This is a genomic window from Hydrogenophaga sp. NH-16 (assembly GCF_004006415.1).
Classification (GTDB): domain Bacteria; phylum Pseudomonadota; class Gammaproteobacteria; order Burkholderiales; family Burkholderiaceae_C; genus Hydrogenophaga; species Hydrogenophaga pseudoflava.
This window is the reverse complement of sequence record NZ_CP029344.1, coordinates 3,085,518-3,142,058: the sequence shown is the minus strand read 5'-3', so window position 1 is coordinate 3,142,058 and position 56,541 is coordinate 3,085,518. Positions and strand designations below refer to the sequence as shown.

54 protein-coding genes (2 of these 54 running past the window's edge) are annotated in these 56,541 nt (G+C 68.6%); 26 read left to right on the top strand and 28 right to left on the bottom strand.

The annotated features are described in order from the left end of the window. The 8 genes from DD542_RS15100 to DD542_RS15065 form a co-directional block, all read right to left on the bottom strand. Window positions 1–1,249 carry the 5' portion of a copper-translocating P-type ATPase gene (locus tag DD542_RS15100; RefSeq protein ID WP_127806211.1) on the bottom strand. It extends 920 nt beyond the left edge of the window, so the window shows 1,249 of its 2,169 coding nt (coding positions 1–1,249); the start codon lies at window positions 1,247–1,249; its stop codon lies beyond the left edge, outside the window. A 10-nt stretch (window positions 1,250–1,259) separates the two neighbouring features. Beyond that, complete coding sequence (locus DD542_RS15095) at window positions 1,260–2,309, bottom strand: cytochrome D1 domain-containing protein (RefSeq protein WP_241559567.1); 1,050 nt, start codon at window positions 2,307–2,309, stop codon at window positions 1,260–1,262. A gap of 37 nt (window positions 2,310–2,346) precedes the next feature. Then, entirely contained in the window at window positions 2,347–2,748 is a 402-nt protein-coding gene (locus tag DD542_RS15090) for a hypothetical protein (RefSeq protein WP_127806210.1), read from the bottom strand. A gap of 98 nt (window positions 2,749–2,846) precedes the next feature. After that, the gene (locus tag DD542_RS15085; RefSeq protein WP_127806209.1) at window positions 2,847–3,353 is read right to left on the bottom strand and encodes a c-type cytochrome; all 507 of its coding nucleotides are present in this window, start codon (window positions 3,351–3,353) and stop codon (window positions 2,847–2,849) included. Further along, complete coding sequence (locus DD542_RS15080) at window positions 3,350–3,688, bottom strand: copper-binding protein (protein WP_127806208.1); 339 nt, start codon at window positions 3,686–3,688, stop codon at window positions 3,350–3,352. Before DD542_RS15080 ends, DD542_RS15085 begins: the two co-directional genes overlap by 4 nt. Before the next feature lie 41 nt (window positions 3,689–3,729). Further along, window positions 3,730–4,224, bottom strand: coding sequence for a cupredoxin family protein (locus DD542_RS15075; RefSeq protein ID WP_127806207.1), 495 nt, complete (start codon window positions 4,222–4,224; stop codon window positions 3,730–3,732). Window positions 4,225–4,280: 56 nt separating this feature from the next. Beyond that, window positions 4,281–5,669, bottom strand: coding sequence for a copper oxidase (locus tag DD542_RS15070; protein ID WP_127806206.1), 1,389 nt, complete (start codon window positions 5,667–5,669; stop codon window positions 4,281–4,283). 13 nt (window positions 5,670–5,682) lie between these two features. Further along, entirely contained in the window at window positions 5,683–6,789 is a 1,107-nt protein-coding gene (locus DD542_RS15065; protein ID WP_127806205.1) for a TolC family protein, read from the bottom strand. Between the two features lie 143 nt (window positions 6,790–6,932). Between DD542_RS15065 and DD542_RS15060 the strand changes: the two genes are divergently transcribed. The 6 genes from DD542_RS15060 to DD542_RS15035 all read left to right on the top strand — a co-directional run bounded on the left by DD542_RS15060 (window position 6,933) and on the right by DD542_RS15035 (window position 13,251). Next, window positions 6,933–7,619 carry a heavy metal response regulator transcription factor gene (locus tag DD542_RS15060; RefSeq protein ID WP_127806204.1) on the top strand — a complete coding sequence of 229 codons (687 nt, stop codon included), beginning with the start codon at window positions 6,933–6,935 and terminating at the stop codon, window positions 7,617–7,619. Then, a complete protein-coding gene (locus DD542_RS15055; protein ID WP_127806203.1) occupies window positions 7,619–8,998 on the top strand; it encodes a heavy metal sensor histidine kinase in 1,380 nt (459 codons plus the stop codon). Before DD542_RS15060 ends, DD542_RS15055 begins: the two co-directional genes overlap by 1 nt. 150 nt (window positions 8,999–9,148) lie before the next feature. Continuing rightward, on the top strand, window positions 9,149–9,562 hold the full coding sequence (locus DD542_RS15050; RefSeq protein WP_127806202.1) for a PepSY domain-containing protein: 414 nt from the start codon (window positions 9,149–9,151) through the stop codon (window positions 9,560–9,562). 27 nt (window positions 9,563–9,589) lie between these two features. Beyond that, the gene (locus DD542_RS15045; protein ID WP_066151703.1) at window positions 9,590–10,066 is read left to right on the top strand and encodes a DUF2271 domain-containing protein; all 477 of its coding nucleotides are present in this window, start codon (window positions 9,590–9,592) and stop codon (window positions 10,064–10,066) included. A gap of 10 nt (window positions 10,067–10,076) precedes the next feature. Then, window positions 10,077–12,284, top strand: a complete 2,208-nt coding sequence (locus tag DD542_RS15040) for a PepSY domain-containing protein (protein WP_127806201.1) — start codon at window positions 10,077–10,079, stop codon at window positions 12,282–12,284. Next, a complete protein-coding gene (locus DD542_RS15035; RefSeq protein ID WP_127806200.1) occupies window positions 12,265–13,251 on the top strand; it encodes an FAD:protein FMN transferase in 987 nt (328 codons plus the stop codon). Before DD542_RS15040 ends, DD542_RS15035 begins: the two co-directional genes overlap by 20 nt. Before the next feature lie 40 nt (window positions 13,252–13,291). Here the strand turns inward: DD542_RS15035 and dmpG are convergent, their stop codons facing one another. From dmpG to DD542_RS14990, 9 genes are all read right to left on the bottom strand, one after another. Further along, on the bottom strand, window positions 13,292–14,305 hold the full coding sequence (gene dmpG / locus DD542_RS15030; RefSeq protein ID WP_127806199.1) for a 4-hydroxy-2-oxovalerate aldolase: 1,014 nt from the start codon (window positions 14,303–14,305) through the stop codon (window positions 13,292–13,294). A 10-nt stretch (window positions 14,306–14,315) separates the two neighbouring features. Beyond that, window positions 14,316–15,254 carry an acetaldehyde dehydrogenase (acetylating) gene (locus DD542_RS15025; RefSeq protein ID WP_127806198.1) on the bottom strand — a complete coding sequence of 313 codons (939 nt, stop codon included), beginning with the start codon at window positions 15,252–15,254 and terminating at the stop codon, window positions 14,316–14,318. Between the two features lie 5 nt (window positions 15,255–15,259). Beyond that, window positions 15,260–16,045 carry a fumarylacetoacetate hydrolase family protein gene (locus tag DD542_RS15020; RefSeq protein WP_127806197.1) on the bottom strand — a complete coding sequence of 262 codons (786 nt, stop codon included), beginning with the start codon at window positions 16,043–16,045 and terminating at the stop codon, window positions 15,260–15,262. Between the two features lie 10 nt (window positions 16,046–16,055). Next, window positions 16,056–17,603 (bottom strand): bifunctional 3-(3-hydroxy-phenyl)propionate/3-hydroxycinnamic acid hydroxylase, encoded by a 1,548-nt coding sequence (locus DD542_RS15015; RefSeq protein ID WP_241559566.1) that lies wholly within the window; start codon window positions 17,601–17,603, stop codon window positions 16,056–16,058. Further along, the gene (locus tag DD542_RS15010) at window positions 17,600–18,538 is read right to left on the bottom strand and encodes a VOC family protein (protein ID WP_066151693.1); all 939 of its coding nucleotides are present in this window, start codon (window positions 18,536–18,538) and stop codon (window positions 17,600–17,602) included. The genes DD542_RS15015 and DD542_RS15010 overlap by 4 nt, the downstream gene beginning before the upstream one ends. Further along, window positions 18,535–19,383: an alpha/beta fold hydrolase gene (locus tag DD542_RS15005; protein ID WP_127806196.1), complete on the bottom strand. Its 849-nt coding sequence runs from the start codon at window positions 19,381–19,383 to the stop codon at window positions 18,535–18,537. Before DD542_RS15005 ends, DD542_RS15010 begins: the two co-directional genes overlap by 4 nt. A gap of 40 nt (window positions 19,384–19,423) precedes the next feature. Beyond that, window positions 19,424–20,395 carry a tripartite tricarboxylate transporter substrate binding protein gene (locus DD542_RS15000; protein WP_127806195.1) on the bottom strand — a complete coding sequence of 324 codons (972 nt, stop codon included), beginning with the start codon at window positions 20,393–20,395 and terminating at the stop codon, window positions 19,424–19,426. 67 nt (window positions 20,396–20,462) lie between these two features. Continuing rightward, window positions 20,463–21,443, bottom strand: coding sequence for a tripartite tricarboxylate transporter substrate-binding protein (locus tag DD542_RS14995; protein WP_127806194.1), 981 nt, complete (start codon window positions 21,441–21,443; stop codon window positions 20,463–20,465). Between the two features lie 34 nt (window positions 21,444–21,477). Continuing rightward, complete coding sequence (locus DD542_RS14990) at window positions 21,478–23,322, bottom strand: AMP-binding protein (RefSeq protein WP_241559565.1); 1,845 nt, start codon at window positions 23,320–23,322, stop codon at window positions 21,478–21,480. 201 nt (window positions 23,323–23,523) lie between these two features. Here DD542_RS14990 and DD542_RS14985 point away from each other — a divergent pair, with 201 nt between their 5' ends. Next, on the top strand, window positions 23,524–23,964 hold the full coding sequence (locus DD542_RS14985) for a MarR family transcriptional regulator (RefSeq protein WP_066151684.1): 441 nt from the start codon (window positions 23,524–23,526) through the stop codon (window positions 23,962–23,964). 45 nt (window positions 23,965–24,009) lie between these two features. Here the strand turns inward: DD542_RS14985 and DD542_RS14980 are convergent, their stop codons facing one another. From DD542_RS14980 to DD542_RS14960, 5 genes are read right to left on the bottom strand one after another with little or no spacing between them, the layout of a single operon-like run. Then, the gene (locus tag DD542_RS14980; protein WP_127806192.1) at window positions 24,010–24,978 is read right to left on the bottom strand and encodes a PDR/VanB family oxidoreductase; all 969 of its coding nucleotides are present in this window, start codon (window positions 24,976–24,978) and stop codon (window positions 24,010–24,012) included. 28 nt (window positions 24,979–25,006) lie between these two features. Beyond that, window positions 25,007–25,432, bottom strand: coding sequence for a MarR family transcriptional regulator (locus DD542_RS14975; protein WP_066151681.1), 426 nt, complete (start codon window positions 25,430–25,432; stop codon window positions 25,007–25,009). 19 nt (window positions 25,433–25,451) lie between these two features. Beyond that, a complete protein-coding gene (locus tag DD542_RS14970) occupies window positions 25,452–27,272 on the bottom strand; it encodes an acyl-CoA dehydrogenase family protein (RefSeq protein WP_127806191.1) in 1,821 nt (606 codons plus the stop codon). A 7-nt stretch (window positions 27,273–27,279) separates the two neighbouring features. Next, window positions 27,280–28,947: a 3-hydroxyacyl-CoA dehydrogenase NAD-binding domain-containing protein gene (locus tag DD542_RS14965; RefSeq protein ID WP_127806190.1), complete on the bottom strand. Its 1,668-nt coding sequence runs from the start codon at window positions 28,945–28,947 to the stop codon at window positions 27,280–27,282. A gap of 3 nt (window positions 28,948–28,950) precedes the next feature. After that, window positions 28,951–30,120: a thiolase domain-containing protein gene (locus DD542_RS14960; protein WP_127806189.1), complete on the bottom strand. Its 1,170-nt coding sequence runs from the start codon at window positions 30,118–30,120 to the stop codon at window positions 28,951–28,953. Between the two features lie 173 nt (window positions 30,121–30,293). Here DD542_RS14960 and DD542_RS14955 point away from each other — a divergent pair, with 173 nt between their 5' ends. The 18 genes from DD542_RS14955 (at window position 30,294) to DD542_RS14870 (ending at window position 50,148) form a co-directional block, all read left to right on the top strand. Further along, window positions 30,294–32,159, top strand: coding sequence for an AMP-binding protein (locus DD542_RS14955; RefSeq protein WP_127806188.1), 1,866 nt, complete (start codon window positions 30,294–30,296; stop codon window positions 32,157–32,159). Window positions 32,160–32,216: 57 nt separating this feature from the next. After that, window positions 32,217–33,008 (top strand): crotonase/enoyl-CoA hydratase family protein, encoded by a 792-nt coding sequence (locus DD542_RS14950; protein ID WP_066151673.1) that lies wholly within the window; start codon window positions 32,217–32,219, stop codon window positions 33,006–33,008. A gap of 65 nt (window positions 33,009–33,073) precedes the next feature. Then, complete coding sequence (locus DD542_RS14945; RefSeq protein ID WP_241559564.1) at window positions 33,074–34,291, top strand: Rieske 2Fe-2S domain-containing protein; 1,218 nt, start codon at window positions 33,074–33,076, stop codon at window positions 34,289–34,291. Window positions 34,292–34,332: 41 nt separating this feature from the next. Further along, entirely contained in the window at window positions 34,333–35,940 is a 1,608-nt protein-coding gene (locus tag DD542_RS14940) for an ABC transporter substrate-binding protein (RefSeq protein ID WP_127806187.1), read from the top strand. A gap of 17 nt (window positions 35,941–35,957) precedes the next feature. Further along, window positions 35,958–38,027 carry an ABC transporter ATP-binding protein gene (locus DD542_RS14935; RefSeq protein WP_127806186.1) on the top strand — a complete coding sequence of 690 codons (2,070 nt, stop codon included), beginning with the start codon at window positions 35,958–35,960 and terminating at the stop codon, window positions 38,025–38,027. 10 nt (window positions 38,028–38,037) lie between these two features. Continuing rightward, window positions 38,038–38,991, top strand: coding sequence for an ABC transporter permease (locus DD542_RS14930; protein WP_127806185.1), 954 nt, complete (start codon window positions 38,038–38,040; stop codon window positions 38,989–38,991). Further along, window positions 38,991–39,905 (top strand): ABC transporter permease, encoded by a 915-nt coding sequence (locus tag DD542_RS14925; RefSeq protein ID WP_206610675.1) that lies wholly within the window; start codon window positions 38,991–38,993, stop codon window positions 39,903–39,905. Before DD542_RS14930 ends, DD542_RS14925 begins: the two co-directional genes overlap by 1 nt. Before the next feature lie 31 nt (window positions 39,906–39,936). Further along, entirely contained in the window at window positions 39,937–40,614 is a 678-nt protein-coding gene (locus tag DD542_RS14920; protein ID WP_127806184.1) for an RraA family protein, read from the top strand. Window positions 40,615–40,624: 10 nt separating this feature from the next. Further along, window positions 40,625–41,281, top strand: a complete 657-nt coding sequence (locus tag DD542_RS14915) for an RraA family protein (protein WP_127806183.1) — start codon at window positions 40,625–40,627, stop codon at window positions 41,279–41,281. Beyond that, window positions 41,278–41,955, top strand: coding sequence for a 4-carboxy-4-hydroxy-2-oxoadipate aldolase/oxaloacetate decarboxylase (locus tag DD542_RS14910; RefSeq protein ID WP_127806182.1), 678 nt, complete (start codon window positions 41,278–41,280; stop codon window positions 41,953–41,955). Before DD542_RS14915 ends, DD542_RS14910 begins: the two co-directional genes overlap by 4 nt. Before the next feature lie 38 nt (window positions 41,956–41,993). Then, window positions 41,994–42,989, top strand: a complete 996-nt coding sequence (locus DD542_RS14905; protein ID WP_127806181.1) for a hypothetical protein — start codon at window positions 41,994–41,996, stop codon at window positions 42,987–42,989. A gap of 47 nt (window positions 42,990–43,036) precedes the next feature. Then, window positions 43,037–44,035: an amidohydrolase family protein gene (locus DD542_RS14900; protein WP_066151663.1), complete on the top strand. Its 999-nt coding sequence runs from the start codon at window positions 43,037–43,039 to the stop codon at window positions 44,033–44,035. A gap of 40 nt (window positions 44,036–44,075) precedes the next feature. Then, window positions 44,076–44,969 carry a fumarylacetoacetate hydrolase family protein gene (locus DD542_RS14895; RefSeq protein ID WP_066151661.1) on the top strand — a complete coding sequence of 298 codons (894 nt, stop codon included), beginning with the start codon at window positions 44,076–44,078 and terminating at the stop codon, window positions 44,967–44,969. A 6-nt stretch (window positions 44,970–44,975) separates the two neighbouring features. Then, a complete protein-coding gene (locus tag DD542_RS14890; protein WP_127806180.1) occupies window positions 44,976–45,908 on the top strand; it encodes a cupin domain-containing protein in 933 nt (310 codons plus the stop codon). Window positions 45,909–45,937: 29 nt separating this feature from the next. Continuing rightward, window positions 45,938–46,924, top strand: coding sequence for a tripartite tricarboxylate transporter substrate binding protein (locus tag DD542_RS14885; RefSeq protein WP_127806179.1), 987 nt, complete (start codon window positions 45,938–45,940; stop codon window positions 46,922–46,924). Window positions 46,925–46,961: 37 nt separating this feature from the next. Beyond that, on the top strand, window positions 46,962–48,152 hold the full coding sequence (locus DD542_RS14880; protein ID WP_127806178.1) for an FAD-dependent monooxygenase: 1,191 nt from the start codon (window positions 46,962–46,964) through the stop codon (window positions 48,150–48,152). 140 nt (window positions 48,153–48,292) lie between these two features. Next, window positions 48,293–49,177, top strand: a complete 885-nt coding sequence (locus DD542_RS14875) for a fumarylacetoacetate hydrolase family protein (RefSeq protein ID WP_127806177.1) — start codon at window positions 48,293–48,295, stop codon at window positions 49,175–49,177. 11 nt (window positions 49,178–49,188) lie between these two features. Next, window positions 49,189–50,148 carry a cupin domain-containing protein gene (locus tag DD542_RS14870; protein WP_127806176.1) on the top strand — a complete coding sequence of 320 codons (960 nt, stop codon included), beginning with the start codon at window positions 49,189–49,191 and terminating at the stop codon, window positions 50,146–50,148. Between the two features lie 218 nt (window positions 50,149–50,366). On the opposite strand, the gene DD542_RS14865 is transcribed toward DD542_RS14870, so the two are convergent. From DD542_RS14865 to DD542_RS14840, 6 genes are all read right to left on the bottom strand, one after another. Continuing rightward, window positions 50,367–51,113 carry an ABC transporter ATP-binding protein gene (locus DD542_RS14865; RefSeq protein ID WP_127806175.1) on the bottom strand — a complete coding sequence of 249 codons (747 nt, stop codon included), beginning with the start codon at window positions 51,111–51,113 and terminating at the stop codon, window positions 50,367–50,369. After that, window positions 51,110–52,333 carry an FtsX-like permease family protein gene (locus DD542_RS14860; RefSeq protein WP_127806174.1) on the bottom strand — a complete coding sequence of 408 codons (1,224 nt, stop codon included), beginning with the start codon at window positions 52,331–52,333 and terminating at the stop codon, window positions 51,110–51,112. The genes DD542_RS14865 and DD542_RS14860 overlap by 4 nt, the downstream gene beginning before the upstream one ends. Before the next feature lie 9 nt (window positions 52,334–52,342). Further along, complete coding sequence (locus DD542_RS14855; RefSeq protein ID WP_127806173.1) at window positions 52,343–53,617, bottom strand: efflux RND transporter periplasmic adaptor subunit; 1,275 nt, start codon at window positions 53,615–53,617, stop codon at window positions 52,343–52,345. A gap of 127 nt (window positions 53,618–53,744) precedes the next feature. Then, window positions 53,745–54,620, bottom strand: a complete 876-nt coding sequence (locus DD542_RS14850; protein ID WP_127806172.1) for a hypothetical protein — start codon at window positions 54,618–54,620, stop codon at window positions 53,745–53,747. Further along, window positions 54,617–55,609, bottom strand: coding sequence for a hypothetical protein (locus DD542_RS14845; protein ID WP_127806171.1), 993 nt, complete (start codon window positions 55,607–55,609; stop codon window positions 54,617–54,619). Before DD542_RS14845 ends, DD542_RS14850 begins: the two co-directional genes overlap by 4 nt. Before the next feature lie 73 nt (window positions 55,610–55,682). Next, on the bottom strand, window positions 55,683–56,084 hold the full coding sequence (locus DD542_RS14840) for a GreA/GreB family elongation factor (protein ID WP_079365883.1): 402 nt from the start codon (window positions 56,082–56,084) through the stop codon (window positions 55,683–55,685). Between the two features lie 427 nt (window positions 56,085–56,511). On the opposite strand from DD542_RS14840, the gene DD542_RS14835 reads away from it, so the two are divergent. Continuing rightward, window positions 56,512–56,541: the start of a DMT family transporter gene (locus DD542_RS14835; protein ID WP_079365611.1), read on the top strand. Its footprint extends 879 nt past the window's final position; the window shows 30 of its 909 coding nt (coding positions 1–30); it begins with the start codon at window positions 56,512–56,514; its stop codon lies off the right edge, out of view.

The following is a 56,541-nucleotide window of genomic DNA, read 5'->3' as shown; positions in this document are numbered from 1 at the left end:
TGCCGGTCTTGTCCACGATCAGGGTGTCGACCTTGCGCAGGTTCTCGATGGCCGCGGCGTCGCGGAACAGCACGCCGTGGCCGGCGCCGCGGCCGGTGGCCACCATGATCGACATCGGCGTGGCCAGCCCCAGCGCACAGGGGCAGGCGATGATGAGCACCGCCACCGCATTGATCAGCGCGTAGACCCAGCTCGGCTCCGGCCCCAGCCAGCCCCAGCCCAGGAAGGTGAGCACCGAGATGCCGACCACCGCCACCACGAAGGTGCCCGCCACCTGGTCGGCCATGCGCTGCATGGGCGCCCGGGAGCGCTGGGCCATGGCCACCATCTGCACGATCTGGGACAGCACGGTGGCCGACCCCACGCGCTCCGACCGCATCACCAGCGCCCCGCTGGTGTTGAGCGTGGCGCCGATCAGCGGGTCGCCCACCTGTTTGCCGACCGGCAGCGGTTCGCCGGTGAGCATGGATTCGTCGACGGCGCTGCGGCCCTCCACCACCACGCCGTCCACCGGCACCTTTTCGCCCGGGCGCACCCGCAGCAGGTCGCCGACGTGCACATGCGCCAGCGGCACGTCCTCTTCGCTCCCGTCAACGCCGATGCGGCGCGCGGTCTTGGGTGCCAGCCCCAGCAGGGAACGGATGGCGGCCGAGGTCTGGGAGCGGGCCTTGAGCTCCAGCACCTGCCCCAGCAGCGTGAGCGAGATGATCACCGCCGCCGCTTCGAAGTACACCGCCACCCGCCCCATGGACTGGAACGAGGCAGGGAAGGCCTGCGGTGCGACTGTGGCTGCGACGCTGTAGACGAACGCGGCCCCGGTGCCCAGGCCGATCAGGGTCCACATGTTGGGGCTTCGGTGCACCACCGACTGCCAGGCCCGCACGAAGAAGGGCCAGCCCGCCCACAGGACGATGGGCACCGACAACACCAGTTCGATCCAGCTCTGCACCGCCATGTCGAACCAGCCCAGGCGGTGCCCCGCCATCGCCAGCACCGCAACCACCACCGTGAGCGGCAAGGTGGCCCAGAACCGGCGCTGGAAGTCCGCGAGTTCCGGGTTGTCCTGTTCCTCGGCCTCCGGCATCACCGGCTCCAGCGTCATGCCGCACTTGGGACAGTTTCCCGGGTTCGGCTGGCGGATCTCGGGGTGCATCGGGCAGGTGTAGACCGTGCCCGCCGGCAGGGGCGCCGCAGGCGCCGCCGCCTGCAAATGGGCGGCTGGGTGATGGTGGTGGTGCGGCGCATGCATGGGCCTGCTCCTATGGGGTCACGCTGATGCCGTTGGGGCCGGCCCCCACCGGCACGGTGGCGACCGGCTTGTGCGCGGCCAGGTCGATCACGGTGACCGTGTTGTCGTACAGGTTGCTCACATAGGCCAGCCGACCGTCCGCATCGACCACGACCCCGTGCGCACCCCGTCCGGTGCGGATGCTGGCCGTGACCTTGAACGAGGTCAAGTCGATCACGCTCACCGTGCGTCCGGGGGTCTTGCGGTTGCCCTGGTTCGCCACCAGCAGGCGCTGGCTGTCCGGGGTCGCAAACAGCTGGATGGGGCCGTTGCCGACAGGAACCTTGCGCAGCACTTTGCGCGTCCGCGGGTCGATGACGGCCACCTGGTTCTCCTGCGACAGCGACACGAAGGCCAGGCGACCGTCGCCGGTGAACCCCACCTGGGCCGGCCCCTTGCCCACGGGAATGCTCTCGACCTCCTTGCGGCTGGCCGTGTCGATCACGGACACGGTGCCGCCCTTGAGGTTGGCCACATAGGCCAGCTGCCCGTCCGGGCTCAGCCGGATGCCGTGCGGGAACGCGCCGGTGGCGATGGTGGCCACCACCTTCATCGCCCCGGCGTCCACCACGCTGACGGTGTTGTCGCCGCCGTTGGTCACATAGACCCAGCGGCCGTCCGGGGACACCACCACGTGGGCGGGATGGTTGCCGACCGGCACCTTGCCCACCACCGTGTCGGTGGCGGTGTCGATGGCCCAGACCTCGCCGGAGGTGGCCATGGCGGCGTGCGCGGCGCCCGACATGCCCTGGTGGGCCGCATGGCCGGCGTCGGCGGGCGGCGTTCCGTTGTTGGTCACCCAGACCCGCTGCCCGTCGGCGGTGGCCTGGACGTTGTGCGCGCCTGCGCCGACGGTGACGGTGCGCACGGTCTGGCGGGTGTCGGTCGCGATCACGCTGACCGTGCCGTCGGTTTCATTCGCGACGTACACCTTGGGCGCGGCCAGGGCGGCGGAGATCCCGCCCAGGGCGAGGCAGGCGGACAACAGGGTGAATCGCATGGGATGGTGTCGGATGTTCATGTGGGTTCCTCAAGCCTTGACCTGGTCGCCAGACCGGTCACTGGGCGCCTGCGCCAGCGGGCGCCTGCGGCATGCGCTGCATCATCATTTCCATCATGTCCATGCCTTCCTGCATGGCCTTCATGTGTTCGGCCATCAGGGCCTCCCGTTCGGCCGGCGTGGTGGCGGCCGCCATCTTGGTGCGCATCGACTGCATGGCGGACATGTGCTGCTGCATGCGCTGCCGCATCTGCGACATCGACGACATGCCCATGGGCATGCCGGCCTGGGGGGCGGCTGTCTGTGGCGGGGTCGCGGCGGGGGGCGTCGCAGGGGCTGCCGGCGCTGCGGCGGGTGTGGCCGGGTGGTGCAGGGTGTGGTCGGCGGCCTGCTGCGCTGCGGCAGAGAACGCCACACCGGCGACGGCCACGGCCAGAAGGGTTCGGGTCAGGGGGGACATGTCGATTTCCTTTCACGACGGGACGCATGGCGGGATGCCATGTGGTCACTGTAGGAATCGGCCCGGGTCGGCAAGATGACCCGGAGATGACAAAAATGTCAGCTTCCGCCGGGTGCGTGCTGGCGGCTCTGCCGGTTGACTTCGTCGTGCAGCCTCCGGGTCTCCGGCGTCCAGCGCGACTTGATCCAGGACAGCACGGCCACGATGTCGGCGTCGCTGAGCGTCCCGCCGTAAGCGGGCATGTTGGTGGGGTAGTCGGGCAGGCCGGCCGCCTTGGCGACCCCATCCTTCGTGAGCTGGAACAGCACCTCGTCGGGGTGGTGCCAGGTGTGGCCGCTGTCGTCGTGCGGGGGAGCGGGCAGGCGACCGTCGGCGCCCCGCTCGCGCCAGTTCTCCTGGCCCTGCAGGTTTGCGCCGTGGCAACTGGCGCAATGCACCCGGTAGAGCTGCTCACCGCGCTGGAGCAGCGCGGTGTCGTCTGGGCGCAGCAGGCCCGTGGCCGCTCCGGACGGGTCGGACAGGCGCCACCACACCAGGGCCGCAGCCACCCCGGCCAGTGCCAGGCCGCCCAGCGCCCGGCGCGCCGTTCGGGAGGGCGGTGTCACTTCGCCGGCTGGATGTCGGTCACCGTCATCTGGCCGTTTTCGCTGGTGGCCATGAACTGGATCTTGGCGCCGACCGTGGTCTTGTCCAGCAAGGTCTTGTCCCTGACCACGAACACCATGGTCATGGGTGGCATGTCCATGTGCTTGATGTCGCCGTGCTTGATGGTGATCTTGCCGGCGTCCTTGTCGATCTTGCGCACCTCGCCGTCGGTCATGTCAGGCGCTGCCGCCATGCCCATCTTGGCGTGGTCCATGTTCATCTGTGCAAACACAGGATGGGTGGCCACGGCCGCAAAGGTCATGGCGCACGCACTCAACATTGTTCGCAGCTTCATCGTGAATTCCTTTCGTTGAGTGGATATCGCCAGAAGAACGCTCACTTGGCCGCCACCTTGACCTGGCCCTTCATGCCGGCGTCGAAGTGGCCCACGTGCAGGCACGCGAAGTCCACCGTGCCGGCCTTGGTGAACTGCCAGATCACCTCGCCCTGCTGGCCGGGCGCGAGCGAGATATTGTTGGGTTCGTCGTGCTCCATGTCGGGGAACTTCTTCATCACCTCGTAGTGCTCTGCGAGCTCCTGCGGCGTGCCCAGGCTGAACTCGTGTTTCACGCTGTCCGTGTTCTTCAGGACGAAGCGGATGGTTTCACCCCGCTTGACCTGGATGTCCGACGGCTTGAAGCGCATGCCGTTGCCCATGTCGACCTGGATCGTTCGTGTGACCTTGGCGGCGACACCCGGTTTGCCGATGGGCGACTCCTCGTGGTGACCACCGCTGTGGGTGCCACCAGCGAAAGCAGCCGATGAGGCCAAGGTGGCCGCAGCGAAAGCAAGGCCGGTACGGGAGACGAAGTTGAACTTGAGGGATTTCATGGTTGTCTTTGGTTTCTGGTTGGGGGAGAGCCGTGGTGAGGCCTGTCACGGCCCTTTCAGTGCGACATGCCTTTGGCGCTGGGTTTGACCGCCTTCGCGGTGGCCGGTGTGGTGTCGCTGCCCGCCGCAGGACGCGGTGTCGGCGGCGTGGTGCCGGTCCACTCGTAGGCCACCGTGCCTTCGGGGAACTTGTACGGGCCCGGGTCCTTGTAGTCGCCCGGCTTCTGGTCCTTGCGCACCTTGAACACGGTGAACATGCCGCCCATTTCCAGCGGGCCGAACTGGCCGGTGCCGGTCATCATCGGCGCCGTGTTGTCGGGAATCGGCATCTGCATCTCGCCCATGTCGGCCATGCCGCGTTCGCCCATGAGCATGTAGTCGGGCGCGACCTTCTGGATCTTGCCGACCAGGCCGCGGTGGTCGGTGCCGATCATGGTCGGCACATCGTGGCCCATGGCGTTCATGGTGTGGTGGCTCTTGTGGCAGTGCAGGGCCCAGTCGCCCTCTTCGTCGGCCACCAGTTCGATCTGGCGCATCTGTCCCACGGCCACGTCGGTTGTGACCTCGTACCAGCGGGTGCTCGGTGGCGTCGGTCCGCCATCGGTGCCCGTCACCAGGAACTCGTGCCCGTGCAGGTGGATGGGGTGGTTGGTCATGGTGAGGTTTCCCACGCGGATGCGCACGCGGTCGTTCAGGCGCACGTTCAGCGTGTCGATGGCCGGAAACACGCGGCTGTTCCAGCACCAGATGTTGAAGTCGGTCATGGTGTTGACCTTGGGCGTCTTGCTACCGGGCTCCACATCGAACGCATTGAGCAGGAAGCAGAAGTCGCGGTCCACCTCGCTGATGTGCGGGTGTTTGGCCTTGGGGTGGGTCACCCACATCCCCATCATGCCCATGGCCATCTGCACCATCTCGTCGGCGTGCGGGTGGTACATGAAGGTGCCAGGGCGCCGCGCCTCAAACTCGTAGACAAAGGTCTTGCCGACCGGAATGGCTGGTTGCGTGAGCCCGCCGACGCCGTCCATGCCGCAGGGCAGGCGCTGGCCGTGCCAGTGGATGGTGGTGTGCTCGGGCAGCTTGTTGGTCACGAAGATGCGCACGCGGTCGCCCTCGACCACCTCGATGGTCGGGCCCGGGCTCTGGCCGTTGTAGCCCCACATGTTGACCTTGAAGCCCGGCGAGACCTCGCGCACCACGGGCTCGGCCACCAGGTGGAACTCCTTGACGCCGCTGTTCATGCGCCAGGGCAGGGTCCAGCCGTTGAGCGTGACCACGGGGTTGTAGGGCCGGCCGTTCGGGGGAACCAGCGGCGGTGCGGTGTCGACCGAGGTCTGGATGACCGGCTCGGGCAGGCCGGCCAGGGCAGAGCGGGCCACGGCCAGACCGGCCACGGAAGCGGCGGCACCGGAAAAAAACTGTCGTCGGGAATGAGGGTGGTTCATGTGGGAGGCTCTTTCAATGGGCTGCCGCGGCCGGGGCGTCGCCGCCCGAACCGCCCAGGGAGACGAAGCTGTCGGGTGCACCGCCCTGCAGGACCCACTGCAGGTCGGCCTCGGCGATCCAGAAGTCGCGCTGCGCACCGATGGCGTCCACGGTGGCCTGGGACTGGTTGCGCACCTCGTCCAGCAGGTCCCACACGCTCTTGAGCATGCCGTTGTAGTGCAGCAGCGTCTCTTCGGTGATGAAGACCCGGGTCTTGAACACCTCGCCCTGGCTGTCCAGCGCGATCGCGTGGGCGGCCTGGTAGGCGGCCAGGGCCTCGCGGGACAGCGCCCGGTTGCGCAGGCCCTCGGCCGCGGGCAGCTGCCCGCGGATGGCCTCAGCCCGCTGCCGCGCATCGGTGGCGGACATGGCCTGCGGCGGAATGGCGGGCAACTGCGCCGGCAGAGCGAAGCGGTCCTGAAGACCGGCCAGCCCAAGGGTCCGCACCAGCTGGCTCTGCGCCCGTGCGGCCGCGTACTCGGCGCGGCGCAGGTTCATCCGGGCGCTGGTCGCCGCCAGCTGGACCGGGGCCAGTTGCAATGCGCTCCAGTTGCCCACGGTCACCATGCGCTGCCCCAGCTTGTGGGCCGCCTGGGCCGCATCCAGCATCTCGCGCTGGTGCTTCAATACCTGTTCGGCGGCCACCGCCTCGATCCAGGCCTTGCGGCCTTTCTGGGCCACCTCCAGCACCTCGCCGGCGTCTTCGACGCGGCGCTGCAGGCTGGGGTCGAGCTCGGTCCAGCGTCCCTCAGCGATCAGCTGCGCGTTCCGGGCGCCCAGGCGCGCCAGCGGGCGGTCCAGATCGCGGTGGGCCCGCCAGGCCATGCGCACCGCCGCCTCGGCGGTCGGGATCGGCGTGCCTGCGGGGGCGGACGTGTCGGTGGCCGGCGGCCTGTTGGCCTGCTCCCACCGGAGCACGTCGGCGTGGCCCCGCTGCAGGGCGCCCACGGCATCGTTGGCCTTGCGCCAGTCGGCCTCTTGCACCGGCTTTACGGTCTGCGCCGAAAGCGCGAGTGGAACCAGCAGCAGGGTCGGCGCCAGCAGGCGCCGCCTGACTCGTCTGAAAGATGAAGATGTCACAGCAGTCGCTCCGGTTTGATGTAGATCAAGCGGCCGGATTCTGGCGGCGCGACGGCGACACTTGCCTTTCCGTCCGATTACAAAACTGTCATGTTCGACCGGGCTGTCCGTGATGAAGGCACACTGGGGGCTGGAGAACACACGTGAAAATTCTGATCGTTGAAGACGAGCCCAAAGCCGGTGACTACCTCCGGCAAGGCCTGCGCGAGGCGGGCTATGCGGTGGACCTCGTCACCAACGGCGTGGACGGCCTGCACCACGGTCTGCAAGGCGACCACGACCTGTTGATCCTGGACGTCATGCTGCCCGGCATGGACGGGTGGAAGGTGCTGCGCAGCCTGCGCGCCCAGGGGCGCCAGATGCCGGTGCTCTTCCTCACGGCCCGGGACCAGGTCGAGGACCGCGTCAAGGGACTGGAACTGGGGGCCGACGACTACCTGGTCAAACCGTTTTCGTTCGCCGAGCTGCTGGCGCGGGTGCGCACCATCCTGCGGCGGGGCCGCTCCGGCATGGAGGCCACCACCCTGCAGGTGGCCGACCTGGAACTGGACCTGCTGCGCCGGCGCGTGAGCCGGTCCGGCAAGCGCATCGACCTGACGGCCAAGGAATTCGGCCTGCTGGAGCTGCTGATGCGCCGGCAGGGTGAGGTGCTGCCGCGCTCCCTGATTGCGTCCCAGGTGTGGGACATGAACTTCGACAGCGACACCAACGTGATCGAGGTCGCCATGCGCCGCCTGCGGGCCAAGGTGGACGACCCCTTCGAGCCACGGCTGATCCAGACCGTCCGGGGCATGGGGTACGTGCTGGAAGCGCCCGAGGGCGCGCGCTGATGCCGGGACGGCTCTCGCTCACCGCGCGGCTGACCGCGTTCTACACGCTGGTGTCGGCCGCGGTGCTGTTGGGCATGGGCGTGCTGGTGTCGCTGGCCACCGAGCGGCACTTCGTTGAACTGGACCACGACTACCTGAAGGACAAGATCGGTCTGGTCCAGAAGATCGTCCGGGAGTCCCCTTCCCAGGTGGTGTTGTCCACCCGGCTGGACGAACTGCTGGGCAGCCACCACGGCCTCTTCATCGAGCTTCGGCAAGGCGACCGGCTGGTGTACGGCCAGACGGCCCCCGGCTTTCCTGCCAGCCTGCCCACCGCAAGCTCCGGTGCCGATCCCGTCGACTGGTCCGAGGGCGCTCGAACGCTGAGAGGATTGTCGTCCGAGGTCGACGCCCCGCGCACGGCGCTGCAGCTGCGCATCGCCCTGGACACGGCCCACCACGCGCACTTTCTGCAGGGCTTGCGCCAGACACTGGCGGTGTACCTGCTGGGCGCCATCCTGGTCAGTGGCCTGCTGGGCTGGTGGGCGGCCCGCCGGGGCCTGGCGCCCCTGCGGGTCATGAAGGAACGCGCCATGACGGTCACGGCCCAGAAGCTGGACCAGCGCATGCCGGTGGACGCGGTGCCGGCGGAGTTCGCCGACCTGGCGCAGAGCCTGAACACCATGCTGGAGCGCCTGCAGGCCGACTTCGCGCGGCTGCAGGAGTTCTCCAGCGACCTGGCGCACGAACTGCGCACCCCCATCAACAACCTGCTGACCCAGACCCAGGTGTCGCTGGCCCAGAAAAGGGACGCGAGCGCCTACCAGGACATTCTCGCCTCCAACGCTGAAGAGTTCCAGCGGCTGGCCCGCATGGTCTCCGACATGCTGTTTCTGGCCAAGACGGAACACGGCATCGAGCTGCCCAACCGGGAGGCGATATCGCTGGACCAGGAAACGCAGGCGCTGTTCGAGTTCTACGACGCGGTGGCCGATGAAAAGCGCATCCGGCTGTCGCTCACCGGCCATGCGGTGGTGATGGGTGACCGGCTGATGGTGCGGCGAGCGATCGGCAACCTGCTGTCCAATGCGCTGCGGCATTCACCGGCCGATGCCGAGGTGGCGGTGGCGATCGAGCAGCAGGGTGCGAACACCACGCTGTGCCTCACCAACACGGGGGTCACCATCTCTCCCGAGGTGCTGCCGCGGCTGTTCGACCGCTTCTTCCGGGTGGACAAATCGCGCAGCCACCCGGAGTCCGACGGCGCCGGCCTGGGCCTGTCGATCACCCAGGCCATCATGGCGGCTCATGGCGGTGCCGTGACGGCCCGTTCCAGCCATGGCCGCACGACCTTCTGCCTCGTGTTCGCTGGTTCGCATCCGGACCGGGCTCCCGTCTGACGCCACCCGGGCCCGCCCCCTTGTGGTGGTCGCTGAACGCATCCTGAATGGGCCATTCAGCGCCGCTTCAGGGGGGTGGTACAACAATGCCATGCATCCACAGCAGATGCGGTGAACGCAGGCTGACCGATCCCTTTTCAGGAGCGTCCCATGAAGTACCACCTCGCTTTGCGCCATGGCGTGCTGGCCGTGTCCCTGGGGCTGGCCACCCTGACCAGCTGGGCCGGTGACGATTGCGACGCGCCGCTGAACCGCTGGCAAACGCGGGAGGCCGTGCGGCAGATGGCCGCCGCACAGGGTTGGCAGATCCAGAGGCTGAAGATCGACGACGGTTGTTACGAGATTCGTGGCACCGACGCCCAGGGGCGCAGCTTCAAGGCCAAGATCGACCCGGAAACCTTGAAGGTGCTGAAGATGAAGCAGGACACCCATCGGCGTGACCGGGACGGGGCGCGTGGCCGCGGTGACGAAGGACGCGTGGACCGTCCGCCGCCACCGGAGCGTGCCGCGGACCCATCGCTTTCGCCAGCCAACGGCACCGCGCCGAGCGGTCAGACCCAGTAAGCCAGCCATCTCTACAGGAGCCTCACCATGTCCAAACCTCTCATGTCCATTCTGGCCACCGCCTGCGCGCTGGCCCTTCCTTCCCTGGCGCACAGCCGTCAGCTCACGCTGGCGGCCCAGCTCAAGAACTACGGCGGCGACGGTGCCTACCTGGCGGCCTATCTCACCGATGCCAAGGGCACCTATGTGCGCACGCTGTGGGTGGCCGGTGGCAAGGCCAAGTACCACAAGCACCTGTCGGACTGGAGCCGTCTCTCGGCCGGGGACGCCAAGCGCCTGAATGGCGTGACCGGCGCCAGCGTGGGGGCCGGGCGTACGCTCAATGTGACCGCCGATCTGGCGGATGCACTGATCGACGCCGGCTATGAAATCCGCATCGACGCCGCGGTGGAGGACATGCGGGACAGCCCGTCGGAAGTCCGGATTCCGCTGTCCACCGCCAACGCGGGCAAGCCGCAGGCCGGCAAGCAGTACATCCAGTCCGTCACCTTCCAGCTCAAGTGATCGGGCCCGCATGAGCTGGAAAGCCATCCACCGCTGGCTGGGTCTGACCCTTGGCACCCTGGCCGTGGTGCTGGGCATCAGCGGCGCCATCCTGGCGATCGACCCGGTGCAGCAGGCCTGGCAGGCGCCCGCCGCCCCGGGTGCTCTGCCAGTGGCCACGCTGGTGGAGCGCGTGGCGGGCAGCGTGCCCAGCGCGGAAGAAATCCGCCGCCTGCCTTCGGGGGCCATCGTGGTGTTCAGCTTCGATGGCGATCAGCCGCAGGCGTCCTATGTGGACCCCGCCGATGGCCGGGTGCTGGGGGCGTGGCAACGGTCGGCGCTGCCGCGCTGGGTGAAGAACCTGCACCGCTCGCTGTTGCTGGGCGACGCCGGGCGCTGGGGCGCAGCGGCCACTGCGCTGGCCATGGGTGTGTTGTGTGTCTCTGCCCTGGTGCTGTTGCTGCGGCGCATGGGCGGCTGGCGGCGCCTGGGCGCGCGGGTGCGTGGCACGCTGGCGCAGCGCATCCACGTGATTGCGGGCCGTGTGGTGCTCGCCATCCTGTGCCTGACATCGCTCACCGCGCTGACCATGAGCGCATCGACCCTGGGTCTCGTGGAACTGGACACCCGGGCCGAGCCCGAGGTGCTTTCGGTGGCCACCGGCAAGCCCGACCTGCCCGGCGCACAGCTGGCCGCGCTGCAAAGCCTGGCGGTGAACGACCTGCGCACGCTGACCTTTCCCGGCGCCACCGACCCTGAGGACACCTGGAAGGTCGCCACCGCCCAGGGTCAGGGCTGGATCGACCGGTACTCGGGCCAGATGCTGGCCTGGCAGGACGCCACCCTTGCGCAGCGCGTGTACGAACTGGCCGTGGTGCTGCACACGGGGGAGGCCGCCTGGCTCTGGGCCGTGGTGCTCGGGCTTGTCGGCGCCAGCGTGCTGGTGTTCTGGGTGTCGGGGGTGGTCATCTGGTGGCAGGCGCGTGAGCAGGCACCACGCATCACGGGCAACACCCCGGTGGCACAGGCAGACGTGCTCATCTTCGTGGCCAGCGAAGGTGGCAGCACCTGGGGGTTTGCCCAGACGCTCCAGGACGCTCTTGTCCAGGCCGGCCACCGGGTTCACACCAGCGCGCTGGAGAACTTTCGAACCACGCCGGCGACGCGGCAGGTGTTTGTGCTGGCCGCAACCTATGGCGAAGGCCAGGCGCCCGCCCACGCCAGCCAGGCCCTGGCGCAGATCGCCAGGCTCAAGGCCAGCGCCGTGCCGGTGACGGTGCTGGGCTTTGGCGACCGTCAGTTCCCCGCCTTCTGCGCCTTTGCCAAGGCGCTGGACCAGACCCTGCGCGCGCAGGGGTGGCCGGCGTTGCTGCCGCTGGAGTGCATCCACCAGCAATCGGGCCAGCAGTTTGCGCGCTGGGGCGTGGATCTGGCACAGGCGCTGGGCCAGCCGCTGGTGCTGGAGCACGTGCCCCGCCTGCCACCCACCACCGAACTCACGCTCCTGTCGCGGCAGGACTACCCCAACGCTTCCGAGGCTGGCACGGCGATCCTGCGTTTTTCGTGGCCCGAGCAGGGCCTGGGCGCGCGCCTGCGGGGACACGGGCTGGGCCGGTTTGCCGCAGGCGATCTCGTGGGCATCGTGCCGCCGGGTTCGAGCGTGCCGCGCTACTACTCGCTGGCGTCGGGCCAGGAAGACGGGTTTCTGGAGATCTGCGTGCGCCAGATGCCCGGCGGCCTGTGTTCCACGCACCTGCTGGCGCTGCAGCAGGGGGAGCGCATCCGCGCGTTCATCCGGCCCAACCCTGGCTTTGCGCTGCCGCGGGCGCGGCGGCCCGTGCTGCTGATCGGGGCGGGCACCGGCGTGGCGCCCCTGGCCGGATTCATCCGCCGCAACGACTCGCAGCGCCCGATGCACCTCTACTTCGGTGGGCGCGACCCGGCCCGCGACTTCTACTTTGGCTCCGAGCTTCAGCGCTGGCTCGCCGAAGGGCGCCTGTCCAGCATGCAAACGGTTTTCTCGCGCGTGCCCGACGGCGGCGGCTATGTCCAGGATGCCCTGCGCCGGGATGCCGGGCGCGTGCGCGGCCTGGTGGCGCAAGGCGCCATCGTGCGGGTGTGCGGCAGCCGCGCCATGGCGCAAGGCGTGGCCGAGGCGCTGGACGACGTGCTGGCGCCACTGCAGTTGAGCGTGTCGGCGCTGAGGGCCAAGGAGCGTTATGCCGAAGACATCTTCTGAGTCCGCCTCGTCCTTCACGCGCACCACCCTGCACGGCCCGACCATGGGCACCCGCTGGTCGGCCAGCATCGATGCCGACCGCTCGGTGGACGTGCCGGCCTTGCGCCAGGATCTCGCCGCTGCGGCAGAGCAGGTCGACGGGCAGATGTCGCCCTGGAAGCCGGACAGCGACCTCATGCGCCTGAACCGCGCGCCCGTGGGCAGCTGGGTGGACCTGTCCCCTGAAATACTGGAAGTGCTCGACTGCGCGCTCGAAGTCCGGCGCCTGAGCGCGGGGGCCTTCGATCCGTGCGTGGGCGCGCTGGTCGATGCCTGGGGATTTGGCGCCGCGCGCGATGCACCCGACGCGCAGGCGATTCGCGCCGCACGCCAGTCCATGCCGCAGGCCGCGAACGCCAGCCTGGAACTGGACAGGCCCGGTGGCCGCGCACGCAAACAGGTGCCCTTGCAGATCGACCTGTGCGGCATTGCGAAGGGCTATGCGGTGGACCGCATGGCCCATGTGCTGCAACAGCACGGCGTTCGGCATGCGCTGGCCGCGCTGGATGGCGAGTTGCGGGCCATCGGCGGCCAGGCGAGCGGCGCGCCCTGGGCCGTGGCGATCGAACGCCCCGAGGCCGGGCGCCGCGCGGTGCACGGGGTTCTCGAACTGGAGGACCTGGCCGTGGCCACCTCGGGCGACTACCGGCACTACGTGGACGTGGGAAATGCGCGCATTGCGCACACCATGGACGCGCGCCGCTGTGCGCCCGTGAACAACACCGTGGCCTCGGTCACCGTGCTGGCGCGCACCTGCATGCTCGCAGACGCCTGGGCCACGGCCTTGCTGGTGGCTGGACCCGATGAAGGCCCGGTCATGGCTCAGCGCATGGGGCTGGATGTGCTGTTCCTGTTGCGCCGCGGGGAAGGTCTGACAGAGGTGGGGCTTGGTCGATTCGGCACGGCGCGTCCGCGCCTCCCCGGTTGAGGCGGTGCGCCTGACCTGGCCTCGCAAGAGGCCGGCCGGCTCACCGGTCCAGAAGATCCAGCGCGACGTCGACGATCATGTCCTCCTGGCCGCCGACCATGCGCCGTTTGCCCAGCTCGACCAGGATGTCCACCGTCTTCAGTCCGTATTTCTTCGCCGCCGCTTCCGAGTGGCGCAGGAAGCTGGAGTACACGCCGGCGTAGCCCAGCGCCAGCGTCTCGCGGTCCACCCGCACCGGCCGGTCCTGCAGCGGCCGCACGATGTCGTCGGCGGCGTCCATCAGTTTGTACAGGTCGGTGCCGTGCTGCCAGCCCATGCGCTCGGCCGCCGCGATGAACACCTCCAGCGGCGCATTGCCCGCCCCGGCGCCCATGCCCGCCAGGCTCGCATCCACGCGGTCGCAGCCTTCTTCCACCGCCACGATGGAGTTGGCCACCCCCAGGCTGAGGTTGTGGTGCGCGTGCATGCCGGTCTGCGTCTCGGGTTTGAGCACGTCCTTGAAGGCACGGAAGCGCTCGCGCACGTCGTTCATGCTCAGCGCGCCGCCGGAGTCCACCACGTAGCAGCAGGTGGCGCCGTAGCTTTCCATCAGCCTGGCCTGCTGCGCCAGGTGCTGCGGCGTGGTCATGTGGCTCATCATCAGGAAGCCCACGGCCTCCATGCCCAGCCCGCGGGCGTATTCGATGTGCTGCTTCGAGATGTCCGCCTCGGTGCAGTGCGTGGCCACGCGCACGATGCGCGCGCCGGCCTGGTACGCGGCTTTGAGGTCGTGCACGGTGCCGATGCCCGGCAGCAGCAGGGTGGCGATCTTCGCGTGTGTCACCACGTCGGCCACTGCCTCGATCCACTCCAGGTCGGTGTGGGCGCCGAAGCCGTAGTTGAAGCTGCCGCCTTGCAGTCCGTCGCCGTGGGCGACCTCAATGGAGTCGACCTTCGCTTCGTCCAGCGCCTTGGCAATCTGGCGCGCCTGTTCGACGCTGTACTGGTGGCGGATGGCGTGGCTGCCGTCGCGCAGCGTCACGTCGGAGATGTAGATCTTCTTGTCGGGTTGCATTGGATGCTCCTCAGGCCGCGACCTGACTCATGCGCTCGGCCATGGCCTCGGCGGTGCGCAGCCCGGCGCTGGTCATGATGTCCAGGTTGCCGGCGTAGGCCGGCAGGTAGTGGGCCGCGCCCTCGACTTCCAGGAAGATCGATGTCTTGAGCCCGGACAGGCGGTCGCCCACGCCGGGGATGCGGATGTTCTCGACGCGATCGAACTGTACCGCCTGCTTCAGCCGGTAGCCCGGCACGTAGGCCTGAACGGCAGCGGCCATCTTTGCCACCGATTCGGCGATGGCGGCTTCGGAGGCCGGTTCGCTCAAGGTGTAGACGGTGTCGCGCATGATCAGCGGCGGCTCGGCCGGGTTCAGCACGATGATGGCCTTGCCCTTGGCTGCACCGCCGACCACCTCGATGGCCTTGGACGTGGTTTCGGTGAACTCGTCGATGTTGGCGCGGGTGCCGGGGCCGGCACTCTTGCTGGAGATGCTGGCCACGATCTCGGCGTAGTGCACCTTGGCCACGCGCGAGACGGCTGCCACCATGGGAATGGTGGCCTGGCCGCCGCAGGTGACCATGTTGACGTTGGGTGCGTCCAGGTGCACCGCGCCATTGACCACCGGGATGCAGTACGGCCCGATCGCTGCCGGCGTGAGGTCCACCAGGCGGATGCCGGGTTTCTTGCTGCGCAGGAAGGCGTCGTTCTTCACGTGGGCACCGGCGGAGGTGGCATCGAAGACGATGTCGATGTCGTCGAAGACGGGCAGGCGGGTCAGACCCTCGACGCCTTCGTGTGTGGTCGCCACGCCCAGGCGGGCGGCCCGGGCCAGGCCGTCGGAGGCCGGGTCGATGCCGACCATGGCGCCCATCTCGATGTGCTGGCCGTGGCGCAGGATCTTGATCATCAGGTCCGTGCCGATGTTGCCGCTGCCAATGATGGCGGCCTTGATTTTGCGGGTCATGGTGTTCATTCGAATTGGCAGGAAACGGTGCCCAGCGAGCCGATGGTGGCCACGATCTGGTCGCCGGCGGCGACGGGCACCATCGGGCCGAGCGCGCCGCTGAGGATGACTTCCCCGGCGCGCAGGGCCTGCCCGCGCTCGGCCATGGTGCAGGCCAGCCAGTAGGCGGCCCGCAGGGGATGACCCAGACAGGCGGCGCCCGAACCTTCGGACACTGTCTGGCCGTTCTTGGTGAGGGTCATGGTCTGGTCGGCCAGCGACAGGGTGTTGACGGCAAAGGGCTGGTTGCCCAGCACATAGAGACCCGAGGACGCGTTGTCGGCCACCGTGTCCACCAGGGTGATCTTCCAGTCGGCGATGGCGCTGTCCACGATCTCCAGCGCGGCCACGGCATGGTCGATGCAGCGCAGGAACTCGCCGTAGCTCGGCCGCAGCGCGTCGAGGTCGCGGCCGACGATGAAGGCGATCTCGGCCTCCAGCTTGGGCTGGATGAGGCGGTTGACCGGCACAGTGTCGCCATCGAGGTATTCCATGTCGTCGAACAGCACGCCGAAGTCGGGCTGGTCGACGCCCAGCTGCTGCTGGACGGCCTTCGAGGTCAGGCCCACCTTCAGCCCGCACTTTCGATGGCCGTCGGCGCGGTGCGCGCCCTGGTTGATCTCGGCCACCGCGTAGGCGCTGTGGAGGTCGGTGATGCCATAGGCCTCGGAGATGCGGGGAACCGGCTGGCGCTGCAGCCGGGCCGTGCGAAGCGCCGCTGCGGCGGCGGCGATGCGGTTGTCATGGGACATGGGGGTACTTTCAACAATCGGGCACGGCCAGGCCGTGCAGGTCGGTGGCGGCGACGAAGCGGTCGGGGCGCAGTGCCAGCACGCGCACACCGGCCTCGCGCATCCAGGCCAGCAGGCCGCCTTCGAGATCGATGACGTCCTCGCCGCCCCCGCCCTGGTCGGTGGGCGAGAGCACGGTCAGGTAGCGAGCACCCAGCCGGTCCCAGCCGGCCTTCTCGTCCGCGGACAGACTTTGGGCGGGGTGGACGCCATCGCCCAGCAGGGCAAAGCCCGACCCCAGCACCTCGTCGAGCAGGCACAGGCGGCCGCGTGCGTCGGCCACGTTCGGCTGAGGCAGCATCTTGCCGGTGAGGCCCGTGCCGCCGATCGGTCCACGCACCCAGCCGGCGTCCAGGGCAGGGTCTCGGCGGTTGGGCGGTTCGATGGGAGGCGCCCCGCTGTCCGGGGCGGGCGGTGTGATTTCGCGGCGGATGATGCGGCCCAGCTGGACGGCGGCCTGGGTCATGAGCTCGACATTGGGTGCCCGTTCCGTCTCGTAGCTGTCCAGCAGCGCTTCGGGCAGACGGCCCTGCAGCACCTCGACCAGCTTCCAGCCGATGTTGAACGCATCGCGGATGCCCGACTGCATGCCGGCGCCGGCCCAGGGCGGCATCAGGTGGGCGGCGTCGCCCAGCAGGAAGACACGACCCGATCGCCAGGCCTGCGCATGCCGCACATGGTGCTTGTAGAACGCGTGCTGGTGGATCTCGATGTCGTCGGGCGAGACGCCGAGCGAGCGCAGCAGCGGCCACAGCTTGTCGTGGGTGTCGAAGTCCGCCACGGACTCGTGGGCCCCCAGCGGGAACTCCCAGCGGTGGTTGCCCTGTGCGAGCGCGATGTCGACCACCGGGCGTTGCGGGTCGGACCAGAAGGTGAGGATGTGCCGCTGCGGCCACCAGCGTTTCACGCGGGCATCGATCACCACCCACTGGGTCTCACCGGTTTCGCCCAGCAAGCGGATGCCCAGGCGTTCGCGCGTGGCGCTGGAACCGCCGTCGCAGGCCAGGACGTAGCGCGCACGGATGCGCCGGGTCTGTCCGCTGGCGAGGTCCCGGACCTCGATTTCCACGCCTTCGAAGTCCTGCTTCAGGTCGACCACTTCGGTGCCGTAGTGCACCGACAGGGCGGGCGCCAGCCGTTCCCCGGCGGAGCGCAGCACCTCCTCCATGGCCGGCTGGTAGATCGCGTAGGAGCGGGGATGGCGGCCGAACTTCGAGGGCGGGAAATCGACACGCATCAGCTCCTGGCGGTCGTAGGTCATCCAGCGCAGGGCGGCGGTCGGGTCCATGGTCTTGGCCAGGGCTTCGTCGAGGCCGAGCGACTGAAAACAGCGCATGGTCCAGTCGTTGACCGTGACGGCGCGGGCGCGCGGGTAGATGCTGCGTTCCTTCTCGAACGCCATGACGCGGATGCCGTGGTGGGCCAGCTTGAGGCTGGCGGCCAGGCCGGAGGGGCCGTAGCCGATGACGGCCACGTCGGTGTCGAAGTCGGCGTGCATGTGCGAGGGGCGGTCTGTCATGGTGTGGTGGGTGCAGGCTGTGGGCGGGGCCGGTGTCCCCAGATGCTGGTGCCCTGGTGCACCTGGGGCGTCCAGGTGGCGTCGTCGATGAGCACGCCCTGGCAGCCGAACTCGACGTGGATGCCGGACGGGGTCTGCGCGTAGAACGAGACCATGCGGTCGTTCGTGTGCTGACCGATGTCCATGCTGATGGGCTGACCGAAGGCGATGCAGCGGTCGCGGGCCTGTCCGACCTGCGTGATGTCCGGCACCTCGACCATGAAGTGATGCACCCGTTTGGCCGGTCCTGGCCGGGGCGGCCGCGGTGCGAGCGCGAAGGAGTGGTGGCGCTCGTTGGCGTGGAAGAAGGAGATTTCGATGTTCACCCGGGGGGCGGGCTCGAACTCGATGGTGTCACTCAGCCGCAGTTCCAGCACCTCGCGGGCAAAGGCCAGTTGTGCCTGGTAGTCGTCCACCTCGTAGACGATGTGCCCCAGGCCGCCGGCCCCGGTCACGAAGCCCTGGGGCAGCGGGGCGGACCGGAACGGTTCAGGGTCTGGCTCCTGCCCGCAGTAGACCTCGTGGCGATTCCCGTTGGGGTCGGAAAAGTGCACCATCGCGCGCACGCCGCGCAGCGCCCGTTCGCTGACGGACGACGTGTGCCAGGGCAGGCCGAGCCGGTCCAGCTTGCCGCAGAACGCCGCGAGGGCCGCCTCGTCGGCCAGCCGCCAGCCGGCGAACGCGCAGTCGTCGGCCGGCCCCTGGGTCAGCAGCAGGCGCGCCGGTGCCTGGTCCATGCGCAGCCGCAGGCTGGCGCGTCCCTGGTCATCGGCCGCTGCGTCGGCGGCCATCATGCCCAGCACCTCGGTGGCAAACCGGCGCCAGCGCGCCAGGTCGCTGACTTCAAAGCCGAGGTAGCCGAGTTCCAGGACGGGTTGGGTGGCGGTCGCGTTCATGGGTTCCTCAGAAAGCTCAGCACCAGGTCGTTGAAGCGCTCGGGGTGCTCCCACTGGGCCCAGTGCCCGCAGTGGTTGAGCAGCACGTAGTCGGCGTTGGGCATGACCTTGAACGAGTCGATGCCCGCTGCGGGATTGACCTTGTCCTGTTGCCCCCAGATGAACAGGGCCCGGTGCGCCACGCTCGCCAGCCGGGGGTCGCGGCTGATGAAGGTCTCGATGCCTGGCGGGGTGGGGCGGGGCACGATCGGCGGGTTGGCGCAGATCGCCGGGTCGGCGCTGGCCTCGAAGCGCTGCCGGATCAGCTCGGGCGTGATGAGGCTGCTGTCGTACACCAGGTTGCCGATGAAGGCGGTCAGCTTCTCCAGCGTCGGCCCTTCGCCCAGGTAGTAGCCCTGCAGCTGCCGGATGCCTTCGGTGGGGCCGGTCGCGCCGGGCACCGTGCCGCCGCCCGGGCCCATGAGCACCAGGCGGTTCACCCGCTGGGGCTGTTCCATGGCCACGCACAGGGCCGCCGATCCGCCGAAGGAGTTGCCCACCAGGTGTGCCCGGCCGATGCCCAGCGCGTCCATGAAGGCAATGACCGCCCGCGCCCCGTTCTGGAAAGGCCCGGCGCCGCCGAAGGCGTTCAGGTTCTTGGAGCTCTGGCCCCATCCCGGGAAGTCGATGACCCAGACCCGGAAGGCCCGGGCCAGCGCGTCGATGTTCTTGCCGTAGTTGCTGCGGCCGGTGGCGCCGGGGCCACCACCGTGCAGGAGGATGAGGTCGTCGCCCGAACCGCACACCTCATAGTGGATCTTCCAGGCCACGCCGTCGGGCGTGGTTCCTTCAACGTGGTTGTTCATGACAGGCATTCGTGACAGGGCGAGCACGCAGGGCGCGTGTTCAGTTGATCTGGATGTTCAGCGCCTTGGCCAGCGGCGCCATGGTGCCGGCGTCGTTGCGGATCACTTCGGCCACGGCTTCGGCCGGGGCGTAGGTGGCCGTCATGCCCAGCTTGCGCAGCGCCTGACCCGCTTCCTCCTCGTTGACCGCGGCCGCCAGCGCCGTCGAGAGCCGGGTGAACACGGGCTGAGGAACCCCCTTGGGGAGAAATAGGGCGAAGCGGTTGGCAGAGAGCACACCGCTGATGCCGGATTCGGCCAAGGTGGGGGTGTTGGGCAGGTACTCGGAGCGGCTGGCGCCGGCCACGGCGAGGGGGGAAACCTTGTCCGAGCCGAGGAAGCCCAGGATGACACCCACGTCGGCGCAGAACAGGTCCACGTCCCCGTTGATCACCGCCTGCATGCCGGCCTGGGCCGACTGGAACGGAACGTAGGTGAACTGGATGTCGGCGGCCTTGCGCAGCATCTCGCTGGCCAGGTGGTTGGTGGTGCCGATGCCGATGGAGCCGATGTTGGCCTTGCCGGGGTTCTGCCGGGCCCAGTCGAGGAATTCCTTGAGGGTCTTGGCGCGCTTGGGGCCGCCGCTGAAGAACACCTGCTGCGAGGTGGCCACCAGGCCCAGGGGGGGCAGGTCCTTGATGGGGTCGTAGCGCAGCTTCATGATGGCCGGGAACACCGAGGCCGCGCCGGTCGCGGTCAGCAGGACGGTGTAGCCATCGGGGGCGGCGTGGACCACATGTTCGGTGCCGATGATGGTGGTGGCACCGGGCTTGTTGTCCACGATGACCGGCTGCCCGAGGTTTTCGGACAGCTTGGGGGCAATGGCCCGGGCGATCAGGTCGGGGGGCGAGCCGGCGGTGAACGGTACGACGATGCGGACCGTGCGCCGGGGCCAGTCCCCCGTCTGCGCATGGATCCAAGGGGTGGTGGCCAGGGCGCCGAGGCCGATCAGTGCTTGTCTGCGGTTGTGCATGCTTGTCTCCAGTGGATGGTGAAAAGGCCAGGGCGCGATGCGTTGCCGCGCTGGCCGTTGGTGTTGGTCAGTTCCCGGTGGCCCGGTAGCCCGAGCGCCGGATGACGTCGCGCCAGTGGGTGATGGACTCTCTCAGTTGCTTGTCCATCGCGCTGGCGCCGACGAAGGCCGGTGTGACCGTCAGCTTGGAAGCCACGGCTTGCTGCACTTCGACCTTGCCCAGCACCGTGCGCAGCGCCGCTTCCATGCGCGCCACTGCGGCGGGGGGCGTGCCCGCGGGCGCCCACATGCCCTGCCAGGCCTCGTCGACGCGGATGGGGAAGCCCTGCTCCTTGAAGGTGGGCACATCCGGCGCCAGCGCCCAGCGCTGCTCGGCAATGACACCCAGCATGCGCACCTTCTCGCGGGGGTGCTTGGCGGCGTCGCCGGCCACCAGCACGGCCGACGGCAGCTGGCCGCCCAGCAGGTCGACCAGCATGGGCGCGTTGCCCTTGTAGACGATGGGTTCGAGCGGTGTGCCCAGGGCCTGTCCCACCATCCATCCCACGTATTGGACCTGCCCGTTGGGCGCCGGCGTGCCGAAGTTGGCCTGGTTCGGATTCTTCTTCAGCCAGTCTGCGAACTCGGCCAGGTTGCGCGCCGGCACCTGGCCGTTGACGACGAGGGCCAGGGGATAGGACACCAGCTGGGCCACGGGCTGGAGGTCCTTGAGCAGGTCGTAGCGCAGCTCGGCCGGGGTGTACATGGCGCTGGGGAAGATGGCCCAGCCATCGGGCCCCACCAGGAAGGTGTTGCCATCCGGGCGTGCGTTCTTGACGTGTTCGGCCGCCAGCCGACCGCCCGCGCCCGCCTTGGTTTCCACGATGACCGTGGTGCCCAGTTCGCCGGCCAGGTGGTCCGCCAGGATGCGGCACAGCGCGTCGGTGATGCCACCCGGGGCAAAACCGCTCACCAGCCGGATCACGTCCTTGCCCTGGGCGTAGGCGCCGGGCAGGCATGCGGCGGCGGCGCTGCCCGCGGCCGCCTGCAACAGGGTTCTTCGTTTCATGGGTGTTGTCTCCTTTGTTGGAATGGCCGGGTGATCAGTCGATCACCAGCACGTTTTCATCGAGGTGGTCTGCGTAGAGGGCTTCCACCCGGTCGCGGCGGTTCTCGAGCACCTTGCGCTGGTTGATGTAGCCCTTGTCGTTGGTTTCGCCCTGTTCGATGGACGGCGGCGCCTGCAGCAGGCAGAGGCGGCGCAGACGCAGGCTGCTGGACGGGTGGCGCGTGTTGTGGGCGCGCAGCTTCTCGGTCAGCTGCTGGCGCAGCAGGGGGTGGGCTGCCAGGGTGCGCACGTCGGCGTCGTGCAGTCCGGTGAGTTCGCGGCAGGCCGCGATGTTCAGCCAGGCCAGGGCACCCACATACGACTGGTCGGCGCCGGTGATCACCACGTCCTGCAGCAGCGGCGCGGTCGCGTCCAGCAGGGTCACGCGCAGGCTGCCCACACGCACGAACACACCGGTCTGCAGCTTGAATTCCTCGGCCACGCGGCCCGCGAACGCCAGCCCCTCTTCGGGGTGGGTGCGGTCCACGAAGCTGGCCGCATCGCCCATGCGGAAAAAGCCTTCTTCGTCCACGCTCTGTGCCGTCAGTTCGGGCTGCTTGAGGTAGCCCGGCGTGACCGCCTGGCTGCGCACGCGCACCTCGTAGCGCTCACCGTCCGGCAGCGGGATCAGCTTCATCTCCACACCGGGGTGCGGCAGGCCGATGAGGCCGGTGCGCTCGGTGGCCCAGTAGACGTAGGTGACGGCCGCCGAGGTCTCCGTGGAGCCGTAGGCGGAGACCAGGGGGATGCGAAACCCGGTGTAGCGCACGGCGTGCCGCTGGAGCGCGGCATGCACGGCGTCGGGCAGGCGCGCGCCGGAATAGGTGAGCCGGCGCAGGTTCTTGAAGAAGCTTTTGCCCAGCACCTCGTCGTGTTCCAGGGCCTCGGCGAGCATGGCGTAGGCCACCGGCATGCCGCTGAAGCGGACCGGCGAGATCTCGCGCAGGTTGCGCAGGGTCTCGGCGAAGTCGGCCGGCGTCGGCCGGCCATCGTCGATGTAGAGCGTGCCTCCGTCTTCCAGCACCCCGTTGAAGACCGCGTGGCCGCCGGCCACATGGCTCCAGGGCAGCCAGTCCAGCAGCACGGTTTCCGGGCGGTCGTCGCCCCACTGCACCATCTGCGAGGTCATGGCCATGGCGGTGCACAGCATGCCCTGGGTCACGATCACGGCCTTGGGCGTGCCGGTCGATCCCGACGTGAACTGGTACTTGGCCACCGTGTCGTGCGTGATGCTGGCGACCGATGCGCCCACGCTGGCCGTCACCGGGGTCTGCACCAGACGGTCCCAGGTGATCAGCCGGGGGCGGTCGATGGGGTCTTGCACGCAGACCACCCAGGCGTCGTCGCCCAGGGCCCGGATCGCCGGTTCCAGCGCGCGGGCGCTCTGCACGAACACCACCGCGGGTTCGAGCAGCGCGGCCATGGCTTTGAGGCGGGAGAGGTCGCCGGCCATCGCGGCATAGGCCGGTGTGATGGGGGCGTACGGCATGTGCGCCTGCATGGCGGCGAGTTCCAGCATGCCGTGTTCGAGCGAGTTGCCGCTGAGCACCATCACGGCAGCGCCCGGGCGCTGCAGGTCCAGCAGCCATTGCGTGGCCGCATCGACCTGGGGTGCCGCTGCGCCGTAGGTCAGGCGCTGCCAGGCGCGCTCCGCGCCTCGCCGCTGCGCCATCCACACATGGTCGGGGCGCTGCTGCGCGTTGCGCCGCAGGAGGTGCGGGATATGGGGCTCGAGCGCCTTCAGGGGGAACGGGCAGCGGACGATGAGCGTGCCGTCGGCGCGCTCATCCAGGGCGACACTGCGTTCGAGGAAGGGCAGGGGGCGAAAGGGAGCAGGCACGGGAGGGTCGTCAAATAATATAAGGTTACTTTATATAAATCTCGGCCAAAAAATGCTATGGAAAACCCTGATGATAAATATAAACACGCTTTATATATGATGGGCGGGAGCCGCAGGCGAGAAGCGCGCTACCATGCCCCAGACCTTCTGGCGGGGCTTACCGACCCGTCTGGGCGTGCAACAAGACAAGAAGTGACCCGGATGGCCATCAATACCCGAGGATTTTTTTACATCCAGCAAGTGGAGCAGCTGGTTCAGCAACGGCTGGAGGAAGTGCTGGCGCCCCATGGCATGACGGCCGGACAGTACCTGGTGATGAGCCTGGTGGCCCACCACGAACCGCTGTCTTCCGCCGAGTTGTCGCGCCTGGCGCGCAAGACCGCCCAGTCGATGGGGGAGTTCGTCAAGACGCTCGAATACAAGGGGTGGCTGGAACGCCGCGACGACCCCAACAACCGCCGGGTGCTGCTCATCTCCACCACGCCCGAGGGGCGCGCGGTGCTGATGCGCTGCGAGGCCGCCGTGGACCAGACAGAGCGCGACTTTTTCAGCTGCCTGCAGCCGGAGGAGCTGGCCACCCTGCGGCATGCGCTGAGCCGGATCCGCAACGCGGTGCAGCAGCGGCAGCAGCAGGAAGGCTGAGCCGGCGGCCGGTGCCCCGCACGGCATCGCGGCCGCGTGTGCAGGCTAGAGGTCCAGCACCAGCTCGGATGTGCGGCTGCGCGAGCAGCAGATCAGCATGGCCTGGTTGCCCGCCTTCACGCTGTCGGCCAGCAGGTGGTCCCGGTGCTCGGGAACACCCTTGAGCACGGGTGTTTCGCACAGTCCGCAGGAGCCCTGCATGCAGCCGTACTGGGCGTTGATGCCCGCTTCCAGCACCACGTCCAGAATCGACCGGTCCGGTGGCACCTGCAGGCTCTGGCCCGAGCGTTCCAGCACCACCGTGAAGCCCGAGACGGGACCCGTGCCCGCATCGGCGCCGAAGCGTTCCAGATGCACCTGCGCCGGTGGCCGGTCGGCCGTGGCGGCCTCGTAGGCGGCCAGCATGGGTTGTGGTCCGCAGCAATACAGGTGGGCGTCGTGGCCCACGTCGGCCAGCACCGCGCGCAGGTCGACCGGCTGGTTCTGGTGCTCATCATCGAAGTGCAAGTGCAGCCGCCCCACGCGGGTGTGGCGCGCCAGCGCTTCGATCTCCTCCAGATAGGCGGCGTGCGCCCGGCTGCGGGCCGCGTACACCAGAAGCCAGGGCTTTTGCAGCGACTCCAGGCGCTGGACCATCGACCAGATCGGCGTGATGCCGATGCCGCCGGCCAGCAACGCGCTGAAGGGCGCGCTCTCGTCCAGGGGAAACAGGTTGCGCGGGGCCGAAGCGGTCAGTTCGTCGCCGACGCGCAGCTTCTCGTGCACGAAACGGGACCCCCCGCGGCTCTTGGCATCCCGTGCGATCGCCAGTTCGTAACGGCTGGGCCGCCCGGGCTGTCCGACGATGGAGTAGCTGCGTGCCAGGCCGGGCGCCAGGTGCAGGTCCAGATGGGCACCGGGCGCCGCCGCCGGCAAGGGCGCGTGGTCGATCGACTCAAGCACGAGGCTCAGAATCGCGGGCGCCTGCCGTGTCATGGAGTGCACCCGCAGGCGCAGAGCAGTGGGATCGGTCATGGTGGGTGTGGGGGTGGGACGGAGGGGACTATTGCGGGGTGCGCAGTTTTCTCAGGCGGCTGAGCAGCAACCGCAGGTGGGCGTTTTCCTCGCCGCTCAGGCAGTCGAAGAACAGGCGCTCGGCTTCGTTGACCTTGGCGTCGCTGCGGACCAGCAACTTGCGGCCGACCGTGGTGGACGTCAGGGCCAGGGAGCGCCGGCTGCCGGCGTCGACCCGCTTTTCCACCAGACCCTTGGCTTCGAGCGTGCGGATGAACTCACCCATGGATTGCGCGGTCATGCGGGCCCGTCGGGCCAGGTCGGCCGAGGAGACCGGCTCGTGGTGCACCACCAGGCTCAGCGCCATGTACTGGCCGGCGGTCAGGCCTTCGCCCTGCAGGCACTCGTCGAGCACCCGCCGGGCTTGCTGCTCGACCTGTTGGACATAGAAAAAGCCGCGGGCAGCGATGGACATGACGATCGGCGTGCGGGGTTCAGACCAGCGCGTCCGGCAAGGCCACCAGACTGTCGTTGCCGGAGGCGATCCGGTCGCACAGGCTGTCGATCAGGGGCATCTGGCGCTGCATCCACACCCGTGCCAGCACGGGCTTGGTCTGCCGCATGGCGGGGGTGGCGTGTTCGCAGGGCGCCTCGCCCTGCAGGGCGGCGACCATTTCCAGCCAGTTCCAGCCGACGTACAGAATGCCGATGGCGGTGAGCAGGTCGTAAGCACCCCCGGCGATGGCGTCGGGGCGCTCGGTGCATTGCAGGTCCAGGCTGCGCAGGGTCTCACCAATGCGCGCATGGGCCGCCTGCACCGGGCGGACGAACTCCGCGAGGTCGGCGCGGGTCTCCAGCGCGGCCAGGGAGTTCTGCAGGGTGTCGAGGAAGGCGCGCTGGGCGCGGCCGCCATGGGCGGTCAGCTTGCGCTGCACCAGGTCCATGGCCTGCACGCCGTTGGCGCCTTCGTACAGCTGGGCGATGCGCGCGTTGCGCACGAAGTGCTCGATGCCGTAGTCCTTGATGTAGCCGTGGCCACCCAGCACCTGCTGGCAGGCGACGGTGGCATCAAACCCGCGGTCGGTGTAGAAGGCCTTCATCACGGGTGTCAGCACCTCCAGCAGGTCGGCGGCGCGTTCCTTCTCGCCGGCGTCCGTGGAATGTTCGGCCAGCGACTGCCACAGGGCGGCCCGCATGGCGCCGGCGCGGGCGCCTTCGCAGAAGGCGCGCGACTCCAGCAGCAGGCGCCGCACGTCGGCGTGGGCAATGATCGGATCGGCCACGCTGCCGGGCTGGCGTGGCTTGTCGCCGGCCCGGCCGGACAGGCGCTCGCGGGCGTAGTCGGCGGCGTTCTGGCAGGCGATCTCGGCATAGCCCACGCCGGACATGGCGGTGCTGACGCGGGCGTAGTTCATCAGCAGGAACATCGGGGCCATGTTGGCCGAGGAGCCGCTGCGGCGTTCGTCCGCGATCCGCCAGGCCACGGCGTCGTCGAACTCCAGCACGCAGGTGGCGCTGCCTTCGATGCCCATCTTGTGTTCGATCGACACCGCGGTGACGCCGTTGGCCGCGCCCAGCTGGCCGCTGGCCGGGTCGATCATCCGCTTGGACACCAGGAACACGTTGACCGACGCCAGGCCCGGTTCCAGCCGCCCGTGCTCATCCGGCACCTTGGCCAGCACGATGTGGACGATGTTGTCGGTCAGGTCGTGGTCACCTCCCGAGATGAAGATCTTGCGGCCGGTGATGCGCCAGCTGCCGTCGGGCTGGCGCACCGCCCGCGTGTTCAGCTGGCGCAGATCGGTGCCCGCCTGCGGCTCGGTCATGCACATGGTGGCGGTCCACTCGCCGGCGGACACCTTGGGCACCACGTGGGTGCGGACCCAGTCGGGTGCCAGCTTGGACAGCATGCTCGCAGTGGGCGCGCAGAAGCTGCTGTACATCGAGAACGAATGGCCCGTGGCGGCCCGCAGCTCGCTCACGGGCACGCCCATCACGGGGGGCAGCCCGGCGCCGCCCAGGGACTCGGGCAGGCTCAGCCGGTGCCAGCCCGCCTCGCGGTAGGCCTGCCACGCCTCGGAGAAGCCGGCGGGGGTGCGCACCTGGCCGTCGACCATGCGGGCGCCCTCGGCGTCGCCCGCCATGTTCAGCGGGTGCAGGACTTCCTGGTGAAAGGTGGCGGCGGCATCGAGCACCTGGCCGGTGAATTCCGGGGCCAGGTCGGCAAAGCCGGGCAGGTGGGCGTGGTCCTGGATGCGGAGCACATCGTGCAGGAGGAATTGCCAGTCGGCGGTGGGCGCTTGGTAGGTGGGCATCGGGGTTTCAGTGAACAGGGGGTGTCAGTCGGCCGCTGGACGCGGCCAGTTCCACGAGCAGGTCGGCCGGCTTGAAGGCATCGCCATGCACGTTCTGGAGCGCGCGCAGGCGGGCCACCACCTCGGCGGCCCCCAGCTGGTCCGCGTAGTGCATCGGTCCGCCTTTCCATTGCGGCCAGCCGTAGCCGAGCTGCCAGATCAGATCGATGTCGCTGGCCCGCTCCACCATGCCTTCCTGGATCAGCTTGGCACCTTCGTTGACCATGGGCAGGATCAGCCGGTCGTGGAGTTCAGTGGTGTCGATGCGGCGGCGTGTCAGGCCTTCGAGCGCCGAGGCTTCCTCGATGAGGGCCGTGACCTCGGGGTCGCTGATGGGGCGGCGCTTGCCGGCTTCGTAGCGGTAGAAGCCACGGCCGGCGCGCAGGCCCAGGCGCCCGCGCTCGAAGAGCTGCTGGATCAGCCAGTCGCGTTCGCCCCGGCGTTGGCGGGAGCGGTGCATCAGGGCGATGCCGCCGGCCATGTCCTGCAGTTCGAAGGTGCCCATGGGCAGGCCGAACTCCCGCAGGAAGCGGTCCACCTGTTCGGGCAGCGAGCCTTCCAGCAGCAGCCGGCCGGCCTGGCGTTCGCGCACGATCATCAGCCGGTTGCCGACAAAGCCGTCGCACACGCCCACGACGATGCCGGTCTTGCCGATGCGGGCCGCCAGGGCTTGCGCGGCCTGCAGCGTGGGGGCGTCGGTGAGCGGTGTGCGGACGATCTCGATCAGGCGCATGACCTGGGCCGGGTTGAAGAAGTGCAGACCGACCACCGCGCCGGGCCGGCCGGTGGCGCGGGCGATCTCGGTCACGTCCAGTGTCGACGTGTTGGTGGCCAGGATGGCGTCGGGCCGCGCCAGCCCGTCCAGGCGGGCGAACAGCTCGCGTTTGGCGGCCATGTCTTCCCAGATGGCCTCGACGATGAGGCCGGCGGAGGCCACGGAGGCGAGATCGGTGGACACGCGCAGGCGGGCCAGGCGCTCGTCGCGGGTCTGCTCGTCGATGCGCCCTTTGCCGCGTTCCTGATCCAGCGTGTCGCGGATGCGTTCCAGCGCACTGTCCAGCGCGGCCTCGGTCTGGTCGACCAGTTGCACCTCAAGGCCGGCCTGCAGGAAGGCCAGGCTGATGCCCACGCCCATGTGACCCGAACCGATCACCGCCACCTGCGTGAGCGCGTCGATCAGCGGGGAGGAGGGCGTGTTCAGCGCCCGCAGCGCCTCGGCCGAATAGGCGCGGGCCTGCTCGGCGTGCACCGTGGTGAAGCCGGGTACCGGCGGGCCTTCCTGGGTGGGCAGGAAGCGCAGCGTCACGGCGTCGCCGATGGTCAGGGCGTGGACATCGGCGTCCACCACCACGCTGCTCAGGCGAATGCCTTCTTCCAGTTCGATGATGGCCGGCGCCGTGGGCCGGGGGCTGCGCTCGACGATGGAGTGCGAATAGATGTGGCCCCGGCCCGAGAGCTCGCGCCAGTTTGTCTGGCCATGGCCGCAGAACGGGCAGTGAATCCGTGGGTAGTAGTGCACGCGGTCGCAGGCGGGGCAGTGCTTGCCCATGAGCCGGCCCTCGCGGGCGGCGTCCCAGAACGGCTCGTCGCCGGGAAAGAGGACGGGGGCGGGAAGGGTGTTTCGAGAGGTCGCCATCGCTTATTCGGCTTGAAGAATGAGGGTGCCCGCGGCGTGTGCGCTGGCCAGGTTGCCGCCGGTGCCGTGGGCCAGCACGAACTCGCGCCGCTGGACCTGGACGGCCGGGTGGGCTTCGCCGCGGCATTGCCGCACGGCTTCGAGGATCTTGGTCATGCCGCCTTTGTTGCCGGGGTGGTTGTTGCACAGACCGCCGCCGTCGGTGTTGAAGGGCAGGCGGCCCTGGCCGGCGATGAGGTTGCCGTCCATGACGAAGCGCCCACCCTCGCCCTTGGCGCAGAAGCCCAGGTCTTCCAGTTGCACGATGACGGTGATGGTGAAGCTGTCGTACAGCGACGCATACCCGATGTCGGCGGGTGTGATGCCGGCCTCCGCGAACGCTTTGGCACCCGAATGCACACCGGCCGACCAGGTGAGATCGATCTGGCCCGCATTGGGGTGCTTGACGGCTTCGCCGGCACCGATGACCTTGACCACCGGTCGCTTGAGCGTCCTGGCGATGTCGGGGTGCACCACCACCACGGCGCCGCCGCCGTCGGTCATGACGCAGCAGTCGAGCCGGCGCAGGGGGGAGGCGACCATCGGGGAGTCGAGCACCTCCTGGACGCTCACCACCGAGCGGTGCACGGCATGGGGGTTGTGCTGGGCATGGTGCGAGGCGGCCACGCGGACCCAGGCCAGCTGTTCCGGCGTGGTGCCGAACTCGTGCATGTGCCGCCGCGCCACCATGGCGTAGCCGTACATGGGCGGCGGCGGGACCGCGGCCTGGAACGGCAGGTTGGGCATGCTGTTGCGGTCAATGCCCGCCAGCGCCGTGCCCGCCGCAGCGGCCAGCGGCCGGTCGGCCATGGTGATGAGGGCCACTTTGCAGTGGCCGGCCGCGATGGCCTGCGCGGCGTGGCTGACGTGCAGCAGATAGGCCGATCCGCCTGACTCGGTGGTGTCGACGTGCCGCAGGCGGTTCAGCCCGATGTACTCGGCCATGGTGAGGCCACCCAGGCCAGGCGCGTCCGCGCCGCAGAAATAGCCGTCGACGTCGTCCAGGGTCAGCCCTGCATCGGCCAGGGCGCCCAGCGCGACCTCGGCGTGCAGTTGGGCGGTCGACACGCCTTCGGCGCGACGCAACGGGTGTTCGTAGATGCCGGCGATGCAGGCCTTGCCGTGAATGCTCATGACGCTCCGGTGCCGCCCCACAGCCTGGGGGCGCGTTTGAGATGAAAAGAAGAAGTGGTCTCGAAAACTATAAGGTAACCTTGCTTTGTAAAAACTAGGGATTCCCCTATGAAACACGTTTTTGTTGTGAGGTAAGGTTACCTTATTGTTTGACGAATCGCCCCTGTTTCAACATGAATGCCCACCAGGACCCCGTGCACTGCACCCCTTTCCTTGACCTGCCATTTCTGGAGCGCGATGTGGCCACGGAAGAGCGGGCCGATGGCTCGCTGCTGATGCGCAGCCGTGTTCCGCTGGGAACGGTGGAGGCGCACCTGCCCGCGGTGCTGCGGCGCCATGCCCAGTCCCGGCCCGACCGCCACTGGCTGCTGCAGCGCCGGGAGGGGCATGCCGGCTGGCTGGGCCTGACATATGGTCAAGCCGGCGCGCAGGTGGATGCGGTCACCCAATGGCTGCTGGACCTGGGCGTGCCCGGTCGCAACGTCATGGTGCTCAGCGGCAACTCGCTGGAGCACGCGGTGTTCGAACTGGCGGCCATGCAGGCGCGCATGCCTTATGTGCCGGTGACGCCGGCGTACTCCCTGCTCAGCAACGACCACGAGAAGCTGCGGGCCATGGTGGCCCTCATCCGCCCGGCGGTGGTGTTGGTGCAGGAGGCGGCGCGCTACCAGAAGGCGCTGCGCGCCGTGCTCACGCCCGATGTGCAGGTGGTGCACGTGAGCGAGCCGGTGGACGGTCTGGCGTCGACAGCCTGGTCGGACCTGATCGCCACCCCTGTCGGTGCTGCGGTGCAGGCGTCGGTGGACGCGATCACGCCGGACACCGTGGCCAAGTACCTGTTCACCTCCGGCTCCACCGGCGTGCCCAAGGCGGTGCCCATCACCCAGGGCATGTTGTGCGCCACCATGGCCATGCACGCCCACACCGTCCGGCGCACGCCCGACATGCCCGAGGCGGTGCTGCTGGAGTGGCTGCCCTGGAGCCACGTGGCGGGCGGCACGGCCATCTTCAACAGCGTGCTGGAAGAGGGCGGCACCCTGTATCTGGACGACGGTCGTCCGGTGCCGGGCGACTTCGAGCGCACGCTGCGCAACCTGCGCGAAATCTCGCCGACCCGCTTCAGCAGCGTGCCGGCCGGCTACACCATGCTGGTGGATGCCCTGGAGCGCGATGCCGACATGGCGCGCAGCTTCTTCCGCCAGCTGCGCCGCCTCACATCGTCGGGGGCCAAGCTGCCCGATGCCATCTATTCGCGGGTGCAGGCCCTGGCCGTGCAGCACCTGGGCCGCCGCATCCCGTTCGTGGCCGGCTACGGATCGACCGAAACCTGCGCCGCCACCACTGTGGTGCACTGGCCGGGCGAGAGGGCCGGCCTGGTGGGACTGCCGCAGCCCGGCGTGACCATCAAGCTGGTGCCGCTGGAGGACGACCGCTTCGAGGTGCGCGTCAAGGGCCCTTCGGTGATGCCGGGTTACCTCGACCAGCCCGAACTGACAAGTTCGGTGTTCGACGACGAGGGCTACTACTGCATGGGCGACGCGGTGACGTTTGTCGATCGCGCCCAGCCCGACGAGGGTCTGGCCTTCGCGGGCCGGGTGGCCGAAGAGTTCAAGCTGCAGTCGGGCATCTTCGTGCGCGTGGGTTCGCTGCGGGTCGAGGCCATCAACGCGGCCGCCCCGCTGCTCAACGACGTGGTGGTGGCGGGTGCGGACCGGGAATACGTCGCCTTGCTGGCGTGGCCGAACCCGGTCGCTCTCCGCGAGCGGTTCGGAATCGCCGACGCGCAGGCCGCCATCGGACACGAAGCGCTGCGCGGCGCACTGCGGGACGCCCTGCGGGCCCACAACGCCCGCCACACGGGCAGCAGCATGAAGGTGGCCCGTGTGCTGCTGCTGGCGCAGCCACCCTCCATGGACGCCGGCGAAATCACCGACAAGGGCTATGTCAACCAGCGCGCCGTGCTGGCGCGCCGGGCCGATGCGGTCGAGCGCCTCTACGACGCCACGCCAGCGGACGACGTGATCGTCATCGCCGGCTGACACCTGGCCGCAAACCCACCCCACCCAGACACCCCCACTCCGAAGAAAGAAGGATCTATGGAAGACAGCCTGCTGCAGATCGAGCGCGAAGACGACGTCGCGCTGGTCAAGCTCAACCGACCGACCAAGCGCAATGCCATCAACGACGACCTCATGGACGCGCTGGAAGCGTGCTTCCTGCGGGGTCTGGAGGGTGCGCGCGCGGTGATCCTGCACGGAGAGGGCGAGCACTTCTGCGCCGGCCTGGACCTGTTCGAGCTCATGAGCAAGCGCAGCCCCGACGTGCTGGTGGGCATGCGCCGCTCGCGCCAGTGGCACCGCGTGTTCGACCTGATGCAGTTCGGCGAGCTGCCGGTGGTCAGCGTGCTCAAGGGGGGCGTGATCGGTGGCGGTTTCGAACTGGCTGCGGCCACCCATGTGCGGGTGTGTGAGGGTTCGGCCTTCTTCCAGTTGCCCGAAGGCCAGCGCGGCATCTTTCTGGGTGGTGGCGGCTCGGTGCGCATCCCCCGGTTGCTGGGCAGCAGCCGCGTCATCGAGATGATGCTCACCGGCCATTCGTTCGATGCGCAGGAGGCGCTGCGCCTCGGGGTGGCGCACCACCTCGTGGCGCCCGGTGCGGGGCTGGACAAGGCCCGTGAACTGGCGCAGTCCATCGTCAAGAACGCCCCGGCCACCAACTACGCCATCATCAATGGCATCGGCCGCATCGCCGAAATGCCCATGGGCGAAGGCCTGTTCGCCGAGACCATGGTCACCGCCATGACCCGCTCTGCCGGCGTCGATTCCGCACGCCGGATTTCCGAGTTCTTCGAAGGCCGCCGCCAGCGCCCCGACGAGCGCGCCGCCTGAGGCCACCCCACCCACCCCCGACCGTCATTGATGCGCAGGCCGAGCCCGCGCGAAAGGAGACCCACGTGCTTTCAAAGGAAGAAACCGAGTTGTTGACACGCGTGTGCGGCGACGCGCCCATGGGCCGCATGATCCGCCAGCACTGGTGGGTGCCCGCCGCCCTGTCGGACAAGCTGGAGGCGGACGGCAAACCCCTGCGCGTCAAGCTGTTCGGCCACCAGTACGTGGCCTTCCGTTCCACCGACGGGCGCGTGGGCTTCTTCGACGAAGCCTGCCCGCACCGCGGCGCTTCGCTGGCCATCGGCCGCAACGAGGACAACAGCCTGCGCTGCATCTACCACGGCTGGAAGTTCCGGGTCGACGGCGTGACCGTGGCCGTGCCGACCCAGCCCAACAACGAGGTGGAGTACTGCAAGCACGTGCCGCTCAAGCACTACCCGGTGCGCGAAGAGGGCGGCATTGTCTGGGTCTGGCTGGGCCAGGGCGACGAGGTGCCCGAGTTCCCGGCGCTGCCCTTTGTCGGGCTGCCGCGCGAGAACTTCGTGGTCTTCCGCCAGAAGGTCAACGCCAACTGGCTGCAGGCGGTGGAGACCACCATGGACTCGGCCCACCTGGGCGTGCTGCACCAGAGCTGGCTGGTGGGCTTCGGCGACATCGAGCTGTCGTCGGCCAACATGGCGCCGGTCTACCACCTGGTGCAGAAGCCCTATGGCTTCCGTTACGCCGCGGTGCGCGCGCTCAAGGACGAGCGCTCCTATGTGCGCACCAACAGCTTCGTCATGCCCTGGTTCGGCATCGTTTCGCCCAACAGCACCGACGTCAAGGGCGGCAGCATCTTCTTCTCGGTGCCCATCGACGACGAGAACATCCACTACTGGCAGATGACCTACCGGGACAGCGAGAAGCTGATCCCGAACAAGACCCACCACTACGAGGACGCGGACTCCTGGCCGCCCCTGCCACCCGGCAGCCCCGATGACAACTGGGGCCAGGACCGCGAGGCGATGAAAAACGGCCACTTCACCGGCTTCACACAGATGCTGGGGACAGAGGACTTCGCCGTGATCATGAGCATGGGCCCCATCGTCGACCGCACCCAGGAATACCTGGGCGCCGGTGACGGCGCGGTGCTGGCGGTGCGCCGCTGCCTGACCAATGCCGTGCGCCAGTTCATGAAGGGCGAGACCCCGCAGTTCGCCATTCATTCGTCCATCGACTACGAGCAGACCGCGCCGAAGTCGATGGTGGTCGAGAAGGAGCAGGACTGGCGCTCGATGCTCTGACGCCTGTCCACCACGAACCCCCCAAGACAACAGGAGACAAGATGAAACCCACCGTGTTCCGCCCCCATGTGTTCGCGCTGCTCGCCTGTTCGCTCGGCGCCAGTGTCCATGCGCAGACCCCCGCTGCCAGCCCCGTCAAGGGAGGCACCCTGGTCATGCCCGTGCACGTCGGCGAGCCCTCGACCTACGACTGCCACGGCACCAACTCGCCGGCGGTGATGTGGCGCGTGGCGCCGCACTACTCCACGCTGCTGAAGATCAACGCCGACAACTTCCCCCAGGTCACCGGTGACCTGGCCAAGAGCTGGACGGTGTCGCCGGACAACCTGAGCTACCGCTTCACCCTGCATCCCAACGTGAAGTTCCATGACGGCAGCACGCTGACCAGCGCCGACGTCAAGGCCAGCTTCGACCGTCTGCGCAACCCGCCGCCGGGCGTGGTGTCGCTGCGCCAGGGCATGCTGGCCGACATCGGCAACATCGAAGCGCCCGACGACAACACCGTCGTGTTCACGTTCAAGCGCAAGAACGCGGCGGCGCTGCAGTTGCTGGCCATGCCGTATGCCTGCGTCTACTCGGCCAAGCTGATGGCCAGCGATCCGAGCTACCCCACCAAGCGGGTCATGGGCACGGGTCCGTTCCGCTTCGTCCGCCACACGCCGGGTTCGGAATGGATCGGCGAGCGCTTCAACGACTACTTCCTGGCGGGCAAGCCGCATCTGGATGGCATCCGCCTGCTCAACGTGTCGCCGGTCGCGGCCACCAACGCCTTGCTGGCCGGTCAGGTGCACTTCACCATGCAGGGCCTGACGCCGCCCGAGGTGGCCCGGGTGACCGGCGCCCGTGGCGACAAGGTGGTGGTCCGTGGGGGTGGCGCCGCCACCACCTTCCTGCCCTGGTTCGCCATCAACAACCAGCGCGACGCGCTGAAGGACCCCCGTGTGCGCCGCGCCCTCAACCTGGCGCTGGACCGCTGGGGCGCCTCCAAGGCCATGGAGCAGATCACGCCCATGTTCCGCGTCGGCGGCCTGCTGCGTCCCGGTTCCACGTTTGCCCGCAACGATGCCGAGCTGGCCAGGCTGCCCGGCTTCGGACGCGACATCGAAGCAGCGCGCAAGGAAGCCAAGCGCCTGCTGGCCGCGGCCGGTCAGAGCAACCTGAAGATCACCGTGGTGAACAACCGCGCGTTCACCTACTTCGGTGTCTATGTGGCCGATCAGCTGTCCAGGATCGGCGTGACGGTGGACCACCAGGCGCTGGACACCCCCCAGGTCGCTGCGCGCCGCATCTCGGGCGACTACGACCTGATCTTCGACAGCCCGGCCGAGTACTCGGACGACCCCACTGTCCAGCTCGCCTACTTCGAACCCTTCAGCACCAACCGCGCCAACCTGGCCCGCTTCGGCGACCCGAAGGTGGTGGAGCTCTACCAGGCGCAGCTGCAGGACTTCAACCCGCAGAGCCGCAAGCAGCGGGTGCGCGACCTGGAGGCCTACCTGATGGAGCAGAGCTACGTGATGCCGCTGTTCTGGCAGAGCCGCAAGCGCGTGATGGACGCCCAGCTGCGCGGCCTGGAGGGTGACTACGGCTCCAACTACGTCAAGATCGACCTCGCAGACGTGTGGTTCGAAGGCGGCGCGAAGAAGTGAACACCCCGGTGCCTGCCATGCTGAACGAACTTGCCGAAGACCGCACCGCGGTCAGCGCGGGCGAGCGGCCCGCCGCATCGGACACGCCTGTGCTGTCGGTGCGCAACATGAACGTGCGCTTCACGACGGAGGGGGGCGATGTCCAGGCCGTGCGCGGACTGAGCTACGACGTCTATCCGGGCGAGATCCTGGCCATCGTCGGTGAGTCGGGTTCCGGCAAGTCGGTCAGCTCGCTGGCCATCATGCGGCTGCTGGCCGACAACGCGAAGGTGACGGCCGACCGCATGGCCTTCGACGGTGTTGACCTGCTGGGTCTGAGCCGCGCCGACATGCGGGCCCTGCGGGGCAAAGGCATCGGGATGATCTTCCAGGACCCGATGATGGCGCTCAACCCGGTGATGACCGTGGGCGAGCAGCTCACCGAGCCACTGCGCATCCACCTGGGCCTGACGCCGGCCGCCGCGCGCGAGCGGGCCCTGGAGCTGCTGGGTCTGGTGGGCATTCCCGATGCCTCCACCCGCATCGACCAGTACCCGCACCAGTTCTCGGGCGGCATGCGCCAGCGCGTGATGATCGCCATCGGCCTGTCGTGCCACCCCAAGGTGCTGATCGCCGACGAGCCGACCACGGCGCTGGACGTCACCATCCAGGCCCAGATCCTCGATCTGATGCAGGACCTGTGCCACCGCCTGCAGATCGCGCTGGTGATCATCACCCACAACCTGGGCGTGGTCGCGCGCTACGCCGACCGGGTGCTGGTGATGTACGGCGGCCGCGTGATGGAGCAGGGCGCCTGCCGCCCGCTGTTCCAGAGCCCGCGCCACCTCTACACCGCCGGCCTGCTGGCATCGGTGTCCACCCTGGAGGGCCCGCTGGGTCGCCGCCTGGCGGGCATCGAGGGCACGCCGCCCAGCCCCACCGATCTGCCCCCGGGTTGCCCGTTCGCGCCGCGCTGCATGCACGCACTGCCCGCCTGCGCGCAGGCCTCGGCCGCCCGGCTGACCGACGTGGGCACCATGTCCGCCTGCGTGCGCGCCGATGACATGGCCGCCGGCCGCATCCGCTGGACCACGGGTCTGGCCGAGTTGCCCGCGGTGGCACCGGCCGTGCGCGACGGCGACGTGCTGGTCGAGGTGTCCGGCCTGCAGAAGACCTTCGCCCTCAAGAAGGGTCTGTTCGGTGCGCAGCGCCAGGTCCAGGCGCTGCGCGACGTGAGCCTGTCCATCCGGCCCGGCGAGACCATCGGCGTGGTGGGCGAGTCGGGGTGTGGCAAATCGACCCTGGGCCGGCTGCTGCTGCGCCTGGACGAGCCCTCGGGCGGGCAGGTGCGTTTCCGCGGTGAAGACATCACCCACCGCGGCGACCGCGCCCTGCGCGCGTTCCGCCGGCACACCCAGGTCGTGTTCCAGGACCCGTATTCCTCGCTCAACCCGCGCCAGCGCATCGGCAGCATCCTGACCGAGCCCATGCTGGTGCATGGCATCGTCGCCAGCCGCGCAGAGGCCAGAGCCGAGGCCGTGCGGCTGCTGCAGGAGGTCGGGCTGCGGGCGGAGCACGCCGAGCGCTATCCGCACCAGCTCTCCGGTGGCCAGCGCCAGCGCGTGGCGATCGCACGTGCCCTGGCCATGCGGCCCGAGTTCATCGTCTGCGACGAGGCCGTCTCGGCCCTGGATGTGTCGGTGCAGGCCCAGGTCGTCAATCTGCTGGCCGACCTGCAGGAGCGCATGAACCTGGCCTACCTGTTCATCGGCCACGACCTGGCCGTGGTGCGCCAGATCGCCACCAAGGTGGTGGTGATGTACCTGGGCCGGATCGTCGAGGTGGCCGACCGCGACAGCTTCTACGCGCAACCGCTGCACCCCTACGCCCAGGTGCTCATGGCCGCCGTGCCCAGCACCGAGCAGATCGGCATGGGCACCGTCCAGGCGCAGGCGATCCGGGGCGAACCGCCGAGCCCGCTGTCGCCGCCCTCGGGCTGTGCGTTCAGAACGCGCTGCTCGATGGCCACCGATGAGTGCGCCCGCACCGTTCCCGAATTGCGGCCCGTGGCCCCCGGCCGGCTGGTCGCCTGTCTGAAGCTGGCGTGAGGTACCCGACATGTTGAAGTTCCTGTTTCGTCGCGCCCTGCAACTGGTGTTCACGCTCTGGGCGGTCGCCACGCTGATCTTTTTCCTGCTGCGCGTGCTGCCGGGGGACCCGGTCGAGTTCAAGTACACGAGCGAAGGCGGTGTCATCACCGCCGAACAGCTGCAGGCGCAGAAGGCGCGGTTCGGTTTCGACCAGCCGCTGGCCACGCAGTACGTGCGCTGGATCACCGGGCTCACCCGAATGGACCTGGGCGTCTCCATCTGGAGCGAGAACCCCGTGACCAACGAGATCGGCAGCCGCTTCTCCGTGACGATCAAGCTGGCCATCTCCGCGCTGGTGATCGGCCTGGTGCTGGCCATTCCCCTGGGGGTGGTCGGGGCACTGAGCCGCGGCACCTGGCTGGACCAGTGCGTGCGGGTGTGCACGGTCACCGGGCAATCGGTGCCCAGCTTCTGGCTGGCCATGCTGGTGCTGCTGGCGCTGCTGGCCACGGTGGGCTGGATCCCGCCCATCGAGACCGTGCCCTTCAGCGAGCGGCCCTGGGAGCACCTGGCCCAGATCCTGGTGCCGGCCGTGGTGGTGGGCTGGCGCCTGTCCTCGGTCAACGCGCGCCTGCTGCGCTCCTCGCTGATCGAAGTGCTGTCGCAGGACTATGTGCGCACCGCCCACGCCAAGGGCGTGAGCCCGGCCCGCGTGGTGCTGCGCCACGCGCTGGCCAACGCCATGCTGCCCACGATCACCGTCATCGGCATCGAGTTCGCCGGGCTGCTGGGTGGCCTGGTGGTCACCGAGCAGGTGTTCAACATCAACGGCATCGGCCGGCTGCTGATGCAGGCCATCAGCTTCAGCGACCTGGCGCTCATCCAGGGCCTGGTGATGCTGTTCGCGCTGATCTACGTCTGCGTGGGCTTCCTGGTGGACCTGCTGCAGGCCGCCCTCGACCCCCGCATCCGCATCCACTGATGTCGAACGTCTCCGTCCTTCCGTCCACCGAACTGGTCCACACACCCATGTCTGGCTCACCCACTTTCAAGGCCTTCGCACGTTTTGCCAGGACCCAGCCCCTGGGCGTCATCGCCCTGGTGCTCATCGCGGTGATGCTGGTTGCGGGCTCCTTTGCCCCGCAGCTGGCGCCGTTCAGCCCGCTCGATGCGCGCTTTGACGCGGTGCTGCAACCGCCCAGCGCCGAGCACTGGTTCGGCACCGACAACTACGGCCGCGACGTGTTCTCGCGCATCCTGCACGGCACCCGGCCGGCCTTGCTGCTGGGCATCTCCACCGCCCTCATCGGGTCGCTGATCGGCGCCGCCGTCGGCACGGCCTCGGCCTACTTCGGTGGCCGCATCGACGCGCTGCTGCAGCGGGCCAACGACGTGCTGCTGTCGATACCCCTGATCGTGGCCGCGCTGGTGGTGGTGGCCGTGCTGGGCAAGAACATGGTGGCCGGCGTGGACCTCAACCTGATGCTGGCGATCATCCTGCCCTACATCCCGGTGATGGCCCGCGTGATGCGCACCGCCGCCATGGGGGTGCGGGTCTCGCCCTACATCGACGCCGCCCGCGCGCTGGGCTTCTCGCACCTGCGCATCATCGTGCGCCACATGCTGCCCAACCTGGTCTCGCCCTGGCTGGTGATGGTCAGCGCCTTCACCGCCCAGACCATCCTGCTGGAGGCCTCGCTGTCCTTCCTGGGCGTCGGCGTGAGCGAACCCACGCCCGCCTGGGGGCTGATGCTCTCGGGCGTGAGCGTGGAGACCCTGACCTCCGCGCCCTGGGTGATCCTGTTCCCCGGCCTGGCCATCAGCCTCACCGTCTTCTCGTTCAGCCTGCTGGGCGACGCCCTGCGCGACGCGCTCGATCCGCGCACCCGCCACTGAACCCCCGCTTCGCTTCAAGGAGTCTTCAACGATGAACCAAGAACTTGTGCCGCGCCTGCGCCACCTGGACGCCTGCGCGGTGTCCGACGCGCTGGACAGGCTGGGCATCGACCAGCAGGTCGCCACCGGACTGGCCCAGCAGTCCACCACCCACAAGCTGGTCGGCCGCGTGGTCACCTACCGCCTCGTGCCCGCGGGCCAGGCGCCCAAATCCGACGGTCCGGTGCGCCACCTGGGCACCACCGCCATCGAGCTCGCCGCCGCGGGCGAGGTGATCGTGGTCGAGCAACGTACCGGCATCGACGCGGGCAGCTGGGGCGGCATCCTGTCGCTGGGCGCCAAGGTCAAGGGCATCGCTGGCGTGGTGGCCGACGGCCCGGTGCGCGACATCGACGAAGCGCGCGCCTACGAGTTGCCCATCTACTGCCGCAGCCTGACCGCGCGCACCGCGCGCGGACGCGTGGAAGAAGCCGAGGTCAACGGACCGGTGTGCATCGGTGGCGTCACCGTCAACCCCGGCGATCTGGTGATCGCCGACGGCAGCGGTGTGGTGTTCATCCCGGCGGCCCGCGCGGCCGAAGTGATCGCCGCCGCCGAGCGCATCGCCGGCCGCGAGGCCGGCATGGCCAAGGACCTGCTGGCCGGGCGCCCGGTCACCGAGGTGATGGGCCGGGATTACGAATTCATGTTGCGGCCCGAGGCCGCCTAAGAGGAAAGCCATGACTGACAAGAATGTGGAGCGCGCCGCGCGCCTGGACACCGCCACCCTCAGCGACGCACTCGACAAGTGCGGCATCAACGGACAGTGCCACCGCATCAAGCCGCGTTCGACAGAATTCCGCATGGCCGGCCGCGCCTGGACGCTGCTGTACGGCCCCGCCGGCAAGCCTTCGGGCACGGTGGGCGACTACATCGATGACGTGCCCGAAGGCTCGGTCATCGTGCTGGACAACGGCGGCGTGGACAACGCCACCGTCTGGGGCGACATCCTGACCGAGGTGGCGCACAACCGCCGCATCGCCGGCACGGTGATCGACGGCGTCAACCGCGACGTGTCGCTGTGCCTGGAACTGGGTTATCCGGTCTTCAGCCGCGACAACTACATGCGCACCGGCAAGGACCGCGTGCAGGTCGAGGCGACCCAGGTGCCCGTGAACATCGGCGGCGCCCGCGTGGCCCCCGGCGACATCGTGCGCGGCGACGCCGACGGCGTGGTCGTGATCCCGAAGGAGCACGAAGACCACGTGCTGGACACGGCCGAGGCGATCCACAACGCCGAGGAAGCCATCCGCCAGGCGGTGCGCGCCGGCACCCCGCTGCGCGAGGCGCGCAAGGCCATGGGCTACCACCAGCTGCAGACGCGGGAGGGCGCATGAGCGAGTCCTCGGCGAACGATCCGGCCCTGCAGTTCCCGACCATCCGCCACGGGATCGAGCGCGTCGACCCGGGCCTGATCGCGCGCGCCCGGGCCCTGCCCAGCGCCACCGTGCACGAGGCCGGTGGTCGCGTGGGGGCCCTGCCGCCGGCCATCAAGCCGGTGCACCCGTCCATGAAGCTGTGCGGCCCGGCCGTGACGGTCCATTCGCCCGGCGGCGACAACCTGTGGATCCACCGCGCGCTGTACGTGGCCAAGCCCGGTGACGTGCTGGTGGTCTACGCCAACGAGGTGCACGACTACGGCTACTGGGGCGAGATCATGTCCACCGCCGCGCAGGTGCGCGGACTGGGCGGTCTGGTGATCGCCGGTGGCGTGCGCGACATCGACCTGCTCGAGCGCATCGGCTTCCCGGTCTTTGCGACCGGGCTGTGCATCCGCGGCACCGGCAAGGACCACCTGGCGCGCGGCTGGGTCAACCACCCGGTGCTGCTGGGCGACATCACCGTGCACGCCGGCGACCTGGTGCTGGGCGACCGCGATGGCGTGGTCGTCATCGGGCGCGAGCGCGCGGCCGGGGTGGTGCAGGCGGCCGAGCAGCGCGAGGCCAAGGAGGCCGATGTGCTCAAGCGCATCGCCGCGGGCGAACGCACGCTCGAGCTCTACAACTTCTGAGCCCTGGCTCGACCCCCCAACGCCAAGGAGACTGACACATGGCACGCATCACGCTGGGCATCGGCACCTCGCACAGCCCGATCCTCGTACTCGACGGCGACCGCTGGGAGCAACGTGCGCAGGACGACCGGCGCCAGACCGCCCTCTACACCCTGGACGGCCGCAAGTGCTCGTACGACCAGTTGCTGGCCGAGCGCGGTGAACCGTTCCGCGAGCAGAGCGACGCCGCGCGCTTCCCCGACCTGGCCCGCCAGGCCGAGTCCGCGCTGGACGTGCTGGAGGCGCGCCTCTTCGATGCCCAGCCGGACGTGGTGCTGGTGATCGGCGACGACCAGGACGAACTGTTCGGCTTCGACAACATGCCCGCCATCTCCGTCTACCGCGGCCCCGAGGTGGTGATGAAGGAAATGCCGCTGCCGCACCCGCGCCTGAGCTGGGCCGACAAGGCGTTCTGGGCCGGGTACGGCATGGACATGCCGCGGCGCTTCCCCGGTGCGCCGCAGCTGGCGGACGACCTGATCCGCGGCCTGATCCGTCTGGGCGTGGATGTGGCCACCGCCAACGCCGTGCCCAACCCCGGGCAGCGCGCCTTCGGCCATGCCTACGGCTTCATCTACCAGCGTCTGATGAAGCGCCTGCGCGTGCCCATGCTGCCGGTGCTCATCAACACCTACTTCCCGCCCAACAACCCCACGGCGGCGCGCTGCTTCGAGTTCGGTTCGCACATCGCGCACGCGCTGGCGGCCTCGCCCATCGACGCCAAGGTGGCGGTGATCGCCTCGGGTGGCCTGAGCCACTTCCTGTGCGAAGAGGCCTTCGACCGCAAGCTGCTCCAGGCGATCCGCACGCACGACGTGCAGACGCTGACCCAGGTGACCCAGGAATCCCTGTGCTCGGGCTCGTCCGAGATCCGCAACTGGATCGCCATGGCCGGCGCCACGACCCACCTGCAATGCCGGTACGAGGAATACATCCCGGTCTACCGCACCGCCGTCGGCACCGGCATCGGCCTGGCGTTCACCGCCTGGGACTGATGCCGCCCCCGCTTTCTTCTTCTCAACCCTCACTCCGACTGAACACCATGATCATTGATTGCCACGGTCACGTCAGCCCACCCCCCACGCTGTGGGTCTACAAAGCCAACCTGCTGTCGCACCGGGGTGCGCACGGCCGGCGCATGCCCGAGATCACCGACGAAGAGATCCTGGCCAGCGCCAACAAAAAAGAAATGGCGCCCAAGGGCCACCTCGACATGATGGACGCGTTCGGCATCGACCTGCAGATGCTCTCGCCTCGGCCCTTCCAGATGATGCACAGCGCCAAGCCGGCCAAGCTGGTGCACTGGTTCATCGAAGAGACCAACAACATCATCGCGCGCACGGCGCAGCTCATCCCCAACCGCTTCGTGCCGGTGGCGGGGCTCCCGCAGGCGGCCGGCGAGCCGGTGGAGAACGTGCTGCCGGAACTGGAGCGCTGCGTGAAGATGGGCTTCCGGGGCGCGCTGGTCAACCCCGATCCTTACGAGAACAGCGGCGTCGAGCCGCCGTCGATGGGCGATCGCTACTGGTACCCCCTGTACGAAAAGCTGTGCGAGCTGGACGTGCCCATGCACATCCACTCCACCGGCTCCCACTCGGAGCGTTCGCCCTACACGCTGAACTTCATCAACGAAGAAACCGTGGCGGTCTACAACCTGGTGCAGTCGGACGTGTTCAAGGACTTCCCGACGCTCAAGGTGGTCTGCTCGCACGGCGGCGGCGCGATCCCCTACCAGATCGGCCGCTTCCAGTCGAGCGCCGGCCGCCGCGGTACCAACTTCCTGGACGGCATGCGCAACATCTACTACGACACCGTGCTGTACAGCGAAGAGGCGCTGCGCCTGCTCATCAAAACGGTGGGCGCCGACCGCTGCCTGTTCGGTTCCGAGTGCCCCGGGGTGGGTTCCACCATCGATCCGGCGACGGGCCGCCAGCGCGACGACATCCGTCCGGTGATCGAGAGCTTCGAATGGCTCAGCGCCGACGACAAGCAAAAGATCTTCTCCGAGAACGCGCGCTTCGTCTTCGGGCTGAAGTCCTGAGCGCCGCATTTTCCCTTCGCCCTGAACGACTGGACTGACCATGAAAATCACCCGTTTCAACGACAACCGCATCGCCGTGGTGGTCGACGACGAGCACCTGGTGGACATCACCGACCTGCTGGGCGTCGACACCGCCGAATGGCCCCCGGTGGGTCCCACCCGCCTGGTGGCGGAATTCGACGCCTGGCGTCCGCGCATCGAAGCCGCGCTGCCGGGGCTGCCCCGCGTGGCGGTGCGCGACGTGACACTGCGCACGCCGATTCCCTGGCCCAACAAGGTCATTGCCTACCCCGTGAACTACCACGACCACGGGCGCGAGATGCAGGCCGGCTACCGTGCCGACCACCAGGGTTTCTTCCTCAAGCCCAACTCGTCCCTGTCGGGTGCCGGCGAGCCGGTGGTACTGCCCAATGTGCCCAGCCGCGAAGTGCACCACGAAGCCGAGCTGGGCATCGTGATCGGCAAGGGCGGCCGTGGCATCCGCCGCGAAGACTGGCGCGAGCACGTGTTCGGCTACGCCTGCCTGATGGACATGGTGGTGCGCGGCCGCGAGGAGCGCGTGTTCCGCAAGGCCTACGACACCTTCTGTCCGGTGGGCCCCTGGATCGTGACGGCCGACGAGGTGGCCGATCCGACCCAGCTCGAGATGAAGCTGTGGGTCAACGGCGAGCTGCGCCAGCACGCCAACACGCGCGACCTGGTGCTGGACATTCCCGGCATGGTGGAGATGGCCTCGGCCGTGATGACGCTCTACCCCGGCGACATCATCGCCACCGGCACCCCGGCCGGGGTGGGGCAGATCCGCGCCGGCGACGTGGTGCGCATCACGATCGACGGACTGGGCGAGATGAACGTGAAGGTGGTGCAGGGCACCGAGGGCGCCACGCCCGTGTTCGACAAGCCCTACACGCCCGACATCATCAAGCAGAGGTGAGCGGCCATGTCTGACCTGGATGCACTGCACGCGTCGATCTACGCCAGGAACATGGAGGGTGGCTGGCACCGCAAGTCACCCGCCCTCTGGCCCGAACCACGCAAGAACTTCCTGCCGCACGTCTGGCACTACGCCGATGTGCGGCCGATCCTCGATGAGGCGGGCCACCTGGTGGACCACCGCATGGCGGACCGGCGCAACCTGACCATGACCAACCCGGTCGAGGGCAACCTGTACGCCACGGTGCGCACCATGGTGGCGGCCTACCAGTCGATCAAGCCGGGGGAGTGCGCCGATTCGCACCGGCACACGCCCAACGCGCTGCGGATCATCCTGGAAGGGCGCGGCAGCTACACCACGGTCAACGGCACCCGCGTCGAGATGCGCCCGGGTGACGTGCTGCTCACGCCCAGCTGGAACTGGCACTCGCACGAGAGCCTGGGGCCGGACGAGTGCTTCTGGATCGACGTGCTCGACGTGCCCCTGGTGCACCTGCTGGAGCCGATGTTCTTCGAGCGCCACCCCGACAAGCTGGAGAAGGACGTGCGCAACGTGGACGAGTGCGACCTGGCGCTGCGCTGGGAGACCTCGATGCAGCGCCTGGACGCCGCGCCCGAGACCGCCTCCGGCGTGGCCCAGCGGGAAGTGGAGCTGGGCTCGCCGGCGCTCAAGACCATGGCCGTGCACGCGCAGCGCATGGGCAAGGGGTTTGTCTCCCGCACGCACCGCAGCACCGCCAACGCCATCTACACGGTGCTGGAGGGGGAGGGGCGCAGCCGGGTGGGCGACCAGGAGCTGGCATGGCGCCGCGGCGACGTGTTCGTGGTGCCCGCCTGGCAACCGTTCAGCCACACGGTGGCGGCCGACACCCACCTGATCCGCGTGAGCGACGAGCCGGTGATGCGGGCCTTCGACATGCTGCGCAGCGCGCAACCGTGAACCAACAAGTGAACCCACTGGAGACACCAATGACACCAAGCACATCGACACGTCGTCACCATCTGCGCAAGCTGGCCCTGGGGCTGCTGGCCGCCTGCGGGCTGGGCGGCGCCTGGGCGCAGGGCAGCTATCCCGAGCGCACCATCCGCATCGTCACGCCCTACGCACCCGGCAGCATGGTGGATGCCACCACGCGCCTGGTGGCCGACGGCCTGAGCAAGCGGCTGGGACAGCCGGTGATGGTGGAGAACCGCACCGGGGGCATGGGCATGATCGCCATGAACGCCCTGCTGTCGGCGCCGGCCGACGGCTACACCCTGCTGACCGACACCCCGGCTTCGGCCATCAACCCGACGCTGCACAAGGAGCAGGCCCGCTACAACCCCAAGACCGACGTCGCGCCGATCGCCCAGTTCATGCGGCTGCCGTTCGTGCTGGCGGTGCATCCCGATGTCAGCGCCGGCACGGCCAAGGAACTGGTGTCGCTGCTCAAGCAGCCGGGCAGCCAGTGGAACGCTGCAGGGGCGGGCACCTCGACCGGTCTGGTGACCGACCTGTTCGCGATCCAGGCAGGGGTGCAGCTGCCGCAGGTGCCGTACCGCGGCGCGGCACCGGCCATCCTGGCCGCGCTCAAGGGCGAGGCGCCGGTCATTTTCCTGGATTCGGCCAACCTGGCTCCCCACATCCAGTCGGGCAAGCTCAAGGGCCTGCTGGTCACCAGCGACGCCCGGCAGGACACGCTGCCCTCCGTCCCCACATCGGCCGAAGCGGGCTTCGGCAACTTCAAGCCCGTCACCTGGTTCGGCATCTTCGCGCGCAGCGGCGTGCCGCCGCACATCCTCAAGCAGCTCAACGAAGCGGTGCGCGAGGTGATGCAGTCCAGCCAGACCCGCGAGTACCTCAAGGCCCGCGGAGCCACCTCGTCCGACATGGGCCTGGACGAGTTCCGGTCGTTCTTCCACGCCGAGATCGACATGTGGGCGGACGTCATCCGCAAGGCGCAGATCAAGCAGTGAGCGTCTTGCTCGCAACGCACATCCCAGGAGAAAAGACATGAAGGTATTGATTGCAGGCGGTGGCATCGGTGGTCTGTCCGCAGCGGTGGCCCTGCTGCAGCGCGGCATCGACGTCGAGGTGTACGAACAGGCACCCGAGCTCAAGGAAGTGGGGGCGGGCATCCAGATCAGCCCCAACGGCAACAAGGTGCTGGACGCCCTGGGCGTGTTCAAGCGCCTCAAGGAGCTGTCGTGCGACCCGGTGCGCAAGGAGTTCCGCCTGTGGAACACCGGCAAGCCCTGGCCCATGCTGAGCCTGGGCAAGGCGGTGATCGAGAACTACGGCTACCCGTACCTGACGGTGTACCGGCCCGACCTGCACCAGTCGCTGGCCGACCGCGTGCGCGAGCTCAAGCCCGACGCCATCCACCTGGGCTGCGGTGTGGCCGGGTGCGAGCAGGACGGGCAGTCGGCCACGCTGGTGCTGCGCGACGGCCCCCGTGTCACCGGCGACGCGCTGATCGGCGCCGACGGCGTCCGTTCGGTGGTGCGCAACACCTTGTGGGGCCCCTGCGATCCGGAGTTCTCCGGCATGGTGGCCTGGCGCGGCCTGATCCCCATGGAAGAGCTGCCCGAACACATGCAGGTGTCGGTGGGCTCGACCTGGATCGGCCCCGGCGGCCACGCGGTGTGCTACCCCCTGCACCGTTCCAAGATCATGAACTTCGTGGCCACCATCGAAGGCAAGACCTGGGACGTGCCCGAAGGGGCGGCCCCGGGCACCGCAGAGGAATGCCTGAACGACTTCGCCGGCTGGCACGAGGATGTGCAGACCATGATCAAGCGCAGCCCGCGTCTGATCAAGTGGGCCCTGATGCAGCGCGACCCGATCCCGCGCTGGACCCAGGGCCGCATCTCCCTGCTGGGCGATGCGGCGCACGCCACGCTGCCCTTCCTGGCGCAAGGCGCGGTGCACTCGATCGAGGACGGCATGGTGCTGTCGCGCTGCCTGGAAGGCGTGGACACGGCGGATGTGGCGGGCGCGCTGGCGCGCTACGAGGCGGCGCGCATCGACCGCACCAGCCGCATGGTGCGCGGCGCCACGGCCAACACCGAGCGCTTCCACAGCCCGGAGCTGGCGACGGAGGAGTCGGCAGAAAAGTACCTGCAGCGCGAGTGGAGTTCCGAACCCATCTTCGCCCGTTACGACTGGCTCTACAGCTACGACGCGAACACGGCGCCGGTCTGATCCGGAGGCGCGCCGCATCCGTCGCGTTCTGTTTTTGAGATGCTGGCTTTCTCGCTTTGTGTCTTCTTTTCGAGAAAGCCAGCAGGTCTACTCCTGCTTCGCGACCAGATGTGGTGGCCAATCTATTTGAGAGAGACAACATGAAGTTTGTGCGATACGACGGCGGGCTGGTGGGGATCACCGACGGCCGCAAGGTGGTCGACGTCAGCGACCTGTGCCAGTCCTCGGTCGGTGAATGGCCGCCTGTGGGCATCAACCGCCTGATCCGCGACTACCCGACCCTGCGGTCCGAGCTGTCGCAGCGGCTGTTGGCGCAGGCGGGGGTGCCGCTGGAGACGGTTCGCCTGGAGACCCCGGTGCCCTGGCCCAACAAGCTGATGGCCTTCCCCGTCAATTACCACGACCACGCCAAGGAAATGGCCAGCCGAGGCCTGGCCAGCGTGCAGGGGTATTTCCTGAAGTCGAACGCCTCCCTCATCGGGGCGTCTGATCGCATCGAGCTGCCTGATTTGCCCGGGCGAGAAATCCACCACGAGTGCGAGATCGCCCTGATCATCGGCAAGACCTGCCGGCAGGTCTCCGAAGCCGACGCGCTGGACTGCATCTTCGGTTACGCCTGCCTGATGGACATGACCATTCGCGGCAAGGAGGAGCGGGTGTTCCGCAAGTCCTACGACACCTTCACGCCGGTGGGTCCCTGGATCGTGACCGCCGACGAGGTGCCGGACCCCTCGAACATGGACATGAAGCTGTGGGTCAACGACGAACTCCGGCAGCAGGCCAACACCCGCGACCTGATCGTCGGCATCCGGGAAATGGTGGCCGTGGCCTCGTCGGCTTCCACGCTGTATCCGGGGGACATCATCGCCACGGGCACGCCGGCCGGTGTCGGCCGGGTGCTGCCGGGCGACGTGGTGACCATCGAGGTGGCCAACGTGGGGCGCATGTCCCTGCCGGTGGTGCAGGGCTCGCTGGGGCGCAACGGGGTGTTCGAGAAACCCTACGAATTTGTTCGCGCAGCGTGAGGAGACCGCACATGGAAGCGCTGCAGCAGCAGATCGAGAACGCCAGCGGCCTGGACGACCTGTACCCGGCCCTCGCCGCCAGCCGGATGACGGCCGGCTGGCACAAGAAGCGCCCGTCGCTCTGGAAAGAGCCGCGCACCGAATTCCGGCCCTTGCACTGGCGTTACGAGACGGGCAAGGCAGCGCTGGACCAGGCCGGGCGCTGGATCGGCACCGAACTGGCCGAGCGGCGCAACCTGCTGCTGTTCAACCCGGTGGGCGACAACGACTATTCCACCCTCAGGACCATGGTGGTGGCCTACCAGATGATCAAGCCGGGCGAACACGCCCGGGCCCATGAGCACACGCCCAATGCCCTGCGCCTGATTCTGGACGCCGGCCCTGGCTGCTTCACCGTGGTCGACGGTGTGAAGCTGCCCATGCACACCGGGGACGTGCTGCTCACGCCGGGTGGCTGCTACCACAGCCACTTCAACGAAGGGAACGCCAACGCCTACTGGATCGATGTGCTGGACGTGCCCCTGGTCCACGCACTCGAGCCCATGCTGTTCTCCGAACTGCCGGGAAAAACCCAGGAAGTCCGCGAGGAGCCCGAGGATCACGCCTTCTATTTCCCGCCGGCCAAGACCGAGCCGCAACTGGCGGCGCTGGAGGCCCGGCAGGGTGTGAAGCTGCTCAAGCTGCCCGTGCAGCCGCACATCAAGACGCTGGACATCAGCCTGCTCGACATGGAAGCCGGCTCGCGCCGCTCGGTGGTGCGCAGCACCGCCAGCCGTGTGCTGGCCGTGATCAAGGGCAGCGGCACCATGCGCATGGGCGAGACCGAGATCCACTGGAACGCGGGCGACGTGATGGCCGTGCCGTGCTGGTGCGCGCACGAGATCGTGGCGGACCAGCCGGCGCGCTTCCTGGAGGTGTGCGACGAACCCACGATGCGGGCGCTGGGCTTCTACCGGGAGGCACAGGCCTGACATGAGCAAAGCAAAGAATCGGATCGCGGGCGGGGCTTTACGAGCGCTTGTACTCGGGTGATCCGGAGCGCAACGGCATGAACTGGTTTGCCCATCCGATCACCAAGGAATGCGAAGCCTTGGTCGATCGTCTGCTCGCCAGCTGAACCAGGCCCGCCGTATTCGATGTGCTGCTTCGAGGTGTCCGCCTCGGTGCAGTGGGTGGCCATCCTGGCGTGCTAGCCAGCCGACGACCCGCTTGCAGGGTCAGACACCTGGTCCCTCACCAGCCGGCCGTCCACCAGTTCCAGTACCCGATCGCAGCGCGCGGCCAGGCGTGGGTCGTGGGTGACCACCAGGAACGAGGTGTTCCGTTCCGCGTGCATGCGGCGCATCAGGGCGAACACCTCGTCCGATGAGGCGGTGTCCAGGTTGCCCGTGGGCTCGTCGGCCAGCACCATCGGCGGCTCCAGCACCATGGCCCGTGCAATGGCCACGCGTTGCTGCATGCCACCGGACAGCTCCCCTGGGCGTTTGTCCATGGCGTGGCCCAGGCCGACGGCATCCAGCATGGCGCGTGCGCGCCCCAGCTGCCGGGACGTGACCCGCCCCTCCCGCATCAGGGCCGGCAAGGTCACGTTCTCCAGTGCGGTGAACGCCGGCAGCAGGTGGTGGAACTGGAACACGAAACCCAGCTTGGTGCGGCGTTGCAGCGTCAGCGCCTCGTCGTCGATGCCCACCATCTCCTGGCCTTCGATCCGGTAGCTGCCCGAGGTCGTGCGCTCGAGCAGGCCCAGGATGTTCAGCAATGTGCTCTTGCCCGATCCGGAGGGTCCGATGAGGGCGACCATCTCACCTGGGGCGATGTTGAACGACACCCCGTGCAGCACCTCGGCCTCGTTGGGCTGGCCCACGTTGTAGCGCTTGCAGACCGCGGTGAGTTCCAGCAGCGCAGGTGAACGGGGGGCGGCGGGCGGTGCGGTCATAGCCGGATGACCTGCGCCGGGTCCAGCCGGGAGGCGCGACGCGCGGGCGCGACAGAGGCGAGCAAGCCACACACGGTGGCCAGGGCCGCGATGCGCAGCGCCAGCCCGGCATCGAGCGTGATGTTGAACAGCGGCAGGCCGTCCGATCCGCGAACGAAATGGGTGAAGAGCCAGATCAAGACCACTGCCAGCAACACGCCCAGCGCCGATCCCAGGGCGCCCACGATGAGGCCTTGCAGCAGGAAGACTCGCAGCACCTGGGCCCTGGTGGCGCCCATGGCGCGCAGGATGCCGATCTCCCGCTGCTTCTGCACGACCGACACGACCAGCACGCTGGCGATGCCCAGCACCACCACGATCATCACGACGCCGCGAATGACCGAGGTGCTGACCGATTGCGCGTTCAGCGCCGACACCAGTTGCGCATTCGCCTGCTGCCAGCTCTCGGTCTTGTAGGGCCAGCGCGCGGACAACCCGCCCGCCAGGTCCTGGGCCGCCCAGATGTCGTGCAGCGCAAGATCCAGGCCGGTGGCGCTGCCGGGCAGTCCCACCAGGCTCTGCGCCGTGCGCAAGGGCACGATCACGGTGCGCCGGTTGAGGTCCTTCACCCCGAGGTCCACCAGGGCGGTGATCCGCAAGGCATCCTCGACGCCGTTGGCCACGATGCCGATCCGGTCGCCCACCTGCACGCCCAGGTCCTGCGCCAGTTCGAGCCCGATGAGGCCTTCTCCCGGCTCGAGCCGCGCGGTCCCGGCCACGACCTTGGACCGCAGCTTCACGATGCGGTCGTACCGCTCGAGTTCGACACCCATCAGCGCGATCGCCCTGGAGGCCTCTCCACGCACGGCAAGGCCCGCCGCCGACACCATGGGCGACACCGCGGCGACCTGCGGCATGGCCTCCAGTTCGGCCAGCAGGAGTCGCCAGTTGTCGATGGAACGCGGGCGTTGCGCGCGGGCCTGGGTCTGCTCCAGCTTGCTGGCGCCTGCACCGGGCGGCGTGGCTGCCACCAGCACCCGCTCATCCAGCGGGCTCACCGTGACATGGGCCTGTGCGCCCAGCGTCTTCTCGATCGTGTTGCGCTGCAGGCCGGTGATCAGGGCCGAGATGTAGGCCACCACCGCCACACCCGCGGCCACACCCACGATGATGAGCAGGGACTGCATTCTTCCTTCGCGCAGGAAGCGGATGGCGACCAGGCTTTCAAATCCGAGCAGCATGCAGCGGCCTCAGCGCCCCACGGCATTGGTCATCACGGCGCCCGCGTCTTCCCGGGCCGGCGCCTGCGCGGAAGCCACCGGCGCACCGGCCACGGCACGCACCCGGGCACCCGGGCCGGGGGCCGGTCCGAACAGCACCGCGTCACCTTCGTTCAGGCCCTCGAGCACCTCGGCCCATGCCAGGGTGCGCAAGCCCAGCCGCACCCGGCGTTCCTCCACGCGTCCATCGCGTTCCACCCACACGGTCGGTTCGGCGTTCGCCTCGCTCCGCAGGGCGCTCACGGGCACCACCAGCGCCTGTTCGCGACGCGCGGTCTCGACCTCGATGGACACGGTCATGTCCTCGCGCAGAAAGTCGGGTGCGGCCGCCGGCAGGGAAAATTTGACCTCGATGGCCCCGCGTTGCGAGTCGACCACCGGGGCGATCGACAGCACCCGGGCCTGAAAGGCCTGTGCGGGATAGGCGTCGGCCAGCACCTGGGCCGGCTGGCCGGGGGCGAGCTGTTCCAGGTACCGCTCGTCCACCTGCGCCACCAGTTGCAGCGGACCGGACAGCGCCAGTGTCATCAAGGCTCGGCCTGGCTGAACGATCTGTCCCGGTTCGACCGAGCGCGAGAGGACTTTGCCCTTCGCGGGTGCGCTGATGTCGGTCTCCTTCAGGCGCACCTGCGCCGAACGCCGGGCCGCGGACGCGAGCGCCAGTTGCGCCTGTGCCTGTGCCACATCGGTGCCGCTGTCGGCGTTGGCGTCGCGTTGTGCGCGTGCGGCAGACACCTGTGCCTGCGCCACGTCCACCGCGCGGCGGGCTTCGTCCAGGCGGGACTGGCTCAGGAAGCCCTGGCTCACCAGGTCCTGCGTGCGCTGCAGTTCGGCGCGGGCGGCCACCAGCACGGACTCCGCCTGCGTCATGCTGGCCTGCACGGCCAGTCGGCCGGTGCTGCGCAGCCCGCTGAGCCGAGCCTGCGCCTGCCGTTCGTTGGCCTCGGCCTGGGCCAGGGCGGCTTTCAGTTCCTCACTCTCAAGCCGGACGAGGACATCGCCGACCTCCACCGGTGCGCCCTCGTTCACCAGAACCTCGCGCACCCGGGTGGTCAAGGTGCTGCCCACGTCGACCCGCGACAACGTGGCCACACGGGCGGAAAACTGCAAGGTGCGCACCAGCGGGGACTTGCTGGCGACGATGGAAGACGCCTCGGGCGGGCGCCGACTCCACCACGCCAGCCAGGCGATCAAGAGCAAGGCCAGCAGGACAGACGAAGACAGGTAGAGGGCTCGCCGCGACATGACCTATTCTTTCCGAGATCGGGCGCCATGCGCTGGCCGGCACCCAAAAATCCCGCACCCAGCAGCACCATCCGCGTATGAAAGTCCTCCTGGGTGGTGGCGTCCACAGTGGTGCCCGCCAGGCTCATCACAGACCTCCGCGGCCCACCCAATGGCCGCTCAGCAGGTTCTCGGGTTCCACCGCCGCGCTGACCCGCGCACTGGTGTCCCAGTTGGCGCGCTGCACCTCCAGGCCGGCGTAGATGCCATAGTCGGCGCCTGCCCGCAGGTCCCCCTGGGCCAGCAGGCTCTCGCCGACGCGGATCGCACCGGCCGCGACGATGTCGCCGCCCGACCGGATGCCCCAGCCCGCTTCCAGATGCGAGCCGCATTCGATCGACCCGTCGACCTGGATGCCGTCACCGGCGCGCACTTCCAGGCCCGAACGGAGTTCGCCCCGCACACGCAGGCTCTTGCCCACGCGCACCCGTCCACCGGCGACCAGCATCCCGCCGACCATGGCCTGCTCCGCCACGTCCAGATCCGTGTGGCAGAACAGGCTCTGGGAACAGCGCAGGCCACCGCCGGCACGCACCCCGGCTGTGACCACGATCGAGTTGGCATGTACGTCGGCACCGGCCGACACCGACTCCGCATCGATCGTGCCCTCGGCGACGATGGAGGTTCCCGCGACAAGATGCGCCCCCGTCCGGATGGAGCCGCCCGCGCGCACCCCGCCTCCGGCGCGCACCATGCCCGCGACATCGATATCGCCCGCCACCTCGATGGAGCCCGCAAACACGACGACCTCGGCGGAGAGCGTCTCGAGGCGCAGCACATCGCTCGTCGCTCCGAACTGGTCGAGCAGCCAGCGGGCGTCGTTGACCCGGCCGTCGGCGACCAGGGCGTCGAGCAGCGGCTGGTAGTCGTGGCCGTCCGGGTGGTGCCGCAGCATCCAGCGGAAGCCGTTCGCACAGGGGTTCTTGGCCTTGACCAGGCGTTTGGACAGTTCGACGGTCTTCATGCCACAGCCCCCCGGATCCAGCCGTATAGCCACGAGCGCCAGGAGCGCCGTTCCCGCGGAACGATCACCGCATCCGCCCCCTGGTCCCGGATGAGTGCCAGCCGACGCAGTGTGGTCCTGAAAGACAGCGTGTGCCAGCGGCTGCCGATGACGACCAGCCAGGGCTTGTGGGCCGCCATGTGATTCACCAGCTGCTCCTCAAATCCGCCGAGGAGCACCTGGAGCGACATCCGGCGCCCCGAAGCACGCCAGGTGTTGGTGATGGTCTCCAGCGCTTGCAGCGCGCCCACGCGCGCCTTGCGCAGCTGGTGCTCCAGCAACAGCAACTCCGCCATGTCGTCCGTGACGGCTTGCTCGGTCAGGTCCGGCAGCACGTGCAGGAGCTGCAGCGAGGGCAGGTGCCACAGCAGGGGCGACCAGGCCATCCATTCGGTCTCTGGTGCGTCGACGCTGGAGAGGCAGCACAGCGCAGGGGTGGATGTCTCCAGGTCGGACTGGTGGACCCACCAGACCGGGCGGTTGCCGCGGCTGAGCAGCGCCCGCACTACCGGCGACAGGCGCTGAATGCTCGATGGCGAGGGCTCGCCATCGACCAGGCAGACCAGGCTCGCGTCCCGGCACACCAGCAACAGGGCCGCGCTGGTGTGCACGGGCTGGGGAACCACTTCGACCGGCAGCGCGACATGCCTTCGCAGAAAGCGCGCCCGTTGGGACAGGCGGGCCATCGGATCGCTCCACGGGTCGACCCCTTCCAGCTGCAGGTAGGCCAGCTGCAGTTCGGCGCCCATGGCGGCGGCGCCTTGCGCAGCCCGCAGCAGGTGGCCGCTCGAACCGACGGACAGCGAGGTGAGAACCACCACCCGTCGCCGGATGGGTGGGTCGTGTGCATGGGGCGCGTTGAACGCCGACTGTGGCACGGCAGGGGTGGCCGCGGAAGCACCGCGTGGCGCGATCACGTGCGCCCAGGTCGCAGACAAGGAAGCAGTCATGGAAGAGATGTCCAGGGTTTGGCCTGGTGGGGTCAGCCACCACCAGGAAAGGCGGAAGATCAGGCGGCCGCGGCTACGCTGCGCAGGCAGCGTCGGCTTCGGGCTGGAACAGCACGGTCTCGATGCGCAAGTCGCGGGCTTTGCCGGCCGGCAGTTGAACGTGCACGCTGTCACCCACACGGCGGCCCAGCAAGGCTGCGCCGATTGGCGAGAGGACGGATGTGGAGCCCTTCCCGGCGACCGCGTCGCCGGGGTAGCACAAGGTCAGCTCTTGCAGCTCGCCTGCCGCCAGGTCGCGGATCAGCGCACGCGAGTGCATGGTGATCACGTCGGCGGGGACTTGCGCCGGCGGTACCAGATCGGCCAGCGACAACAGGGAGGACAGGTCGGGGTGGTCGGAGACACCCTGCAGCACGGTCAGACGTGCGTGATCCATCTCGGTGAGAACACGCTCACCACAGTCGGGGGAATACATGAAGAACGACTCCATCGAATTGCCAGCGCCCTCAAGGGGATGGCAATGCCCGCACTGATTGGGGCCCGGCGATGAAGAGTGTGCGTTCTAGGGTGAGAGGGTTATCGCCGGGCGGGGGAATGTGCGGCCATAAGGCGGTGGCCGCACGGGGCCGTGGCCTGGCCCTGCACGCGACGAGCGCACACCACCACCTGCGCGTCAGCGCAGAGGGTCATGGTGAGGCTCAGATGGTTGATCATGGGGGTCGATTGTAGGCCGGGGAGGGTTCTCGGCGCAAACCAGGTGGATTGGGGGGGGGGCGCTGGAGTTGCACCCAGCCGCAGGGGGTAAGCCTGTGGATATGTCTCGGACACCTTCGCCAAGTCCGCGCCGCACAAGGCCTGGGGCGAGATTGCCCGCTTTTTGGGCAGGGCGGCACAATCGCCCGATGTCTGCACCCTCCACCAAATCCCTCTCC

Coding starts and splice junctions, on each gene's coding strand:
- DD542_RS15095 (WP_241559567.1), bottom strand. CDS start 2,309: ATGAACATCCGACACCATCCCATGCGATTCACCCTGTTGTCCGCCTGC.
- DD542_RS15090 (WP_127806210.1), bottom strand. CDS start 2,748: ATGTCCCCCCTGACCCGAACCCTTCTGGCCGTGGCCGTCGCCGGTGTG.
- DD542_RS15080 (WP_127806208.1), bottom strand. CDS start 3,688: ATGAAGCTGCGAACAATGTTGAGTGCGTGCGCCATGACCTTTGCGGCC.
- DD542_RS15075 (WP_127806207.1), bottom strand. CDS start 4,224: ATGAAATCCCTCAAGTTCAACTTCGTCTCCCGTACCGGCCTTGCTTTC.
- DD542_RS15070 (WP_127806206.1), bottom strand. CDS start 5,669: ATGAACCACCCTCATTCCCGACGACAGTTTTTTTCCGGTGCCGCCGCT.
- DD542_RS15055 (WP_127806203.1), top strand. CDS start 7,619: ATGCCGGGACGGCTCTCGCTCACCGCGCGGCTGACCGCGTTCTACACG.
- DD542_RS15050 (WP_127806202.1), top strand. CDS start 9,149: ATGAAGTACCACCTCGCTTTGCGCCATGGCGTGCTGGCCGTGTCCCTG.
- DD542_RS15045 (WP_066151703.1), top strand. CDS start 9,590: ATGTCCAAACCTCTCATGTCCATTCTGGCCACCGCCTGCGCGCTGGCC.
- DD542_RS15040 (WP_127806201.1), top strand. CDS start 10,077: ATGAGCTGGAAAGCCATCCACCGCTGGCTGGGTCTGACCCTTGGCACC.
- DD542_RS15035 (WP_127806200.1), top strand. CDS start 12,265: ATGCCGAAGACATCTTCTGAGTCCGCCTCGTCCTTCACGCGCACCACC.
- dmpG (WP_127806199.1), bottom strand. CDS start 14,305: ATGCAACCCGACAAGAAGATCTACATCTCCGACGTGACGCTGCGCGAC.
- DD542_RS15025 (WP_127806198.1), bottom strand. CDS start 15,254: ATGACCCGCAAAATCAAGGCCGCCATCATTGGCAGCGGCAACATCGGC.
- DD542_RS15020 (WP_127806197.1), bottom strand. CDS start 16,045: ATGTCCCATGACAACCGCATCGCCGCCGCCGCAGCGGCGCTTCGCACG.
- DD542_RS15015 (WP_241559566.1), bottom strand. CDS start 17,603: ATGACAGACCGCCCCTCGCACATGCACGCCGACTTCGACACCGACGTG.
- DD542_RS15010 (WP_066151693.1), bottom strand. CDS start 18,538: ATGAACGCGACCGCCACCCAACCCGTCCTGGAACTCGGCTACCTCGGC.
- DD542_RS15005 (WP_127806196.1), bottom strand. CDS start 19,383: ATGAACAACCACGTTGAAGGAACCACGCCCGACGGCGTGGCCTGGAAG.
- DD542_RS15000 (WP_127806195.1), bottom strand. CDS start 20,395: ATGCACAACCGCAGACAAGCACTGATCGGCCTCGGCGCCCTGGCCACC.
- DD542_RS14995 (WP_127806194.1), bottom strand. CDS start 21,443: ATGAAACGAAGAACCCTGTTGCAGGCGGCCGCGGGCAGCGCCGCCGCC.
- DD542_RS14985 (WP_066151684.1), top strand. CDS start 23,524: ATGGCCATCAATACCCGAGGATTTTTTTACATCCAGCAAGTGGAGCAG.
- DD542_RS14980 (WP_127806192.1), bottom strand. CDS start 24,978: ATGACCGATCCCACTGCTCTGCGCCTGCGGGTGCACTCCATGACACGG.
- DD542_RS14975 (WP_066151681.1), bottom strand. CDS start 25,432: ATGTCCATCGCTGCCCGCGGCTTTTTCTATGTCCAACAGGTCGAGCAG.
- DD542_RS14970 (WP_127806191.1), bottom strand. CDS start 27,272: ATGCCCACCTACCAAGCGCCCACCGCCGACTGGCAATTCCTCCTGCAC.
- DD542_RS14965 (WP_127806190.1), bottom strand. CDS start 28,947: ATGGCGACCTCTCGAAACACCCTTCCCGCCCCCGTCCTCTTTCCCGGC.
- DD542_RS14960 (WP_127806189.1), bottom strand. CDS start 30,120: ATGAGCATTCACGGCAAGGCCTGCATCGCCGGCATCTACGAACACCCG.
- DD542_RS14955 (WP_127806188.1), top strand. CDS start 30,294: ATGAATGCCCACCAGGACCCCGTGCACTGCACCCCTTTCCTTGACCTG.
- DD542_RS14950 (WP_066151673.1), top strand. CDS start 32,217: ATGGAAGACAGCCTGCTGCAGATCGAGCGCGAAGACGACGTCGCGCTG.
- DD542_RS14940 (WP_127806187.1), top strand. CDS start 34,333: ATGAAACCCACCGTGTTCCGCCCCCATGTGTTCGCGCTGCTCGCCTGT.
- DD542_RS14935 (WP_127806186.1), top strand. CDS start 35,958: ATGCTGAACGAACTTGCCGAAGACCGCACCGCGGTCAGCGCGGGCGAG.
- DD542_RS14930 (WP_127806185.1), top strand. CDS start 38,038: ATGTTGAAGTTCCTGTTTCGTCGCGCCCTGCAACTGGTGTTCACGCTC.
- DD542_RS14925 (WP_206610675.1), top strand. CDS start 38,991: ATGTCGAACGTCTCCGTCCTTCCGTCCACCGAACTGGTCCACACACCC.
- DD542_RS14920 (WP_127806184.1), top strand. CDS start 39,937: ATGAACCAAGAACTTGTGCCGCGCCTGCGCCACCTGGACGCCTGCGCG.
- DD542_RS14915 (WP_127806183.1), top strand. CDS start 40,625: ATGACTGACAAGAATGTGGAGCGCGCCGCGCGCCTGGACACCGCCACC.
- DD542_RS14910 (WP_127806182.1), top strand. CDS start 41,278: ATGAGCGAGTCCTCGGCGAACGATCCGGCCCTGCAGTTCCCGACCATC.
- DD542_RS14905 (WP_127806181.1), top strand. CDS start 41,994: ATGGCACGCATCACGCTGGGCATCGGCACCTCGCACAGCCCGATCCTC.
- DD542_RS14900 (WP_066151663.1), top strand. CDS start 43,037: ATGATCATTGATTGCCACGGTCACGTCAGCCCACCCCCCACGCTGTGG.
- DD542_RS14895 (WP_066151661.1), top strand. CDS start 44,076: ATGAAAATCACCCGTTTCAACGACAACCGCATCGCCGTGGTGGTCGAC.
- DD542_RS14890 (WP_127806180.1), top strand. CDS start 44,976: ATGTCTGACCTGGATGCACTGCACGCGTCGATCTACGCCAGGAACATG.
- DD542_RS14885 (WP_127806179.1), top strand. CDS start 45,938: ATGACACCAAGCACATCGACACGTCGTCACCATCTGCGCAAGCTGGCC.
- DD542_RS14880 (WP_127806178.1), top strand. CDS start 46,962: ATGAAGGTATTGATTGCAGGCGGTGGCATCGGTGGTCTGTCCGCAGCG.
- DD542_RS14875 (WP_127806177.1), top strand. CDS start 48,293: ATGAAGTTTGTGCGATACGACGGCGGGCTGGTGGGGATCACCGACGGC.
- DD542_RS14870 (WP_127806176.1), top strand. CDS start 49,189: ATGGAAGCGCTGCAGCAGCAGATCGAGAACGCCAGCGGCCTGGACGAC.
- DD542_RS14865 (WP_127806175.1), bottom strand. CDS start 51,113: ATGACCGCACCGCCCGCCGCCCCCCGTTCACCTGCGCTGCTGGAACTC.
- DD542_RS14860 (WP_127806174.1), bottom strand. CDS start 52,333: ATGCTGCTCGGATTTGAAAGCCTGGTCGCCATCCGCTTCCTGCGCGAA.
- DD542_RS14855 (WP_127806173.1), bottom strand. CDS start 53,617: ATGTCGCGGCGAGCCCTCTACCTGTCTTCGTCTGTCCTGCTGGCCTTG.
- DD542_RS14850 (WP_127806172.1), bottom strand. CDS start 54,620: ATGAAGACCGTCGAACTGTCCAAACGCCTGGTCAAGGCCAAGAACCCC.
- DD542_RS14845 (WP_127806171.1), bottom strand. CDS start 55,609: ATGACTGCTTCCTTGTCTGCGACCTGGGCGCACGTGATCGCGCCACGC.
- DD542_RS14840 (WP_079365883.1), bottom strand. CDS start 56,084: ATGTATTCCCCCGACTGTGGTGAGCGTGTTCTCACCGAGATGGATCAC.